This window comes from Pseudomonas sp. D(2018) (assembly GCF_005502555.1).
In the GTDB taxonomy this organism is placed as follows: Bacteria; Pseudomonadota; Gammaproteobacteria; order Pseudomonadales; family Pseudomonadaceae; genus Metapseudomonas; species Metapseudomonas resinovorans.
The window spans coordinates 1-55,662 of record NZ_SCOK01000022.1; the positions used below are offsets into that span (position 1 = coordinate 1).

Sequence of the window (55,662 nt, forward strand, 5' to 3'; positions counted from 1 at the left end):
CGACGCTGCCCTCGGTGTAGCCGGATTCGTAGCGCAGGAGGAAGCCCTGGGCCCATTCCTCGGCCTTGGCCTGAGGGGCGTTTTCCTGGCGGAAGTCGCGGTTGAAGTAGAAGTTACGCAGTTCCAGGCTGGCCTTGCTGTCCTTGATGAACTCGGCCTGGGCAATGCCGGGCAGGGTGAAACTGGCGCCAATCGTGGCCAGGGCCACGGCTCGCGCAAGCGAGGTCTTGCTCATTGTTATTGTCTCCTCGTTGGATTGCAGGTCGGTCGGGTCGTCCTGTTACAACGAGGTGACTAAAGCATTTCGTTACATTTCCTGTCTGTTAGACGATGGTCGGCCGCTCACTGCACCCACTGCGGGTAGTAGCCGAGCGCGTCCTGCACCTTGGCATCGTGGGCCGGAACCACCGTGAGCCCGGGTTCGCGCTGGAGTAGATCGTGAACCTTCTGCAGCTGGGCGCGGGTGGCTTCGCGGTCGTTGTCGACCATTCTGCTGCTGACCCAGAACTTCTCCTTCGGCCCGGTGAAGCCTTCCAGGCGCCAGCTGGCATCGCCGGTGAAAAAGAATCGCCGTCCATCGTCCAGGGTCAGGAACAGGCCAACCGAACCGGGCGAATGGCCGCTTAGCGGCACCAGCACCAGGCTGCGGTCGCCGAACAGGTCGAGGCTCTCCTCGAAACCCATGAACGGAATGGGCAGGAAAGTGAAGGGATGCCATTTGACGCCGTGGGCGAACTGGCTGGGCAGTATCGCCGGCGGCGTCGCGATTTCGGTGAACTCGATCTCTTCATAAGGCGCCCAGACCGGAACTTCGGGGAAGTCCGCCAGGGCCGAGGCGTGATCCCAGTGAGCGTGGCTCAGGACGATGCGGTCGATGCGGATGCCGTCACGGTCGAGCTGGTCGCGGGCCGGAGTTACGCTGCCGTATTGCATCAGTGGCTTGTCCCACCAGGGCATCTCGCGGCTGAACTGGTTGTCCACCTGGCGCCCGAGGCCGGTATCGAACAGCAGGGTGGCGGCATGGTGCTGGATCAGCAGCGCCACATGGTTGGCCTTCACTTTTTCGGTCCACTTTCCATCGGCCACGGTAAAGGCATCCAGGGTTTCGGTTTCAGCGGTCTTCACCAGGGCGAAGCGCAGGCCCTCGGCCTGGGCGAAGAAGCTGAACGTGCTGAGCAGGAGCAGCAGGACGTACGAACGCGGGTGCATGGATTCAGTATCCTTGGGGCAGGAATGGAGAGGGACGTGGCGAGTCGAAGCTCAGCGGCAGGCGGCTTCGACGCAGGCGCCAGCGGCCTGGGGTCAGGGCCACCAGGCGCTCCGCGCCGGGCAGGTCTGGCAACTCGCCTGAGCCGGTCTGGTCCGGCCAGAGGATTTCCGCATGGGCCTCCAGGTGCAGCAGGTCACCGCTGTTGAAGTCGACCCAGAGCAGGCCGCATCGGGGCTCCAGCAGCAGGTTGCCGAGGGTGTTGAACATCTGGTTGCCGCTGTAGTCCGGCAGCCAGAGGCGGCCGTCTTCACCCAATCGCGCGAAGCCCGGCGTGCCGCCACGGTGGGAAATGTCGACGCCGCCGGTCTGCGGGTCCAGATGCTGGCTGGCAATGAACAGGGTATCGCTGCGCTCCACCAACCCCAGCCAGCGCTGATCCAGACCGTTGCCTTGTTCCAGGGGGCCTGCCGGGCGCGCTTCCCAGTGCCAATCGCGAGCCTGGATGTACTTTGGGCAATTGCCGAATGACTGTTGCACGGCGACGGTGAAGCCCTCTCGGTCGCTGTCTACCAGCGGGCCGTTCAGGCGATTGCGCCGCCGTGTCGGCAGTTCCAGGCCGAGCAGGCCCAGGCGTGCGGCGCCGTGCAGATTGGCGGTCAAGGGGTCGTCGGCTTCCGGGCGGGCGTTGATCCGCAGCAGGCTGGGTTCTGGCGAATGAGCAAAGCCCGGCTTGCCCCAGAGCACGGAGGCCTGGGGTTGGCCGTCGCTGTCCAGACTGCCGACCAGCATCCAGGGCAACTGGGCGAAGAACTGCCGATGCTGCTCCGGCATATGGTCGCGGATCATCCGGCTGCCCATCGCTTCCACCTGCTCACGCACGCCAATACGGCTCTGAATCGCTTGTTCGCCGGGGTGGAAAGGACTGTTCATGGTGACCTCCAGATCGCTTAGAAGTGGGGCAGCTCGACGTAGCCGGGCAGGGCACGAATGCGCGCGAACCAGGTGTGCAGGTGCGGGTAGGGCGCCAGATCCAGACCGCCCTCGTCGGCCATGGCCAGGTACGGGTAGACCGCTACGTCCGCGATGGTGGGGTGCTCGCCGACCAGCCATTCACGTTCGGCCAGATGCGCGTTTACCAGTTCCAGTGTCTGGCGGCCACGGGCCTGGGCGTCCTCCAGATCCACCGGGCGACCGAACTTCAGCCCGATTCGCGCTCTTGCTGCGCCGTTATGGATCTCGTTGGCTGTCAGGCTCAGCCAACTGGCAATCTGGGACTGGACAACGGCGTCCAGCGGGTACCAGTGCGTATCCGCGTAGCGTCTGGCCAGATAGACCAGGATGGCCTGGGAGTCGACCAGCGGCTGGCCATCGTCTACCAGTACAGGAACCTGGCCGCGTGGGTTGAGCGCGAGGAACTCGGCACACTTCTGCGCGCCCTTGGGCAGGTTCACCGTCAGCAATTCGGCCGGCTGACCAATCAGGCCGAGGAACAGGCGGACCTTGTAGCAGTTGCCGGAGAGGTAGAAGTCGTGGAGTTGCATGACGAGTCCTTCGCGATGAATTGTGGATTGGAGAATAGACAGACAGGTCTGTATATTTCAAGGGCAAAATTTGCGTTGCCCTGCGATTCCGTACCCTGTGTGGTTTGAGCCGGCCAGGGCGGATGCGCATAATGCGTCGGTTCAGGAGGCTGCAATGGCATCGAGCAAACGCGATCAACTGGTCAACACCGCCCTCGCGCTCTTCTATCGCGAAGGCTTCCATGCCACCGGAATCGACCGCATCCTGGCTGAGTCCGGTGTGGCGAAGATGACCCTCTACAACCACTTCAAGTCCAAGGACGAGCTGATCATCGCCGCCTTGGAGTCCCGCTTCGCGCCTGCGGCCGAGCGTTTGGCTTGGGCGTTCGAGCACCTGCCACCGCGGGAAGCCATCCTGCGGGTGTTCGACGGGCTGGCCGAGTGGCTCCGGCAGGACGAATTCTGCGGCTGTGCGTTCATCAACGCCGCTGCCGAATTCCATGATCGCGAGCACCCGGTTCATCGCCTCGCCGCGTCCTACAAGATCGCCACGCAAAATTACTTCCGCGATGCCCTGATACGCCTGAAGGCCGCCCAGCCTGATCGCCTGGCGCGTCAGTTGCAGTACTTGATGGAGGGGGCGATCAGCATGGCCCACATCCAGGGGCCGGGCGATCAGGCGCTGGAGGCCAAGGACGCTGCCAATGTGCTGCTCGAGGCGGCTGGTCTTTGATCAGTCGCTGCCTGTAAGCAGCAGGGCTTCACCGGCTTCTATGGCCTGCAGGCCACCGCAGATCAGCACCGCGTCACCGTCCTGCAACAGTGTCTCGTCGGCCGACTGCAAGGGCGCGCCCAGGCGACGTATGCCCTGCACTTCGAGACCCAGTCGCTCAAGACGCAAGTCGCCCAGGGTGCGGCCGCACGCATAAGCGCCTTCGTTCAGGTTCACAGCGTGCAGCAGCCGTCGCGGCTGTCCATGGGCATCCACCAGATTGGCCTGGCCGCCCGGGTAATAACCATGGAGCAAGCGATAGCGGTTGCGTCGCACCGCTTCCATATGAGCTTCCACCCGGCTGCGGGGCAGGCCCAGCAGCACCAGCGCATGAGAGGCCAGCATCAGGCTGGACTCCATCACCTCCGGCACGACCTCGGTGGCTCCGGCCGCCTGGAGCCTGGCCAAGTGGCTGTCGTCACGGGTGCGTACCAGTATCGGCAAGGCAGGGTGCAGCTGGCGTGCGCTTTGAACCACCTTCAAGGCGATGTCGGCATCGTTCACCGCGACCACCAGCAGTCGCGCTCGCAGGGTGCCCACAGCTTCCAGTAGATCCGCCCGGCGGGAGTCGCCGAAGTGCACGTTGCGCTCGCCGGCAGCGGCTTCTTCAATCCGGACCGGATCGTCGTCCAGTGCGACAAAGGGAATTGCCTGTTGCTCCAGGATGCGCGCGATGGATTGGCCAACGCGGCCATAGCCGCAGATCACCGCATGGTTATTCAGCGTTGTGCTGTGCGCCGCGATCGCTTCCAACGGGTCGGCGCCCCTCGCTCGTCGTTGCAGGTACGCCGCCAGCCTTGGGGCGGAGCGCAAGAGCGGCGGGGTGAGGACCATGGAACAGAAGATTGCGCTGAGCAACAGGCTGGCCTGCTGCCCGTCCAGGAGGCGGCCGTGCTGCGCCTGGGTTACCAGGGCGAAGCAGAACTCGCCACCCTGTGCCAGTGCCACGCCGGTGCGCCAGGAGGTTTCGAGATCATTGCCCCGCAGCCTTGCCAGCAGGGCGATAACGCTGCCTTTTACCAGCAGCAGGGTAAGCGCAATGCCAGCAATCAGCGCGCCGTGCTCGGCGAACTGGTTCAGGTCGATGAGCATCCCCACGCTGACGAAGAACAATCCGAGGAGGATGTCGCGAAAGGGGCGGATATCGGCTTCCACCTGATGGCGATAATGGCTTTCGCCCAGGAGCATCCCCGCCAGGAAGGCGCCGAGCGCCATGGACAGGCCCAGCAGGTGGGTGATCCAGGCCGTCAGCAGCACGATGACCAGCGCCAGCATGACGAACAGTTCTGCCGAGTGGACCTGGGCCACCTCGCGAAACAGCCGGGGCAGAAGCCAGCGACTGACCGCCAGCAGGCCAACGAACAGCAGCAACGTCTTGCCAAGGGTGATGGCTACCGCCCAATACCAGGCGTCCTGCCGGTCACCGGTGAGGGCGGGCACCAGCGTAAGCAGGAGTACCGCAACGAGGTCCTGGAAAATCAGCACACCGATGGCGTTCTGCCCATGAGGGGAAAACACTTCGCCCAGGCTGCCCAGCTCTTTACCCACGATCGCCGTCGACGAGAGCGCGAGGCCGGCACCTATCAGGCAGGCCACGCCGATATCCATCCCGATCCATAGCAGCAGGCCTGTCAGTGGCAGGCCGCAGGCCAGAACCTGCAGGCTGCCGAAACCGAAAACCACCTGGCGCAGGGCGATCATCTTCGGCAGCGAGAACTCCAGTCCCAGCGTGAACAGCAGGAACACCACCCCCATCTCCGCCAACTGAGGCAGGTTGTCGTCATAGTCGACCCAGCCGAAAGCTGAGGGGCCCAGCAGCAGGCCCACGCAGAGGTAGCCCAGAACCGGCGGGAGCCGCAGGCGGTGGAACAGCGCAATGACCAGTAGCGAGGTCGCCAGGATGATCAGCAGGTTGCCGGGCAAGGGTGTGGCCTCCGGAGGCTATGGGGACGCTTTCAGTTATAGCGCCTGGTGATGGGGGCGGGGACGATCACCCGATGTGAACCGGCCATCGCCTTCGATTCAAGTTTTGCAGCGCCCGGCCGCCACAGAGGGACACCGCTGACTCCGGATGCCCCGTCATGAATGCCCTGGCTTCTCTCGCTTCTTCCGCCCAACGTTCCGCGTTCCCCGGTCTGGCTTCCGCTTTCGCGCGCAAGCAGGTGGATGCGCAAGAGGCCCTGGCCAACCGTCTCGGTGAGCGCCTGGGGCTGGAGCCGGGCGCCCTCAACGACAAGGCGTCCAACTACAGCCCGGAGAAGGTCGCGGACCGTGTGCTCGGTTTCATCGACCAGCGCCTGAGCAAAGAGAAGGCTGAAGGGGCAGACCCGGCCAAGCTGCAGGGCCTGCTCGATCAGGCACGCGCCGGGATACAGAAGGGATTCGATGACGCGCGGAAAATACTTGATGGGCTGGGTGTGCTCGGCGGCAAGGTGGTTGAGGACATCGACGACACCTTTGGCCGTATCCAGGACGGCCTGGACAAGCTGCAGAAGACCTACACCCAGCCCGCACAGGCCACTCAGGGTGAGGGGGCCGTGGCGGTTGCCGGCTACAGCGAGCGTTTTGCTGCCAAGGCTGAAACCTTCGACCTGGAGGTGAAGACCCGCGACGGCGACAGGCTGCGTATCTCCATTGCCCAGGCGTCGGCCAGTTGGTCGCGCAGCAGTGTGGTGGCGGCGAGCGACGGCAAGAACGCCCTGGTGGCCGCCAGCAGCCAATCGTCCAGTCTGCAGATCGGTGCCTGGCAGATCGAAGTCGACGGGGAGCTGGATGACGAGGAGAAAGCTGCCCTGAGTGACCTGCTCGGCCAGGTCCAAGACATCTCCAGCAAGTTCTACTCCGGCGACGTGGCCGGCGCCTTCGACCGCGCCATGGCCCTGGACATGGACGGCGAGCAACTGGCCTCCATGTCGATGCGCCTCACCCAGACCAAGGTCATGCAGGCGACCGACGCCTATGGCGCCGTCGCCCAGCAGGGCGGCCAGGCGGCCAGCGCGGTCAATGGCAACCTCAAGGACTACGCCAATAGCCTCCTGGATGCCCTGCGCAGCGCCGGTGAGCTTGCGGACAATGGCCGCGACACCCTGGAACAATTGCTCAAGGGCGGTTTCGCCCTCGACGAACGGTTCGACCCAAGTCAGCTGGCCAAGGCCGAAGCCTTCAACAGTCGCCTGCTGGACGGCCTACAGCCCTTGCTGGACAAGGCTCAGGGCCAATCCACCGACGCCTGACGCGTGCTAGAATTCGCGCCTTGCTGATCTTCGAGGCGCGTCGCAATGCTTCCTGAATGCCAACTTTTCGGCACCCTCGGCTGCCACCTGTGCGAGGTGGCGGAAGGTGTGCTCATGCCCTTCGTCGAACGCGGACTGATGGTGGAGCTGGTGGACATTGCCGACCGCGAAGAGTGGGTCGAGTCCTACGGGCTGCGCATCCCAGTCCTGCGCCGCTGTGATACCGGACATGAACTGGGCTGGCCTTTCGATGCGACGTCCGTGGCGTCCTTCCTGTCCAGCTGAGCGCTTCTTCACCCTTCGGGGTGTATGCAGGGATGGGCCGGTGAGGTCCGGCATTCTGGCTGGACGTTCACGGCCCTGCACACCTGAGGCGGGCCTTGGCGATCGGAAAGCAATAGCCCCGGCAGCACATGATGCTCCGGGGCTTTCTTGCATCCGCTGAGAGGGAGAAATCGCAGGCAATAAAAAACCCGCCTTTAAGGCGGGTTTTTCGGGATTTGGTCGGAGCGACTGGATTCGAACCAGCGACCTTCTCGTCCCGAACGAGACGCGCTACCAAGCTGCGCTACGCTCCGTTGTGTGGCGCGCATTCTACAGAAAAACTTTTGGCCTACAAGGGGTTAGCAGAAAATTTTTTAAGTTTTTGCGCTGGGAAGTGGTGGGCGAGTGGAAGGCTAAGAACGGCGCGGGGTCGCCGGGGGAGGGGGGAAGGCCCGCTTCGCGATGAAGGCGGAAGCGGGCCGGGCGAATCAGAGTTCCTTGATGGTGCGGACCTGATCCTTGTTCACCTTGGCGTGTTTGCCATCCAGTTGTTCGAACTCGTAGAAGCCCGAATCCTCGTCGTAGTCGGGTTTGTCCACGGCCTGGATCTCGCGCCCGTCATTAAGGGTGATCACGGTCGGCGAGGAGCAGCCGGCCAGAGTGAAAAGGCCCATTGCGAGCAGGAAAGCGGGGGCTATCCGCTGGTTCATCGTCATCTCCTTGATGGTTACGCTGGTTGTACGCAGCTTCTGACGAAGAACTTCCCGGCAAAGTTCCAGGAATCTGACTCAGTCCTTCAGATCCAAACCATCGACCAGGTCGGGGGTGTTCAGGTTCGCCAATCGTGGATCGCCCTCCGGGCAAATCACCTCGACGGGGGCCAACTGGCGAAGGATGCGTTGCGGGCTGCGTTCTCCGGCCTGCCAGCCGGCTTCCAGCACCGGCAACACGGCGCGGGGCAGAACGCAGAATAGCGGCTCCCAGAATGCACCTTGGCGGACCATCACGGGGCGCTCGCAGGCAGCTTCGAGAAGGCTGGCGATCAGCGCGTCATCAACCCGTGGGGCATCGCAGGGGAGGATCAGCACGTGCTCGTGGCGGGCTGCCGCAAGGCCCGCGCGGATGCCGGCCAGTGGTCCTTGGTAGTCGGGGCTGTCGTCCTGCACCAGTTGGTCGGCCCAGGTGGCATAGCGCTCGGCGTTGCGGTTGCAGGAGATGATGAGGTCGTCCGTGAGGGGGCGCACCCGCTCGTGCAACCAGGCGATCAGGGGGCGGCCCTGCCATTCCACCAACCCCTTGTCGCGACCACCCAGGCGCTGCCCGCGGCCGCCGGAAAGCAGCAGTACGGAGAAGGGTGGTAAAGGCTTGTCGGACATGGCGCGGTCTCTCTGGCGGCGCTGTGATATAACACCGGGCATTCACTCCTACAACTGGAAGCCTGCCATGAGTCACAAGGCCGAGGCGGTGTTCGTGCCGCTCAATATTGCCGTTCTTACTGTCAGTGATACCCGCAGCCTGGAGACCGATACCTCCGGCCAGCTCTTCGTCGATCGCCTCACTGTCGCGGGTCATAACCTGGCCGCGCGGGTGCTGCTGAAAGATGATCTGTACAAGATCCGCGCCCAGGTTGCCACCTGGATCGCCGACGACGCTGTGCAGGTGGTGTTGATCACTGGTGGTACCGGCTTTACCGGCCGCGACAGCACCCCCGAGGCGGTGGCCTGCCTGCTAGACAAGCAGGTGGACGGGTTCGGCGAGTACTTCCGACAGATTTCCGTGGCGGACATCGGCACCTCCACCATGCAGTCCCGCGCGCTGGCCGGCCTGGCCAACGGTACCCTTGTGTGCTGCCTGCCAGGTTCCACCAATGCCTGCCGCACTGCCTGGGACGGCATCCTTGCCGAGCAGTTGGACAACCGCCATCGCCCCTGCAATTTCGTACCGCACCTGACCCAGGCCAACGCCTGCGAGAGCCGCGGATGAGCGGTTGTGATCATCCCGGCCTGATGCCTGTCGAGGACGCCCTGGCGCGCCTGCTCGACTTGGCTGCGGCTGCGCCGATCGACGCGCGTGAAACCGTTGCACTGGCCGAGGCCGACGGCCGGGTGCTGGCTTTTCCACTCGTGGCGGGTCTCGACCTGCCGCCGTGGGACAACAGCGCCATGGACGGTTATGCCCTGCGCCTGGCCGACTGGCAGGGTGAGCCGCTGGTGGTGAGTCAGCGAATTCTCGCGGGCAGTGCGCCCGGGCCGCTGCAGCCGGGCACTTGCGCGCGAATTTTCACCGGTGCGCCGTTGCCTGCGGGTGCGGACCTGGTGGAGATGCAAGAGAACGCCGAAGTCCTGGCCGATGGCCGGGTGCGTTTCCTTGAGCCGCTGAGAGCGGGACAGAACGTCCGCCCCCGTGGCCAGGAAACCCGCACCGGCGAAGCCGTGCTGCCTGCCGGTACCCGTCTGGGGCCGATCGAGATGGGCCTGTGTGCTTCCCTGGGCGCCGCAGAACTGGTGGTGCGCCGTCGTCCTGTCGTTGCCGTGATCTCCACGGGTGACGAACTGGTACCGCCCGGCCAGCCCCTGGGGCCAGGGCAGATCTACAACAGCAACCGCAGCCTGCTGATTGCCTGGCTGAAGCGCCTGGGCTGCGCGGTGGTGGATGCCGGCATCCTGGCCGACGACCTTCAGCTCACCCGAAAGGCGCTGGCGGACCTGGGGCACGTGGACCTGATCCTCTCCACCGGCGGCGTTTCCGTGGGCGAGGCGGATTTCCTCGGCGCGGCGCTGCGGGAAGAGGGCGAGCTTTCGCTGTGGAAGCTGGCGATCAAACCGGGCAAGCCGCTGACCTTCGGGCATTTCCGCGGTGTGCCGGTGATTGGCCTGCCAGGCAATCCGGCTTCCACCCTGGTGACCTTCGGCCTGTTGGCGCGGCCTTATCTGTTGCGTCGCCTTGGCGTGGAAGATGTTGAGCCGCTGGGCTTCGTTGTGCCGGCCGGTTTTACCTGGAAGAAGCCCGGCAACCGTCGCGAGTACCTGCGTGCTCGGCTGGAGAACGGCCGCGCGGTGATCTACCCGAACCAGAGTTCCGGCGTGCTGCGCAGCGCGGCCTGGGCTGAGGGGCTGGTGGAGGTGTTGGAAGGCACCACCCTGGCCGAGGGGGATACGTTGCGGTTCATTCCGCTGAGCGAGTTGCAGGCCTGACAGCCGGGCCTTGGTACGGGTTACGTGTTGCAGGCAGCTGCATGGCCCGTAGGCGCCGGCTTGCCAGCGGATGGTCCCGTTTCGCTGGCAAGCCAGCTCCTACAAGGCTGTTGGCCCGTTGGTGAATCTCTCGCAACAGCTAACGCAGACATAGCGAATTCATTCGCCAAGCAGGCTGATGGTCTGCCCTTCAGCCCTGACGTTTCGCCTCGCGGTACTCCCCCGGCGTCTGCCCCGTCCAGGCTTTGAAGCTGCGGTGGAAGGATCGCGATTCGGTGAAGCCCAGGTAGCAGGCGATGTCCTGGATCGGCAGGTCGCTGCGCAGCAGATAGTGCTCGGCCAGATCGCGGCGCAGTTCATCGAGTATCTGTTGGTAGCTGGTGCCGGCTTGTTGCAGGTGGCGCTGCAGGGTGCGCACCGTCATGTGGAACTTCTCCGCCACGCGTTCCTTGCGTGGCAGACCGTCCTTGAGCAGCAGGCGCAAGGCGTTCTTCACCCGTTGTGGCAGCGGTTCGTCGTTATCCAACCCGGCCATCAGTGCCAGGGCGTGCTCTTCCAGGGTGCGCAGCAGGTTGGCATCCGCCTGGCGCAATGGCACTGCCAGGTACTCGAAGGGGACCAGCAGGGCGTTGCAGGGTTGCTCGAAGCGTACCGGGCAGCCGAAGACCTCTTCGTAGTCTTCGATTCGAGTTGCTTCCGGCTGGACGTGCTCGAACCAGACCTCCCTCGGTGAGCGCTGCATATCGGCGATCCAGCGGGCGTAAAGCAGCCAGGAGGCGAGTACGTTTTCCACCATGTGGCGACGGATCGCCGGGTCCTGGTGGCGGCAGGTCCAGATCATCCGCACCAGTTCGCCTTCGGCCTCCATGCGGCTCACGCCCATGTCCCCCACCAGCTTCTCGTAGGGCGCAATGCGGCTCATGGCTTCGCCCAGGGTGGCGCAGTTCATGGTGATGTAGCCCAGCACGCTCCAGGAGCCGGGCTGCACGTATCGCGCCGAATGCAGGCCGAAAAGGGCGTCGCCGGATTCGCGAATCAGGTAACCCAGCAGTCGCTCGTGGATTTCACTGGGCAGGCGCCGGCCGTTGTCCGCCAGATCCTCCGGACGAATGCCCGCCGCGGCGAGCGTGGAAGCCTGATCCAGGCCAAGCTGTTCCGCGTGGCGCAGGTACTTGAGAAGGGCGGGAACCGAGGTATAGCCGAGGGCGTGCATGCGTTTTCTTGTTATGTCCTGATTGGCGATGGCCACTGTCCCGATTCGACAGTGACGCCTTTGCGCGGCTGGCTAGTATAGGCAGCCATCGAAATCCTCCGAAACAACCCGAACAAGGAGAATGGCATGCGACGCTGGAACGGCTGGGGCGATGAGGCGACGGTGGTGGAACTGCCTGCCAATGGAGCGGCTTTCCTGGCCGAGCGCATCGGTGAAGGCCAGCCCCTGCCTGATGCCAGTCTGGAACAGGTGCTGGCCTGCGTGCCGGCCTCGCGCCTGGACGCCCACCCGCTGATCAGCCTGGATGCCGAAACGCGCGTCCGTCACGCCCGTGGCCAGAGCCTGCCGGACTGGCTGGCCATGCGCGAAGGCGACTTCGGTCAGTTTCCCGATGGCGTGGCCTTTCCGGAGACTTCGGAGCAGATCCGCCAGTTGCTGGCCCTGGCCGTCGAGCGCGACTTGGTGGTCATTCCTTATGGCGGTGGCACTTCGGTAGCCGGCCATATCAATCCCCAGGCCAGTGCTCGGCCGGTGCTGACGCTTTCCCTGGAGCGCATGAGCCGCCTGCTGGAGCTGGACGAGGAAAGCCAGATCGCCACCTTCGGCCCCGGTGCCAGTGGCCCGCAGGTGGAAAGCCAGCTTCGTGCTCGTGGCTATACCCTCGGCCATTTCCCGCAGTCGTGGGAGCTGTCCACCCTTGGCGGCTGGGTCGCCAGTCGCTCCAGTGGCCAGCAGTCCCTGCGCTATGGGCGTATCGAGCAGCTCTTTGCCGGCGGCACCCTGGAAACCTTTGCCGGCTCGATGGAGTTGCCGACCTTCCCGGCGTCGGCCGCGGGGCCGGACCTGCGCGAGCTGGTGCTTGGCTCGGAAGGACGCTTCGGGGTGATATCCGAAGTTCGCGTACGGGTTACCCGATTGGCCGAGCGGGAATCCTTCTACGCGGTCTTCCTGCCCAGTTGGAGCCAGGCGCTCAAGGGGATTCGCAGCCTGGCCCAGGCGCGGGTGCCGCTGTCCATGCTGCGCCTGTCCAACGCCATCGAGACCGAGACGCAACTGGCCCTGGCCGGGCATCCGGGGCAGATTGCCCTGCTGGAGAAGTACCTGGCCCTGCGCGGCGCCGGGGCGGGCAAGTGCATGCTGACCTTCGGCGTGACCGGCAACCGCGCGCAGAACGCCGCGTCGCTGAAGCAGGCCAAGCGTCTGCTGAAAGGCTTCGGTGGCGTGTTTACCGGCACCTTGCTGGGCAAGAAATGGGAGCACAACCGCTTCCGTTTCCCGTACTTGCGCCACGCACTCTGGAGCGCCGGCTATGTGGTGGACACGCTGGAAACCGCGACCGATTGGGTCAATGTCGACAGCCTGCTCGGCAAGATCGAGAGCAGCTTGCGCAACGGTTTGAAGAACGAGGGTGAGCGGGTGCACGTGTTCACTCACCTGTCCCACGTGTACGGCGAGGGTTCGAGCATCTACACCACCTACGTCTACCGTCCCGGGGGCAGCTACGCCGAAGCGCTGGCACGCTGGAGCAAGCTGAAGCACGCCGCCAGTGATGTGATCGCGCAGAATCGCGGCACTATCAGCCACCAGCATGGCGTCGGTCGCGACCACGCGCCCTGGCTGCCGGTAGAGAAGGGCCCGCTGGGCATGGCTGCCCTGCGTACCCTGGCTGTGCATTTCGACCCCGAGGGCCGTCTCGCCCCGGGTGTGCTGCTCGAGGATTGAGCATGGGCGTCTGGAACGCCGAGTGGCGCACGGCTGCGTTGCCGGACCTGGCCAGCCGCGATTGGGACTTGATCGTGGTCGGTGGCGGTATCTGCGGCGCGGGCATCCTGCGGGAGGCGGCGCGCCGGGGCTGGAAATGCCTGTTGTTGGAGCAGCGCGATTTTGCCTGGGGCACGTCCAGTCGCTCGTCGAAAATGGTCCATGGCGGCCTGCGCTACATCGCCAAGGGGCAGTTCGGCCTGACTCGCGCCTCAGTGCGTGAACGTCAGCGCCTGCTGGCCGAGGCGCCGGGGCTGGTGGAGCCGCTGAGCTTCGTCATGCCGCATCGGGGCGGTTTCCCGGGGCCGAAGGTGTTCGGCGGTCTGCTGGCGGTCTATGACGCCCTGGCAGGACGGCGCAACCACCTCTACTACCCGCTGCAGTCGTTGCGCTACCTGGTGCCAGGCCTGAGCGAAGGCGGCCTGCAGGGCGGCACCCGATTCTTCGATGCCGTGACGGACGATGCCCGTCTGGTGATGCGGGTGCTGGGCGAAGCCCGCACGGATGGCGGCGAGGCGTTGAATGGTGTGCGAGTGGTGGCATTGCAGCGGGAGCAGGGCAGGGTGACTGGCCTTGAGGCCGAGGACCTGGAGAGCGGTCAGCGCTTCACGTTCCGCACTCGCGCCGTCGCCCAGGCGACCGGTGCCTGGGCGGATCGCCTGCGTGCCGCCCAGGGTACGGAGCATATCCGCCCCCTGCGGGGCAGCCATCTGCTGCTACCGGGTTGGCGTTTGCCGCTGGCCCACGCCATCAGCTTCATGCATCCGGCGGATGGGCGCCCGGTGTTCGTCTTCCCCTGGGAGGGGGCGACCGTGATCGGTACAACTGACCTCGACCATGGGGATGGGCTGGACCAGGACGCGCGCATCAGCGAAACGGAAGTGGACTATCTGCTGCAGGCTTGTGCGCTGCAGTTCCCCGCATCCGGGATCGGCCGGCGCGATGTGCTGTCCACCTGGGCGGGCGTGCGGCCGGTGGTGAGCGATGGTGAGGCGCGGCTGAAACCGTCGGATGAGAAGCGTGAGCATGTCCTCTGGGTCGAGCCCGGCTGTGTGACCCTGGCCGGCGGCAAGCTGACCACCTTCCGCCTGCTGGCGCTGGAGGTGCTACGCGCCTGCGCAGGCTTTGTCGGCCGCGCCTTGGAGGCGGGCGACGATCCGGTATTCAAGCCCTGTGTAGCACCTGCAGTCCCGGCCCTGTCGCCCGCCCAGCGTCTGCGCCTGTTGGGTCGCCATGGGGGCGGCATAGCGGAGCTGGTGCGTTGGGTCGAGCTGCTGGGTAATGAACGCGTCGGCGCCACCGATACCCTGTGGGCCGAGCTGGCCTGGGCGGCTGAGGGTGAACTGGTGCTGCACCTGGATGATCTGCTGCTGCGCCGGACCCGTCTGGGCCTGCTGCTGCCGGAGGGCGCTTGCGGCGAGCTGCCACGAATCCGTGCGCTGTGCCAGCCGCTCTTGGGCTGGGACGATGCTCGCTGGGCGCGGGAAGAGGCCGATTACCTGGCCCTCTGGCGGCGCTGCTACAGCCTGCCCGAATAACAAGAACAAGGACGCATCGTGAGCGAGAAGAGTTATCTGCTGGCCATCGACAACGGCACCCAGAGCGTACGGGCTCTGTTGTTCGACCTGGAAGGCAACCTGGTGGGCAAGGGCAAGGTGCCCCTCGAGGCCTATTACTCCAGCCAGCCCGGCTGGGCCGAACAGGACCCGGAGTACTACTGGAGCAGCCTGGGCGAAGCCTGCCGGCTGCTGTGGGAATCGGTGGACATCGACCGCAGCCTGATCCGTGGCGTCTCGCTGACCACCCAGCGCGGCACCGTCATCAACGTCGACGAACAGGGTCGGCCGCTGCGCCCGGCCATTCTCTGGCTGGACCAACGCCAGGCAGAGGTGCAGGGGCGCATCAAGGGGGCCTGGGGCTGGCTGTTCAAGGCCATCGGCCTGGAGGGCACGGTGGACTATTTTCGCGCCCAGGCCGAAGCCAACTGGGTAGCGCAGAACCAGCCTGAGGTCTGGGCAAGGACCCACAAGGTCCTGCTGCTTTCAGGTTTCCTCAGTCGCCGGCTGTGCGGGCGCTTCGTCGACTCGGTGGCCTGCCAGGTGGCCTATCTGCCATTCGACTACAAGCGCCTGCAGTGGGCCGCGCCACGGGATTGGAAATGGCAGTCGATGCCGGTGCGTCGCGAACAGTTGCCCGAGCTGTTCAAGCCGGGACAGCGTCTGGGGAGCATCACTGCCGAAGCCAGTCGCCATACCGGGATTCCGGAAGGTCTGCCGCTGATCGCTGCCGGTGCCGACAAGGCCTGCGAGGTGATCGGTGCCGGCGGGGTGGAGCCGAGCGTGGCCTGCCTGTCCTATGGCACCACCGCCACTATCAACACGACGCGGCGCAAGTACCTGGAAACCATTCCGCTGATACCGCCGTATCCAGCGGCCATTCCCGATCACTTCAACACCGAGGTGATGATTTATCGCGGCTTCTGGATGGTCAGCTGGTTCAAGCAGGAGTTCGGCCTGCGTGAGATGCAGCGGGCCAAGGAGCTGGGCGTGGAGCCCGAAGTGCTGTTCGACGAGTTGGTTAACAGCGTGCCCCCTGGCTCCATGGGGCTGATGCTGCAGCCCTACTGGTCCCCTGGCATCCGTGAGCCGGGCCTGGAAGCCAAGGGTTCGATCATCGGTTTCGGCGATGTGCACACCCGCGCACATATCTATCGCGCCATCCTCGAAGGGCTGGCCTATGCCCTGCGCCAGGGCAAGGAACAGATCGAGAAGCGTTCTGGTACGGGGATCACGCGCCTGCGGGTGTCCGGGGGTGGTTCGCAGAGCGATGCGGCCATGCAACTGACCGCTGACATCTTCGGTCTGCCGGCGGAGCGGCCCCATGTCTACGAAACCTCCGGCTTGGGCGCGGCTATCGATTGCGCGGTGGGCCTGGGCCTGCATCCGGACTTCCCTACGGCGATCCGCGCCATGACGCGGGTGGGGCAGGTTTTCCAGCCCGATCCGCAGGCGCAGCGCACCTACGAGCGGTTGTATCGGGAGGTTTACCAGGGGATGTACAAGCAGTTGAGGCCGCTGTATCGGAAGATCCGGGATATCACCGGTTATCCGGCGTAGGAGCGAGCAAGCTCGCTCCTGCATGAGCCCGCGTCAGGCCACATCCACGAGGACGATTTCGCTGTCCTCGCTGGCGGTGAAGCTGAGCACCTCCACATCGCGTACCGCCACGCCATCGCGGGCTTCGGCGGCGACGCCGTTCACCTCGTAACGACCCTTGGCGGCCACCAGATAGGCCTGGCGGCCTTTCTCCAAACGGTACTCGGCGCTCTGTCCAGCCTTGAGTGTGGCGGCTGCAAGCCGGGCATTGGCGCGGATATGCAGTGCGTCGCCACCTTCATCGATACCGCTGGCCAGGGTCACGAAGCTGCCGGCACGCTCGCCCTTCGGGAACGGACGGGCACCCCAGGAGGGGGCGGCGCCGTATTCGGTTGGCATGATCCAGATCTGGAAGATCTTGGTGGTTTCGTCTTCCAGGTTGTACTCGCTGTGGGCGATACCGGTGCCCGCGCTCATCACCTGTACGTCGCCGGCCTCGGTACGGCCTTTGTTGCCCAGGTTGTCCTGGTGGGTAATGGCACCTTCGCGGACGTAGGTGATGATCTCCATGTCCTGGTGCGGGTGCGGCGGGAAACCGGAGTGGGGGGCGATTTCATCGTCGTTCCACACGCGCAACTGGCCCCAGTTCATTCGCTGGCTGTCGTAGTAGCTGGCGAAGGAAAAGTGATGTCGAGCATTGAGCCAGCCGTGGTGAGCACCACCCAGTTCGGCGAAGGGGCGTACTTCGATCATGTTCGAGTCTCCTGTCTGCTCGCGGAGGGGGTTCTCCGGGAGGAATGGGTGGCATGATCAATCATCATATAAGGCTGTAAAAGCGCAAATTATTCGGTTTTCCTATCTACAAAGTTGATTGTTTGTCCGGTCAGTAGATTGCCGATGGCGCCTTCGGTGGGGGCTTGCGGTCCTATACTCCGGCCATTCCCGAACGACGGAGGTGAGCATGGATGAGCGCAAGGCCTTGCTGATCCTGCATGGCAAGCAGGCGGCCAACGATGAGGTGCGGGCAGCCGTCCAGGCACGCCGTAAAGCGGGGTGGGAGCTGGCTGTGCGGGTTACCTGGGAAGGCGGCGATGCTCGGCGCCTGGTGGACGAGGCCCTGGCGAGGGGGTATCGCACGCTCATTGCCGGGGGCGGCGATGGCACCCTGCGGGAGGTGGCCGAAGCCATGACCCTGGCAAAGGCCGACGCCAGCCTGGTGCTGTTGCCGTTGGGGACGGCCAACGACTTCGCTCGTGCGGCCGGCGTGCCCCTGGACCCGCAGGAAGCATTGGCGTTGCTCGACGTGGCACCGCGCGCGATCGATCTGGGCGACGCCGATGGCCACCTGTTCCTCAATATGGCGACCGGCGGTTTCGGCTCGAAGATCACGGCTAACACCTCCGAAGACCTGAAGAAGGTGCTGGGTGGGGCCGCTTACTTTCTCACTGGGCTGACGCACTTTTCAGAGGTGCACTCGGCTTTCGGGCGCTTCCGTGGGCCGGACTTCGCCTGGGAGGGGGAGTTCCTTGCGCTCGGCATCGGCAATGGGCGTCAAGCGGGCGGAGGTCATCCATTGTGTCCGCAGGCGGTGGTGAATGATGGCCTGCTGGACCTCTGCATCATTCCAGCGCCCCAGGATGTGGTGGGAACCCTGGCCACGTTGCTTTCTGGCGGCATCCTCGGGTTGGAGTCGGTGTCAGTCAGCGCGCGCTTGCCCTGGGTGGACGTTGAGGCGGTGGAGGGGTTGGACCTGAATCTCGATGGCGAGCCGCTGGAAACGGTGCGCCTGCGCATCGCTGCGCGTGCCGGCGTGCTGCGAGTGCATCTGCCAGAGCATTCCCCGCTGCTGCTGCTGCCGACTTGAAAGTCGGTGTGCTGGCGTCATGGGTTTGGCTGCGGCATGATGGCTCGGTGCCATGGCTTCAGGTTTCTGGCCTCCTGCCGAAATACTGCCAAGGCACTCCTGCCCACCACCGCATTGCAGCAGAGGAAGTTCCATGGCCGGCATTCTCGACACCGTCGATCAACGCACCCAGCTAGTGGGTGAAAACCGGCTTGAAATCCTGATGTTCCGTCTCAGTGGTCGCCAGCTTTTCGCCATCAACGTGTTCAAGGTGCAGGAAGTGCTGCAGTTGCCGAAGATGACCCTGATCCCGCAGCGGCATCCGGTGGTGTGCGGCGTGGTCAACTTGCGTGGCCAGACGCTGCCGGTGATCGATCTGTCCCAGGCCATCGGTATGCGCCCGCTGGTGCCGGATGAGCGCAGCACCATCATCGTGACCGAGTACAACCGTTCGGTGCAGGCCTTCCTGGTAGGGGGCGTGGACCGCATCCTCAACCTCAACTGGGAATCCATCATGCCGCCGCCAGGCGGCGCCGGTCGTCAGCACTATTTGACGGCCATCACCAAGGTGGACGAGCAGATCGTCGAAGTCATTGACGTCGAGAAGGTGCTGTCCGAGATCGTGCCCATGAGCACCCGTGTTTCCGCGGAGCGCCTGGAGAACCCGCTGCTGCAGATGGCGGTAGGGCGCGAGGTGCTGCTGGTGGATGACTCCACCGTCGCCTTGACCCAGTTGCGGGAAACCCTGTCGCAGCTCGGGATGCGCATGCACATGGCCAGTGATGGCCTGAAGGCCCTGAAGATGCTCAAAGCCTGGGCCGATAGCGGCGAGGACATGACCGAGAAGCTGCTGATGATCTTCACGGATGCGGAAATGCCGGAGATGGACGGTTACCGCCTGACCACGGAAATACGCAACGATCCACGCCTGCGCGACCTCTATGTGGTGATGCACACCTCGCTGTCAGGCAGCTTCAACGACGCCATGGTGAAAAAGGTCGGCTGCGACAACTTCCTCTCCAAGTTCCAGCCCGACAAGCTGGTCGATGTGGTGATGGATCGTCTCAATCGGAATCAATGAGCTTGAGCTGAGCCGGGGCGGCTGAGTATAAGGGGGGCTCGCTCGAACGCCGATCAGGAAGCTGGCCATGCTGCGTCTCTCCGCCCTTTATCGTTTTCCCATGAAATCCGCCATTGGCGAACCCCTTCAGCAGGCTCGGGTTGATGCCCTGGGCCTGGCGGGCGATCGCCGCTGGATGCTGGTAGATGCCGAAAATGGCCGATTCCTGACCCAGCGCGCCTTTTCCAGGATGTCCCAGCTTTCGGCGCGCTGGAACGCTGTCGGTGGTCTGACCCTGAGTGCCGAAGGGTTGCCAGCCCTGGATGTCGCGCTGCCCGAACCCGATGCGAACCTGCGTGGGACTTTCGTCTGGGGCGCCCCTATGCATGTGCCGGATGCAGGCGACGAGGCGGCGCAATGGCTGAGTGACTTCCTCGGCAAGGCTTGCCGCCTGGTGCATGTGCCGGACCACCGCGCACGGGATATTCCCGGCAGTCTGCTGCCCGAGGAGAAAGTAGGCTTCGCCGATGGTTTTCCGCTGCTGCTGATTGGTCAGGCCTCGCTGGATGACCTCAGTGAGCGGGTGGGGCGACCGCTGGAAATGCTGCGCTTCCGTCCGAACCTGGTGGTAGAGGGCAGTGCGGCCTACGCCGAGGACAGCTGGAAGCGCATTCGCATTGGCGGTATCGAATTCAGTGTGGCCAAAGGGTGCAGTCGCTGCATCCTGACCACCATTGACCCGGCCACCGGTGAGCGGAGTGCCGACCGTGAGCCGCTCACGACCCTCAAGACCTACCGCGAGCGCGATGGTGAAGTGTATTTCGGGCAGAACCTGATCAATCGCAGCGCCGGCGTGCTGGATGTGGGGATGGAAGTCGAGGTTCTGGAGTAGTTCGAACCTCGTCAATGAAGAAGGGCGCTGATTTGCGCCCTTTCTCATGCATTACTGGTCGTCGAAGTACCGCTCGTGCCAATCCACCAGGGGCTGCGGGGCGTTCAGTTTGTGCCCGTAGATCACGGAGTAGGACAGCACGTTCTGCACATACTGGCGGGTTTCGTCGAAGGGAATTGTCTCGACCCAGACATCGTAGGCCAGGTGATCGGCCCCTTTCAGCCACTGGCGCACGCGGCCGGGCCCGGCGTTGTAGGCCGCTGAGGCCAGTACGCGGTTGCCGTTGAACTGGCCGTGCACCTGGCTCAGGTAGGCAGCGCCGAGCTGGATGTTGACGTCGGGGTTGAATGCCTGCTTCGGCGAAGCCAGCGGAATACCGTACCTGCGCGCGGTTTCCTTGGCGGTGGCCGGCATCAGTTGCATCAGGCCCATGGCGCCAGCACCGGAGCGGGCGTCGGCCATGAAGGCGCTTTCCTGGCGAGTGATGGCGAATACCCAGCTGGAGTGCAGGCCGCGAACTTTTGCCTGCTGGGTCAGCGCCGAGCGGTGGGCCATGGGGAAGCGGATATCCAGGTCGTCCCAGTACTGGGCCTGGCTGATGGTGCGAATGGCCGGGAAGTACCATTGCATGTCGTAGGCGATCTTGGCCTGGGCCACCATCTCGTCGCGGTTGAACAGGCGGCTGACGTGGTACCACTCGCGGCGACCGTTGACGATCTCGCCGCGATCATGGAACTCCAGCGCACGGCGGATGCCAGCGGTGTTGCGCACTTTCTGCATCACCTTGGGATCGAGGGCCAGCGGCTTGTTGTTCAGCTGATATGGCGCCTTGATGTGGTCGGCGGCCATGAAACCGTAGAAGTCGCGCTCGCGAGCGACCGGCTGATAGAGCGGGATCGGCTGCTGGCTCTGTGGCTGGGCCAGCTGCAGGCTGCGCGCCTGCCAGTAGCGCCAGCGATTGGTCTTGGCCAGGTCTTCGGGCATCTGCCGGGTCAATTGGTAGGCGTCGTCCCAGCGGCCCAGGCGCAGCAACAGGCGTGCGCGCCATTCGCTGACCGTGTTGTCGCGCAGCTCCGGGTCGTACTGGGTCATGATCTTGAGGGCGCGGGAGTCGAAACGCTTGGCCAGGGTCAGGCCGATTTCGCGAGCGATGGCCACCTTCTCTTCCTTGGAGAAGGGCAGGCGTGCGGCATAGACCTCCAGCAGGCTCAGGGCCTTTTCCGGGTTTTGGCGAGCCAGGCGGCGCAGGCCAAGGCCGGCGGCATCCGCCGTGTGTCGGTCAGCCGGCGTGAAACGGGCGGTCTGACTCAGCAACTGCGGCTTCTGCGCCACTTCCACCATGAGTTTGCCTTGAGTACCAAGGCGCGGCATGGTCTTTACCAAGTGGTTGGCCAGGCCATAGTTGCGCGCTTCAGCAGCCAGCTTGGTGCGCTTCCAGCGCAGTTCCTCGCTCAACTGCCCTTCGGCTTTCCACATACCAAAGAGCACGTCGCAGGCCTCGGGTTGGGACTTGCCCACCAGCCAGAGCTTTTCGGCGGTGGCATAGCCTTCCTTCTTCATGCCGTGTTTGAGCTGGTACTGGCCGAACAGGCAGTCCAGTTCGGTGAAGTTGAGCTTGGGATCGTAGTAGTTGACGAAGGTCTGCCATTCCCCGCGTTCGGCCAGCCAGCGCAGCCAGCGCAATTTCATCCAGCCGGCCTGCGGCAGGTCGCCGTGCTCGGCGAGGAACTTCTCGATCTCCTCGTTGCTTGCCCATTTCAGACGGGCGGTCAGCTCGTCGTAGGCCAGGTAGGGCTCCAGCGGATAGTCGCTCAGGGCATTGGCGTAGCGCTCATAGGGGCCGGAATCACCCTTGGCCAGGGCTCGCTTGGCCTCGTCGTACATCAGGCGCTGCTGGGCGAGCGGGGCCGCGGAGGCCTGGCTGGCGTGCAGGCCTACCGTGGAAAGGAGCAAGCAGGAAAACAGGTTGAGCAGACGACCGCGCATGACACTTCCGGGGCAGATATATCGTTATGAATGCCCGTTTCGGGGCATCGAATAGCGCCTAGCTTAGCCGTTAGGCAGGGGCGGTTAAAGCATTGCGCCAGCAGGAGAAACCGGCGGTAAAAATTGCCCGAGAGGCGGTACCGCAAGTCGGGTAGAATGCGCGCCCTGATCCAGGAGGCCCCCCCATGACACTGCTCAAGTTCACCGATGTATCCCTCGCCTACGGCGCCATGCCGCTGTTGGATAAGGTGTCCTGGCAGATCGCCCGTGGCGAGCGGGTGTGCATCATTGGTCGCAACGGCACCGGCAAATCCAGCCTGCTGCGCTTGGTCAAGGGTGATCAATTCGCTGATGATGGCGAAATCTGGCGCGCACCGGCGCTGAAAATCGGTGAGCTACCGCAAGAGCTGCCGCTCGCCGATGATCGCACCGTATTCGATGTGGTGGCCGAAGGCCTGGCAGAGGTCGGCAAGCTGCTCGCCGAGTACCACCACCTGAGCCTGCATATCAACGACGAGAATGACCTGGCGCGTCTGTCCCGGGTTCAGCAGGACCTGGAAGCGCGCGACGGCTGGCGACTGCAGCAGTTGGTGGATAGCACCCTGAGTCGCCTGCAACTGCCGGCGGACAAGACCCTGGCGGAGCTCTCCGGTGGCTGGCGCCGTCGCGTGCTGCTGGCCCAGGCATTGGTGGCCGAGCCAGACCTGCTGCTGCTCGATGAGCCCACCAACCATTTGGATATCGGCGCCATCGCCTGGCTGGAAGAGGCCCTGCTGGGTTTCAACGGCGCCGTGTTGTTCATTACCCACGACCGTTCCTTCCTGCAGAACCTGGCCACTCGTATCCTCGAGCTGGACCGTGGTCATCTGATCGACTGGAACGGTGACTACGCCAGCTTCCTGGTGCACAAGGAGCAGCAGCTGGCGGCGGAAGAAGTGGCCAACGCCCTGTTCGACAAGCGCCTGGCCCAGGAAGAAGTCTGGATTCGCCAGGGCATCAAGGCCCGTCGTACCCGTAACGAAGGCCGGGTGCGTGCGCTCAAGGCGATGCGCAACGAGCGTTCAGAGCGTCGCGAGCGTCAGGGCAAGGCTACGTTCCAGCTGGAGGCAGCGGAAAAATCCGGCAAGCAGGTGATGGTGGCGGAAAACGTCAGCTTCGCCCATGCAGGCGAGGAGCCGCTGATCCGCGATTTCAACCTGGTGCTGCAGCGCTCCGACCGTATCGGCCTGCTGGGTGCCAACGGTACCGGCAAGACCACGCTGCTCAAGCTGCTGCTGGGCGACCTCCAGCCCACCGGTGGCAGCATTGAGGTCGGCACTCGCCTGGAAGTGGCGTATTTCGACCAGCTGCGTCACCAGCTGGATCTGGAAAAGACCGTAATCGATAACCTCTCCGAAGGCCGCGACTTCATCAGTATCGACGGCCAGAACCGCCATGTACTGAGCTACCTGGGGGACTTCCTGTTCAGCCCGCAGCGCGCCCGTACGCCGGTAAAGGCGTTGTCTGGTGGCGAGCGGGCACGACTGTTGCTGGCCAAGTTGTTCAGCAAGCCGGCGAACCTGCTGGTGCTGGACGAACCGACCAACGACCTGGATGTGGAAACCCTGGAGCTGCTCGAAGAGGTGCTGCTGAATTTCCCTGGCACGGTGCTGATGGTCAGCCACGACCGCGCGTTCCTCGACAACGTGGTCACCAGCACGCTGGTGTTCGAAGGGCAAGGCCGCGTTCGCGAGTACGTTGGTGGCTACCAGGATTGGCTGCGCCAGGGCGGCTCGCCGCGTCTGCTGGGCGTGGGTGACACGCGGGAGGCCAAGGCCGAAGCGCCCAGGGTTGCCGAGCCTGCTCCTGTTGCGGTTGAGGTACCCAAGAAGAAGCTGAGCTACAAGTTGCAGCGTGAGCTGGAGGCCATTCCCGGGCAGATCGAGGCTCTGGAAGCGGAGCAGGTGAGGGTGCAGGCGGAAGTCTCCGATCCGGCCTTCTATCAGCGCCCAGCGGAACAGACCCGCATGGTGCTGGAGCGCCTGGATGACTTGCAGAAGGAGCTGGACCGTCTGATCGAGCGTTGGGCGGAGCTGGAAGACAGTTGAGGAAGTGAGCCGGAGAGCCCATGGCCATCGAATACCGCATCAGCCTGGATGACCTGCATGAGTTCAGCTACCGCATCGAGCTGGACCGTGCGTATGACCCGGCGCGAGCAGAAGTCGCGCCGAAGTGGACGCGACTGGAACATCAGCAGTGCAGCAACTGCCCGCTAAGCCGGAATGCCTTTAGTCATTGCCCGGCGGCGGTGGATTTGCACCGGGTGATCGAGGATTTCCAAGGCCTGCCAGCCTTCAAGAAGGTACAGGTCTGGGTACGTACGCCGGAGCGCGAGTACACCAAGCTGGTGGGGCTGGAGGAGGGGTTGCGTGCTCTGTTGGGGGTGATCATGGCCACCAGCGCCTGTCCGGTGCTGGGTAAGCTCAGGCCGATGGCGCAGCAACACTTGCCGTTCGCCAGCAACCAGGAGTTCATTCTGCGGGCCGTCTCGCTCTATCTCGCGCGGCAGTACTTCAATCTCCGTGAAGGACGCCATGCGGACTGGGAATTGAAGGGGCTCGTACGGCTGTTCCAGCAGCTGCAACTGGTGAATCAGGCTTTCTGGCAGCGTATCCACGATACCTGCGAGGGGGACTCGAACCTCAAGGCGTTCCTGACCTTCTTTTCCATGGCTTCCAGCATGACTTACTCGCTGGAGACTCAGTTGCAGAAAATCCGGCCCCTGGTGATGAGCGCGGGCGAAGGCTTCGACTGAAGCCCGCGCCCGTCAGATTATTTCAATCTATTCAGGGTTTTTCAGGCGCACCGCCAGCACGTCGCAGGGGGCGCCATGGAGGACGTCATTGGCGGTGGAGCCGAGTAGCAGGGCGAGACCGTGGCGACCATGGCTGCCAACGACGATCAGGTCGCAGCCCTGTTCCTCCGCGAGGCGGTGGATTTCCTGCCGAGGCTGGCCGTACGCCAGGTGGCGCTGGTCAGCGGTCAGCTCGGAGTAGATGCCGGCGAAGGTCTGCAGGCGTTCGCGGGCCTGCTCGAACTGCTGCTGCTGGAGCATGGAAAGGTCCATCGGTACGTCACCGCCGAAGGCCATGGCCATGGGCTCGACTATGTGCACCAGCGACAGCTTGGCATGGCTGGCCTGGGCCAGCGCCTGGGCACGACGCACCACCGGATGGCATTCATCGGTCAGGTCGACAGCGACCAGAATGTGCTGGTAGGGCATGGGTGACTCCTCCTCAAGGTTGCGCATGATCACAAGTATGGCTGGCCGGAACGTTTAACACAGGCTTTTGCGCGGGGATAACCGATATGACCTTCTGGATCGTCCTATTGCTCCTCCTGGCGGTGGTCAGCCCCTTGGTCTGGCTGGTTCCGTCGAAGGGGCAGCGGGGGCGCATGGAGCTGCGCCTGCAGGCGCGGCGCATGGGGCTGGCCATGCAGCTGTCGCGCCAGGACTGGCCCCACTGGCTGGTCCAGGAGCCGCCGCATTCCTGCGCCCAGTACCACCGGCCGCGTCTGCGTGGGCGCGAGGCCTGGTGCTATTGGCAGAGCGAGCCCGGTACGTGGCTGAACCAGTGGCGTGAGCCCTGCGAGGACGCGACATTGCTGGCACATCTGGGCGGTCTGCCGAAGGATGTCTACAAAGTTGAAGCAAGTTCGCAGATGGTTGCCCTCTACTGGGGCGAGCGCGGCACGGTGGAAGACCTGCAGCGCATCGCCGACACGCTGAAGGCGCTGGCCTGAGGAGCGGGCGCAACGGCGTTGCCGTTGCGCCGATTGCCGGCGCTTCAGCTCTGGGCGGCCGAATAGCGGGCGGAGACGTCTTCGAGGCCGTCGATGATGCGGTCCGAGTACTTGTTGATGAGGAACGGAACGCTGTTCTCGTTGTAGTGCTTCAGCGATTTCTCGATGTAGCGCCACTTGGTGCTGATGCCATCCAGCGCCTGGCGGATTTCCGGCGTGTTCTGCGGTGCCTGTTCCAGGCTGGCGAGCTGGCTGGCGAACTCTCCGGCCATTTCGTCGATGGCCTTGCCACCGTTGCCACCGATGAAACTGCCACCGATGGAGGCGCTGCGTGAGGCGTAGTCCACCGCTATGGACTGCATCAGCAGACTCTGGTCGCGGCTGCGCTGGGTCAGGGGGGGTACCTGGGTGGCGCTTTCCTGCTGGATTCTGGCGTAAAGCTCGTTGGAGAGCTCCATCAGGCGCTTGTTGCGTTCGGTCAAGTCGGCCACCGGCTGCAGGTCGGTATAGCCCTGCTGCTTGAGGGAGGTGACCAGGCCGGTCAATTCGCTGTTGTAGTTCTGCCATTCCTGCGCCAACTGCGCGCGCAGGGCCTTCGAGGCTTCTCCGGGCATTTCCCCCAGTTCGTTCAGGCGGGCATTGGCTTTCTGCACCGACTCGTCGATCAGGCGCGCGTAGCGCTGGTCACCTTCCATGCCGTTGTACATATAGAAGTCGCCGAGGCTGCGCTGGGCGGCCAGGCGCATCTGATGGAGCTTGAGGAGGCTGTCCGCGGGGGTGGCTTGGGCGGAAGCGAAGGCGGGAAGGGTAAGCAGGGTACCCAGCAGAATGGCAAGCAAGCGGCTCGTCATTGGTGCTTCTCCGTGGGCCATTGGCCTTGATTGTTGTTGTTATGGCGCTCGAAACCTGACGGGTGCGAGTGGCACGAATGTACCCGTGGCGCAGGCAATTTGCCAGCGGCGTTCCGGGGACTTTCCCGTCTATCAGCGGTGATCGTGATAGGTCGCGATCATTCGTATGAATCTTCACCTGCTTTCGTGTTCACGCGGTGGCGAGGCTGGGGGCAGAGCCATTCCATCGTGGCTGGTCGGTCACGTTGCGAGATTGACAAGAGCGGACTTTTCCCTGAATCTCCGCTCACCCAAATCAAACGGGCGTATGAATCGAGCGTTTGTCTTGTCAGACGCTTCCGATGCTGCCCGAATATCGCGTCGGTGGGTGTGCCGGACCGATCAGGACTATGCTCCGGCAGCGCCGGAGGCGAGTCCGCCGGTTGGCTCTGACGCGTACAGTCCAGTTTCCCAAACCGTGGAGATCAGTTGATGATTTACGAAGGTAAAGCCATCACGGTTAAGGCTCTTGAGGGCGGTATCGTCGAACTGAAGTTCGACCTCAAGGGTGAGTCCGTCAACAAGTTCAACCGTCTCACCCTGAACGAACTGCGTGATGCAGTCGCAGCCATCAAGGCCGATGCTTCGGTCAAGGGCGTGATCGTCAGCAGCGGCAAGGACGTATTCATCGTCGGCGCCGATATCACTGAATTCGTCGACAACTTCCAGTTGCCTGACGAAGAACTGGTGGCCGGCAACCTCGAAGCCAACAAGATCTTCAGCGCGTTCGAAGACCTCGAAGTTCCCACCGTTGTCGCTATCAACGGCATCGCCCTGGGTGGCGGCCTGGAAATGTGCCTGGCAGCCGACTACCGCGTGATGAGCACCGTCGCCAAGATCGGCCTGCCGGAAGTCAAGCTGGGCATCTACCCAGGCTTCGGCGGCACCGTGCGTCTGCCGCGCATCATCGGCACCGACAACGCCATCGAGTGGATCGCCTCCGGTAAGGAGAACCGCGCCGAAGACGCACTGAAAGTCGGCGCCGTCGACGCCGTGGTCGCTCCCGAGCTGCTGCAGGCCGGTGCCCTGGACCTGGTCAAGCGCGCCATTGCCGGCGAGCTGGACTTCAAGGCCAAGCGTCAGCCGAAGCTGGAAAAGCTCAAGCTCAACGCCATCGAACAGATGATGGCCTTCGAGACCGCCAAGGGTTTCGTTGCCGGCCAGGCCGGTCCGAACTACCCGGCCCCGGTAGAAGCCATCAAGACCATCCAGAAGGCCGCCAACTTCGGTCGCGAGAAGGCGCTGGAAGTCGAGGCAGCCGGTTTCGTGAAACTGGCCAAGACTTCGGTCGCCACCAGCCTGATCGGACTGTTCCTGAATGACCAGGAACTGAAGAAGAAGGGCAAGCAGTACGACGAAGCTGCCAAGGACGTGAAGCTGGCTGCTGTTCTCGGCGCTGGCATCATGGGTGGCGGCATCGCCTACCAGTCCGCCTCGAAGGGCACTCCGATCCTGATGAAGGATATCCGCGAAGAGGGTATCCAGATGGGCCTGCAGGAAGCGTCCAAGCTGCTCGGCAAGCGCGTCGAGAAGGGCCGCATGAAGCCTGAGAAGATGGCTGAAGCGCTGAACGCGATTCGTCCGACCATGTCCTACGGCGACTTCGGCAATGTCGACATCGTGGTCGAGGCTGTGGTCGAGAACCCGAAGGTCAAGCATGCCGTGCTGGCCGAGGTGGAAGGCCATGTGCGTGAAGACGCCATCATCGCCTCGAACACCTCCACCATCTCCATCAGCTACCTGGCTCAAGCCCTGAAGCGCCCGGAGAACTTCGTCGGCATGCACTTCTTCAACCCGGTGCACATGATGCCGCTGGTGGAAGTGATCCGTGGCGAGAAGTCCAGCGAAGTGGCCGTTGCCACCACCGTTGCCTACGCCAAGAAAATGGGCAAGAACCCGATCGTGGTCAACGACTGCCCCGGCTTCCTCGTCAACCGCGTCCTGTTCCCGTATTTCGGTGGCTTCGCCAAGCTGTTGGAGTTCGGCGTCGACTTCGTACGAATCGACAAGATCATGGAGAAGTTCGGCTGGCCCATGGGTCCGGCCTACTTGTCCGACGTTGTCGGCATCGACACCGGTCACCACGGTCGCGATGTGATGGCCGAAGGCTTCCCGGATCGCATGGCGGTTGAAGGCAAGACGGCCGTCGACGTGATGTACGAAGCCAATCGCCTGGGCCAGAAGAACGGCAAGGGCTTCTACGCCTACGAAACCGACAAACGCGGCAAGCCGAAAAAGGTTACCGATCCGGTTGCCTATGAAGTGCTGAAGTCGATCGTCAAGGAGCAGCGCGAGCTGACTGACGAAGACATCATCAACTTCATGATGATCCCGCTGTGCCTGGAAACCGTACGTTGCCTGGAAGATGGCATCGTAGCGACGGCTGCCGAGGCCGACATGGGCCTGATCTACGGCATCGGCTTCCCGCCCTTCCGTGGTGGTGCGCTGCGCTACATCGACAGCGTCGGTGTGGCCGAATTCGTAGCCATGGCCGACAAGTACGCCGACCTGGGCGCGCTGTATCACCCGACCGCCAAGCTTCGCGAAATGGCCAAGAACGGCCAGAAGTTTTTCGGCTAATTGAGCGAGAGTGAAGAATATGAGCCTGAATCCTAGAGATGCAGTCATTGTCGACTTCGGTCGCACCCCGATGGGTCGCTCCAAGGGTGGCATGCACCGCAACACCCGTGCCGAGGACATGTCGGCCCACCTGATCAGCAAGCTGCTGGAGCGCAACGCCAAGGTCGACCCGGCGGAAGTCGAGGACGTCATCTGGGGCTGCGTGAACCAGACCCTGGAGCAGGGCTGGAACATCGCACGCATGGCGTCGCTGATGACCCAGATCCCCCACACCAGCGCCGGCCAGACCGTCAGCCGTCTGTGCGGTTCGTCCATGAGCGCCCTGCACACCGCCGTGCAAGCCATCCAGACCGGCAACGGCGACGTGTTCGTAGTCGGTGGCGTGGAGCACATGGGCCACGTGGGCATGATGCACGGCGTCGATCCGAACCCGCATATGTCCCTGTATGCCGCCAAGGCCTCGGGCATGATGGGGCTGACCGCCGAAATGCTCGGCAAGATGCACGGCATCAGCCGTGAAGCTCAGGATCAGTTCGGTGTGCGTTCGCACCAGCTGGCCCACAAAGCTACCGTCGAAGGCAAGTTCAAGGATGAAATCATCCCGATGCAAGGCTACGACGAGAACGGCTTCCTGAAGGTGTTCGACTTCGACGAAACCATTCGTCCGGAGACGACGCTGGAAAGCCTGGCCAGCCTCAAGCCGGCGTTCAACCCGAAAGGCGGCACCGTGACTGCGGGTACTTCCTCGCAGATCACCGACGGCGCATCGTGCATGATCGTCATGTCCGCTCAGCGTGCTCAAGACCTGGGCATCCAGCCGATGGCCGTGGTTCGTGCCATGGCGGTTGCCGGTGTTGACCCGGCGATCATGGGTTACGGTCCGGTGCCATCCACTCAGAAGGCGCTCAAGCGCGCTGGCCTGACCATGGATGACATCGATTTCGTTGAGCTCAACGAAGCCTTCGCTGCTCAGGCACTGCCGGTGCTGAAAGACCTCAAACTCCTCGACAAGATGGAGCAGAAGGTTAACCTGCATGGCGGCGCCATCGCCCTGGGTCACCCGTTCGGCTGCTCTGGTGCCCGTATTTCCGGCACCTTGCTGAACGTGATGAAGCAGAACGGCGGTAATCTGGGCGTGTCCACCATGTGCGTGGGCCTCGGCCAGGGCATCACCACCATCTTCGAGCGCGTCTGAGCGTAGCGGAGATGAGGAAACCGGGGCCTTGTGCCCCGGTTTTTGCTTTTATGTGGAGAAACTTCGCAGGAAATTTCTCTCAAGGGCTGGCCTCGGGCCGAATGAAGCGGCACCATGCGCAACCTTTGCGGGATAGCCTGCATTCATCACTGTGAGGCAACCATGAGCCTGCAACCGGGTCTCTATCGTCACTACAAAGGTCAGCAATACAGGGTCATAGGTATTGCCCGGCACTCCGAAACCGAGGAGGCGCTGGTGGTTTACCAGGCCCTTTACGGTGAGTACGGCCTTTGGGTGCGTCCGCTCAGCATGTTCACCGAGACGGTTCAGGTGGACGGCGAGCAGATCGCGCGCTTCGCTTTGGTGAGTGCCGAGCCAGATCCCTTTCCGCAGCCCTGAGGGGCGTGGACAGGGCCAGGGGCGCGCTTGACCGCGCTGCGCTGGCCACTATATATAGCGGTGCCGCGACAGGCGGCTCCCGCTTTTTACATATTTCATTCAGGAACACACCGATCCATGGGCAAATCGCTGGTCATCGTGGAATCCCCGGCCAAGGCCAAGACCATCAACAAGTACCTGGGCAACCAGTACGTGGTGAAGTCGAGCATCGGCCATATCCGTGACCTCCCCACCAGCGGTTCGGCGAGTACCGCCAAAGAGCCGGCCAAGCGTGGCAAGGCCGCTGCTGAAGCTCCCGCCCTGTCCGCCAAGGAAAAGGCCAAGCGCCAGCTGGTCGCCCGTATGGGGGTCGATCCGGACCACGGCTGGAAGGCCAAGTACGAGATCCTGCCCGGCAAGGAAAAGGTGATTGAGGAATTGCGCCGCCTGGCCAAGGATGCCGACACCATTTATCTCGCAACCGACTTGGACCGCGAAGGGGAGGCCATCGCCTGGCACCTGCGGGAATCCATCGGTGGCGATGACAGCCGCTACAAGCGCGTGGTGTTCAACGAAATCACCAAGAAGGCCATCCAGGAGGCCTTCTCCCAGCCCGGCGATCTCGATATCAATCGTGTCAACGCCCAGCAGGCTCGCCGCTTCCTCGATCGTGTAGTGGGCTACATGGTCTCGCCGCTGCTTTGGCAGAAGATCGCCCGCGGTCTGTCCGCTGGCCGCGTGCAGTCCGTAGCAGTGAAGCTGGTAGTGGAGCGCGAGCGCGAGATTCGCGCCTTCGTTCCGGAAGAGTACTGGGAAGTGCATGCCGACCTCGGCACCACCAAGGGCGCCAAGGTGCGCTTCGAAGTGGCCCGTGAGAATGGCGAGGCCTTCAAGCCGCTCAATGAAGCCCAGGCCATGGCGGCCCTGGAGAAGCTCAAGGCCTCCAGCTACACCGTGGCCAGGCGCGAGGACAAGCCGACATCCAGTCGCCCGTCCGCGCCCTTCATCACCTCTACCCTGCAGCAGGCCGCGAGCAATCGGCTGGGCTTCGGGGTGAAGAAAACCATGATGATGGCGCAGCGTCTCTACGAGGCCGGCTACATCACCTATATGCGTACTGACTCGACCAATCTCTCGGCCGACGCCATTTCCATGGTGCGTGACTTCATCGAGGGTGAGTTCGGTCAGAAGTACCTGCCGGCCAAGGCGAACGTCTATTCCAGCAAGGAGGGCGCCCAGGAGGCTCACGAGGCGATTCGCCCGTCTGATGTCAACCTGCGCCCGAACCAGCTGTCCGGCATGGAGCGTGACGCCGAGCGCCTGTACGACCTGATCTGGCGCCAGTTCGTGGCCTGCCAGATGCCGCCGGCCGAATACCTGTCCACCAGCGTCAGCGTCACTGCCAGCAAGTTCGAGCTGCGCGCGAAGGGCCGCATCCTCAAGTTCGATGGTTACACCCGCGTTCTGCCGCAGCAGAGCAAGCCGGGCGAGGACGACGTGCTGCCGGAAATGACGGAGGGCGAGCTGCTCAAACTGCTCACTCTCGAGCCCAGTCAGCACTTCACCAAGCCGCCAGCGCGCTATTCCGAGGCCAGTCTGGTCAAGGAACTCGAAAAGCGTGGCATCGGCCGTCCGTCCACCTACGCGGCGATCATCTCCACCATCCAGGAACGTGGTTACGTGGCGGTGCATAACCGCCGTTTCTACGCGGAGAAGATGGGTGACATCGTCACTGAGCGTCTGAGCGAAAGCTTCGCCAACCTGATGGACTATGGCTTCACCGCCGGTATGGAAGAGCATCTGGACGATGTGGCTCAGGGCGAGCGCGACTGGAAGCATCTGCTGGACGAGTTCTACGGCGACTTCAAGAAAAAGCTGGAGCTGGCCGAAGGCGCCGACAATGGCATGCGCGCCAACCAGCCGACTTTAACCGACATCGCCTGCCGCGAATGCGGTCGCCCGATGATGATCCGTACTGCGTCCACTGGCGTGTTTCTTGGCTGCTCCGGCTACAGTCTGCCGCCGAAAGAGCGCTGCAAGGCCACGATCAACCTGGTGCCGGGTGATGAGATCGCCGCGGATGATGAGGGGGAGTCCGAATCTCGCGTGTTGCGTGGCAAGCACCGTTGCCCGATCTGCTCCACTGCGATGGACGCCTATCTGCTGGACGAGACTCGCAAACTGCATATCTGCGGTAACAACCCGGATTGCTCGGGCTACGAGATCGAGCAGGGTCAGTATCGCATCAAGGGCTACGAAGGTCCGAGCCTTGAGTGCGACAAATGCGGCAGCGAGATGCAGCTCAAGACAGGTCGTTTCGGCAAGTTCTTTGGCTGTACCAATGCCAGTTGCAAGAACACCCGCAAGCTGCTGAAGAGTGGCGAGGCGGCGCCGCCGAAGATCGACCCGATCCGCATGCCTGAGCTGAAGTGCGAGAAGGTTGACGATATCTATGTGCTGCGTGATGGCGCTTCGGGGCTTTTCCTGGCAGCCAGCCAGTTCCCAAAGAACCGTGAAACCCGCGCCCCGTTGGTGAAGGAGCTGATCCCCCACAAGGATGAGCTGGACGCCAAGTACCACTACCTGCTGGATGCGCCGACGAAAGACCCTGAAGGGCGTCCGTCGGTGATCCGATTCAGTCGCAAGACCAAGGAGCAGTACGTACAGACTGAGGTCGAAGGTAAGCCCACTGGCTGGCGCGCCTTCTACGATGGCGGCAAGTGGAAGGTCGAAGATAAGCGCTGACCGACTGCAGCGCGCCCGGATCCGGGCGCGCATATACTGCCCGAGTCCCCTGTGGAGGGTGCCGTCATGGCCCATGAGCTTTATACCCGCACCAACCAGAAACTCTTTTTCGCTGGTCTGTCGCTTGAGTCCTGGCGCAAGGCGGAAGAGGGTAGGGCGATGAATGCCCAGGCGCTGGTGCAGTCCGAGCGTGAGGCTTCGCTCTTCCATCTTTATGGTGCGCTGCTAGGCCTTTGTCATGAGATCGCGGGTTACTACCGCCTTCCCGAGGCCAATTCGCCGCGTGTCGAGCTTGTGTTAACCCCAGAGGTGCTGGCCGTCGCGCCCAGCCCGGAGCTGGCTGAGCTGGTGGAGCTGGCTCAGCAAAGCGAAACCTGGTTGGCCGCGCTTTTGGCAGCGTATCGTGGACTGTTCCAGCCGCCGCAGGCTCCAAAGCAGGCAAAAGTCGATCCCACACTGCCGCTGATTACCGCAGTCAGTCTGGAGGAGGAGGTGGCGCCTTTGTCGCGGGAGACGCTGGAGTCCTGGCGACAGAGTCTGAAATCCCTTGCCTTGCGTTTCCGCGAAACCCTGAGCGAGTGCTGATTTGATCGATGGGCTAGGGCGTACTGGCGGCTCGCTGTTACAATGGTCGCCTTTCGTGGAGATTTGAACTTATGCCTACGTCCTTTCTGGAAATAGTCGAGCTGCCTGATGGGCGCATTATTCTGCGCCGGGCCGAGGACGAGGAGGCGTTGGTGACGCTGGACTTCTCTGCCGATGCCAAGGCTTTCCTTCAGGGGCATCACCTGGAAGTCGCCAAGGCCATGCTGAATGTCGGCGTGCAGATGGCTGGCCGACTGGCCGAAGGCGACATGGACCATCAAGACGGTCCGCGCGTTCTGCATTGATTTCTGGAGCCTAATCTACCTTTGATTCGGTTACCGTCTGATGTCAAAGGCCTTAGGTATCACCTGGCGCCCGCTGTCCTTATCACCCCAGAAGAATGTTAAGGCTTTGCGCGCTACCCTCGCGTGCCGCGTGGGCCAGTCTGCGTTTGGCCTTTTGCCCAAGTTGCAGCCAGCTCACTACTGTGTGGCTGCGGCCCAATCGCAACGCCTCGCATGCCAGTTCCAGGGCGCTTTGTTCGCCGCGTGGTTGCAGGAGCAGTATGCGTTCGCGGTTCAGGCCGGACTCGCGCAACCAGTCACGGGTCAGGCCGGAGGGGGCGCCGATCAGTGTCAGCCAGCGTGCGTCCTGTTCTTCGCTGAGTTCCCGAAGCACCGACCCCAGCAGGCTTCGGCAGTGCCCAGTGGCGCCTCGAAGCGAGAGCTCGCTGAAGGCTTCCGGCTCTTCCGGGTGGGGTTCTTCCACTACATCGGTCAGCATCGGGACCACGGGGGTGGCCAGGATGGCGTCGTGGAACAGGGGGAGCTGAGACCGACCAAGCGACTGCGGGAACTGCATAGAGCCTCCTTTAGCGGCGGATCACGCCGACACTCAAACCTTCGATCACCAGGTCCTGCTCATCAAGGTTCACTTCGATGGGGGCGAACTCGGGGTTCTCGGCGATTAACCAGACCTTGTCGCCTTCGCGCTTGAAGCGCTTGACCGTGACTTCTTCGCCGAGTCGAGCTACCACCACCTGGCCGTTGCGGGCCTCATGGGTGCTGTGTACGGCCAGCAGGTCGCCGTCATAGATGCCGATGTCCTTCATGGACATGCCGCGAACGCGCAGCAGGTAGTCGGCACGGGGATGGAAGAAGTCGGGATTGATGCGGCAGGATTCTTCTATGTTCTGCTGGGCAAGGATTGGCGCGCCAGCGGCGACCCGGCCGATCACCGGCAAACCATCGTCTTCGTTGCTACCAGGCTCGAAGCCAGGGATGCGGATGCCGCGGGATGCGCCCGGGGTCATCTCGATGGCACCCTTGCGGGCGAGGGCCTTGAGGTGCTCCTCGGCGGCATTTGGCGACTTGAAACCGAGTTCTTGGGCAATTTCCGCCCGGGTCGGGGGGAAGCCGTTATCTTCAAGGCAGCGCTTGATGAATGCGAGAATCTCGGCTTGGCGGTGCGTCAGTTTCAGCATGGCGGCGCTCTGTTTTTTTATACAGTGACTGGGATTATATACAGTGGCGTGACCTTGGCAACGCTTCTTTTTATGGAGAGAAGAGAGATTGCGGCTCAAGGTTGGGCAAGGCTGCTGTTGCGCTGGCTACGGGGAGGGTGACCATTGCGTCAGATAGTGGTGCGCATGGCTTGACAAGCTGACCGGATGAAACGTATGTTTCAAACAAGTGTTTGTCAGGCGGAGGAGCCATGGCCCAGTCGGAAACCGTTGAACGCATTCTGGATGCTGCGGAACAGCTGTTCGCGGAGAAAGGCTTTGCCGAGACTTCGTTGCGCCTGATCACCAGCAAAGCTGGGGTCAACCTGGCGGCTGTGAACTACCATTTCGGCTCTAAGAAAGCGCTGATCCAGGCAGTTTTCTCGCGTTTCCTCGGCCCGTTCTGCCAGAGCCTGGAGCGCGAACTGGACCGCCGTCAGGCCAAGGCAGAGAGCAAGGCCAGCCTTGAAGAGTTGCTGGAAATGCTCGTTGAGCAGGCGCTGGCGGTAAAGCCCCGCAGTGGCAATGACCTTTCGATCTTCATGCGTCTGCTTGGGCTTGCATTCAGTCAGAGCCAGGGGCACTTGCGCAAGTACCTCGAAGAAGTTTACGGAAAGGTTTTCCGCCGTTACATGCTGCTGGTGAACGACTCCGCTCCCAAGGTTCCGCCACTCGAGCTGTTCTGGCGAGTGCATTTCATGCTCGGAGCTGCTGCTTTCAGCATGTCGGGTATCAAGGCGTTGCGCGCCATGGCAGAAAACGACTTTGGCGTGAATACCTCGATCGAGCAGGTCATGCGTCTGATGGTGCCGTTCCTGGCAGCCGGTATGCGTGCCGAAACCGGGGTCACTGACGAAGCCCTGGCTAGTGCGGTGCTCAAACCGCGCAACAAGGCCCCGGCGGCACCTGCCAAGGCTTAAAACCATATGGGCGCAGGCGAGCTGATCGGCTAAGCTTGCGACCCATGCAAAACCTCGATCTTCTGCATATCTCCATCGCTGACCAACAGCTCTACGGCTTTGCCGGGGGGCAGTTGGTTCTGCGCATGTCTGTGTCTACTGCCCTGAATGGTGCAGGTGAGACGAATGGTTCCAACTGCACCCCCCGTGGGCTGCACCAGGTCCGCGCCCGGATCGGCGAGGGCCTGCCTCTCGGTGCAGTGCTTCGTGGTCGGCGCTGGACGGGTGAAGTCTGGAATGCCGAACTCCACGAGCGCTTTCCGGGGCGGGACTGGATCCTTAGTCGTATCCTTTGGCTGAGCGGTTGCGAGCCTGGTCACAATCGACTTGGCAAGGTGGACAGCTTCCGCCGCTACATCTACTTGCACGGTACGCCGGATACCGAGCCCATGGGGGTAGCCCGCTCGCATGGGTGCATTCGTCTGCGAAATGTCGATGTGCTGGAACTCTTCGATCGCGTACCCGTCCACTGTGCGGTACGCATTGACGAAGCACCTTGCCCGGTCTGGGCGACGGCACAACTCTCTTAAGGATTTTTCATGCAAGGTTCCCTGATGCTGGATATCGGCGGCACCTGGCTGACCGCCGAGGATCGGCAGATCCTCCGTCAGCCGGAAGTCGCCGGTCTTATCATCTTTGCCCGCAATATCGAGAGCCCGCGCCAGGTGCGCGAACTCTGCGCTGCGATTCGCGCTGTTCGGCCAGACCTGATTCTTGCTGTCGATCAGGAAGGCGGCCGTGTACAACGCCTGCGCCAAGGCTTCCTGCGCTTGCCGGCAATGCGCGCCCTGGCTGACAACGACAATGCCGAGCAACTGTCCGAGCAGTGCGGCTGGCTGATGGCGACCGAAGTGCTCGCAGTTGGCCTGGACATCAGCTTCGCCCCGGTGCTGGACCTCGACCACCAGCGCAGCGCCGTCGTTGGTAGTCGCGCCTTCGAGGGCGATCCTGAGCGTGCCGCGCGCCTGGCTGGCGCTTTCATTCGCGGCTTGCGACAGGCGGGTATGGCTGCCACCGGCAAGCATTTCCCAGGCCACGGCTGGGCAGAGGCGGACTCCCACGTGGCGATTCCCACCGACGAGCGCAGCCTGGAGCAGATTCGCCAGGCCGACCTGGTCCCGTTCGCTCGTCTGGCCGCGGAACTGGACGGCATGATGCCTGCCCACGTCATCTACCCGCAGGTGGACGCCCAGCCTGCTGGTTTCTCCCGGCGCTGGTTGCAGGACATCCTGCGAGGCGAACTGAAATTTTCCGGTGTCATATTCAGTGATGACCTGTCCATGGCCGGCGCCCACGTGGTAGGTGATGCCGCCGAGCGCATCGAGGCTGCGCTGACAGCCGGTTGCGACATGGGGTTGGTGTGCAATGACCGCGCTTCTGCAGAGTTGGCCCTGGAGCGCCTGCAGCGCTTGAGAGTCAAACCACCGACCAGCCTGTCGCGAATGCGCCGCCGTGCTTTCCCCGGCACCGAATACCGCCAGGATCCCCGCTGGTCGCAGGCCGTTGCCGCCTTGCGCGAAGCCCAGTTGATCGATTGAGGAACTGACATGACCGTCTACGCCATTATTGGTGGTACAGGCCTGACCCAGCTCGATGGCCTGAGCATGAAAGCCCTGCTCCACCCTGATACCCCCTACGGCGCGCCGTCGGCCGGAATCGTTCATGGCGAGTACGCCGGGCACGACGTGCTGTTCCTTGCACGCCATGGCCATCCGCATCGCATTCCGCCGCACCAGGTGAACTATCGCGCCAATCTCTGGGCGCTCAAGCATGCCGGCGCGCAGGCGGTAATCGCTGTGAATGCCGTGGGCGGCATTCACGCGGCCATGGGTAGCGGCCACCTGGTGGTGCCACATCAGGTGATCGACTACACCCATGGTCGTGTCGGCACCTACTTCGAAGGCGATCTGGACCACGTCACCCACATCGACTTCAGCCATCCCTATGACGAAGCCCTGCGCGCCGAGCTGCTGGCGGCGCTGAACGCGTGCGACTACCCGCACAGTGATTTCGGCGTTTATGGCTGTACCCAGGGTCCGCGCCTGGAAACCGTGGCCGAGATCGCCCGCCTGGAGCGCGACGGCTGTGACATCGTTGGCATGACCGGCATGCCTGAAGCAGCGCTGGCCCGCGAGCTGAACCTGCCGTACGCCTGTCTCTCCCTGGTGGTGAACCCGGCTGCCGGCAAGTCGGAAGGCATCATCACCATGGCCGAGATCGAGGCTGCGCTGGCCGAGGGTATCGGCAAGGTACGCAATGTCCTTGCCCATGTGCTGAAAGGCTGAGGCCATGTCTTCCGCCGGCAGGCACACGCGTTGATGGCTGTCGGCGGCTGAGTCGTTCGCAAATGGGCGTGTCAGCGCTAAGCCGCGTCAGCTGCCAATCACCCGAGGCGGGGCAGTGGGGCGAAGAGGGCGTCGAGATCCGCTTCCTGTAGTCTCCAGCCTTCTTTCTCGCGACCGTCGAGAATGCCTCGCGCCAGCGCGTCCTTCTGGGCCTGAAGTTGCTGGATCTTCTCTTCCACCGTTCCTCGTGAAATCAGTCGATAGACGAATACCGGCTTGTCCTGGCCAATGCGATAGGCTCGGTCGGTTGCCTGGCGCTCCACGGCCGGGTTCCACCAGGGGTCGTAGTGGATCACGGTATCGGCCGCGGTCAGGTTCAGGCCGGTGCCACCGGCCTTGAGGCTGATGAGGAAAAGCGGCACCTCGCCGGCCTGGAAGCGCTGTACCGGCGTGCGTCGGTCCCGCGTGTCGCCGGTGATCTGCACATAGTCGATGGCGCGCTTGTGCAGTTCGTCTTCGATCAGCGACAGCATGCTGGTGAACTGCGAAAACAGCAGTACCTTGCGGCCCTCGGCGATCAGCTCCTCCAGCATTTCCATCAGGCTGTCCAGCTTGCCTGAGCTGCTGCCCCGTGAGCGGACGCCGCTTTCTTCGATCAATCGGGTGTCACAGCACACCTGGCGCAGCTTCAGCAGGGCTTCCAGGATCACGATCTGGCTGCGTGCCAGGCCCTTGCGGTCGATCTCGTCGCGCACCTTGTGGTCCATTGCCAGGCGTACCGTCTCGTAGAGGTCGCGTTGGCGGTCGCTGAGTTCGACCCATTGCGTGATCTCGCTCTTGGCCGGCAATTCGGTGGCCACGGCTTCCTTGCTGCGGCGCAGCAGGAAGGGCTTGAGGCGGGCATTGAGATGGGCAAGGCGGGTGGCGTCGCCATGCTTCTCGATGGGGTTTCGGTAATTCCGCAGGAAGCTCTGGCTGTCACCCAGCCAGCCGGGCATCAGGAAGTGGAACAATGACCAGAGTTCGCCCAGGTGGTTCTCCAGTGGTGTGCCGGTGAGGCAGAGCCGCTGGCGTGCTTCAAGTTGGCGCGCCGCCTGGGCCGCTTTGCTGGTGGGGTTTTTGATGTACTGCGCCTCGTCGAGGATCAGCAGGTGCAGCGGAAGCTCCGCGAACTGCTCCAGGTCTCGGGGCAGCAGGGCGTAGGTGGTCAGTAGCAAGTCGTACTCGGCCATTCGCTCGAAGGCTTTCTTGCGGCCAGGACCGTGCAGGGCGAGGGCGCGCAGATCAGGCGCGAAGCGTTGGGCCTCGTCCAGCCAGTTGGGTATCAAACTGGTGGGCATCACCACCAGGGTCGGGCGATCCAGGCGACCGGCTTCCTTCTCCAGCAGTAGGTGAGCCAGGGTCTGCAGGGTTTTGCCCAGCCCCATGTCATCACCGAGGATGCCGCCGGCGCCAACCTCCCGCAGGGTCTGCAGCCACGCGATGCCCTCGAGCTGGTAATGGCGGAGTTCGGCATTCAGGCCCTTGGGTGGATTGATAGTGACCTTGCCGCTGTCACGCAGCTTTCGCGCCAGGTCGCGTAGCTCATCACCGCCTTGCCAGTGCAGGTCCAGGCCTTCCAGCTGGCTCAGGCGCGCTGCGTCGGGGCGGGCCAGGCGCAGTCTTTGGGTTGGGTCCTGATCGCGCTGATAGAGCTCGCCCAGGGTGGTCAGTACGGGCTTGAGTCGGGAAAACGGCAACATCACCTGCAGCGGGCGGCCATCCGCGGCGCGGGTGGCGTCCAGTTGCAGGCGCAACTGGTCATCGTCCTTGCGCCGTTGGAGGTTCTGCGGGTCGAGTAGCTCAGGGTTGCGTTGGATCAGGCGCAGAAGGACCGGTAACAGGCTGATGCGGCGACCCTCGACGACAATGCCCAGCTCCAGGTCAAACCATTCGCGGCCGGGCGCTTCGTCCACTTCGGCGTACCAGCCTTCGACCTGGCTGAGGTCGAACTGGAATCCCGGGCGAATATCGATGTGCCAGCCCTGCTCGCGAAGTGCGGGTAAGTTCTCTCGCATGAAGTGCAGCCAGTCTTCGTCGCTGGGCAGCTCGAACATCTCCGCGCTGTTGGCGGGCAGGGCCAGGCTCTGCCGCAGGGCTTCCTTGAAGCCCAGTTGGCGCAGCCTGTCACGCCAGGCCTGCTCAGTCCTTGGGTGGCGGGCAATGGCAAGGCGCTCACCATTGCTGCGGTGATGCAGTCGTTCCGGTTTCGCCGGTTTGCCGTGGGTGTGTGCGCCACCATAGTCGAACACCAGGCCGGCGCGGTGCTGCTGGCTGCCGACCATGCGTCCGCTGCGCAGGTCGTACTGGCTCTGGGCATGGCTGCCGAGGATCAGGTGCGGAAGTGGCTGCAGGTCGTCCACCTGACGCTCGCTGGGTGGCGTCGGGATTTGCCAGCCGGTGGTGGGCTGGTTAAGCAGGTAGGTGATGGCAGCGACGCAATGCTTGCAGTTGAAACTCACCGGGCAGCTGCAGCGACCGACCACTCCGAGCCCCTTCGGTGCCAGGCGGATCAGTTGGGTGTAGACGTGGCCTGCGGAGCCTTCGCAGCTCGTCTCGATGGCCTTGTCGCTCAGGCTCAGCAGGCGGATGCGACCTTCTGTGGCGTACTTGAGGCCACGGGAAAGGGCGCCCGGATCGAAATCCAGGCGCCATTCCAGCTGTCTCAATTGGTCGAGCAGGGCACTCATGGCGCCTTAGAGCGGGCTAACGCGAATCAGGATGCCCAGGTTTCCGTGGTCAAGGTAGGTAAGTTCGCCGTTCTTCAGGCGAGTACCCTGGCGCAGACGTTCGCTGCTGCTGATCAGGCCACTGCTGTCGAATTGGTTGATCCAGAAGTCGGCCTGGGCGTCGACACTGCGATCGAGGGTGAGTGCCAGCGTGCCTTCCACGGGGTAATGCCCCAGCTGCTGTTCGCCGGACGTCACCGATACCGTGTTCGGAATCGCCGACAGGTTTTGCGACCAGGCCTTGTGCATTAGCACTTCGTAGCCGGCGTTGGGGTTCAGCTTGGCCGCTTCGCCATCCAGTGCGGTGCCGCGCTCGCTGCCGGCGATGGATTGGCTGCCTGCGGCCCAGTCGTCCGGAGCGGGCTGGCTGGCCGGGATGGGATCGCCGGCCTGGCGGAAGATGATCATCTCCACCGAGTAGAGACCGTCGGCAAAGGCCGCCGGGGCCAGCAGGGCGAGCAGCAGGGCGAAGTTTCGGATGGCACGCATGGGTTGTTCCTTATAGGGGCAATCATTCCGCAGACTACTGCGGGGTCAGGCGTTCGAATAGCGCCTCGAGTGTGTTGAAGCGTTCTTCCGGGCGCTCCATGGGCACCTGGAACTTGAACAGGGTGGCACCTTCGAACTTGTAGCGCTTGGGCTGGCCCTGGATCAGTTTGATCAGTACCAGCGGGTCGACGCAGGTCGAGGCGTCGAACTCGATGCGACCCCCTTGGGGGCCGGCATCGACCTTCTTGATGCCGAGCTTCTCGGCCTGCAACTTGAGCAGGGTCGTGCGCACCAGGTGCTTGGTGGGCTCGGGCAACAGGCCAAAGCGATCGATCATCTCTACTTGCAGTTCCTTCAGGCCGTCTTCGTCAGCTGCCGAGGCAATGCGTTTGTAGAGGATCAGGCGCGCATGCACGTCGGGCAGATAATCCTCGGGAATCAGCGCCGGCACCCTCAGGTTGATTTCCGGCCCGCCGCCCAGCGGCTGCTCAAGGTTCGGTTGCTCGCCCTTGCGTATGGCCTTCACCGCACGTTCGAGCATTTCCATGTAAAGCGTAAAACCGACGGCCTGGATCTGCCCGCTCTGGCCTTCGCCCAGCAGTTCGCCGGCACCGCGGATTTCCAGGTCGTGGGTGGCAAGAACGAAGCCGGCGCCCAGGTCCTGGGCGTTGGCGATGGCCTCCAGGCGCTTTTCGGCATCCGGGGTCATCTGCTTGCGCGGTGGTGTCAGTAGGTAGGCGTATGCCTGGTGATGGCTGCGGCCGACCCGGCCGCGCAACTGGTGCAGCTGGGCCAGGCCGAATTTGTCGGCGCGTTCGATGACGATGGTGTTCGCGCTGGGTACGTCGATGCCGGTTTCGATGATGGTCGACGCCACCAGCACGTTGAAGCGCTTGTGGTAGAAGTCGCTCATCACCTGTTCGAGATCGCGTTCGCGCATCTGGCCGTGGCCGACGGCAATGCGCGCTTCAGGAACCAGTTCGGCCAGTTCGGCGGCGCACTTCTCGATGGTCGCCACCTCGTTGTGCAGGTAGTAGACCTGGCCGCCACGCAGTAGCTCGCGGAGCAGGGCTTCCTTGATCGCCGTGTTCTGCCGTTCCATGACGAAGGTACGTACCGACAGGCGGCGCGCTGGCGGCGTGGCGATGATCGACAGGTCGCGCATGCCCGCCACCGCCATGTTTAGGGTGCGCGGAATCGGTGTGGCGGTCAGGGTGAGGATGTCCACCTCGCTGCGCAGGGATTTCAACTGTTCCTTCTGGCGCACGCCAAAACGGTGCTCTTCGTCGATGATCGCCAGGCCCAGGTTCTTGAAGTTCACGTCACCCTGCAGGAGCTTATGGGTGCCGATGATGATGTCGATCTTGCCTTCGGCCAGTTGCTGAGCCGCGCCTTCCACCTCCTTGGCGGACTTGAAGCGGCTCATTACCTCGACGGTTACGGGCCAATCGGCGAAGCGATCGCGGAAGCTGTTGTAGTGCTGCTGGGCGAGCAGGGTGGTGGGCACCAAGACTGCGACCTGCTTGCCGCTGTGTACCGCGACGAAGGCCGCACGCATGGCGACTTCGGTCTTGCCGAATCCAACGTCGCCGCACACCAGCCGGTCCATGGGTTTGGGCGCCAGCATGTCGGCCAGCACGGCTTCGATGGCGGCCTGCTGGTCGGGCGTTTCCTCGAAAGGGAAGCCGGCGGCGAAGGTGGCGTAATCCACCGTTGGGTCCTTGAACGCATAACCCTCGCGGGCGGCGCGGCGCGCATAGATATCCAGCAATTCGGCTGCGACGTCACGGACCTGCTCGGCGGCCTTGCGCTTGGCTTTCTGCCAGGCTTCGGAGCCCAGGCGGTGCAGCGGTGCCAGGGCGTCGTCGCTGCCGGTGTAGCGAGCGATCAGGTGCAGGCTGGCCACTGGCACGTAGAGCTTGGCCTCCTCGGCGTACTGCAGGGCGAGGAACTCGGCGGCCTGGCCTTCGATTTCCAGAGTGATCAGGCCGAGGTAGCGGCCGACGCCATGGTCGATGTGTACCACGGGGGCGCCCTCGCGCAGCTCGGCGAGGTTCTTGATCACGTTGTCGCCGGCGTCGCTGCGACGTTCGCGGCGGCGTCGCTGCATCACCCGCTGGCCGAACAGCGGGCTTTCGGCGATCAGGGCCAGGCCCGGGTCGTCCAGTAGCAGCCCTTCATCCAGTGGCGCAATGGTAATGGCCAGGCGTTCGGAACTGGCTACGAACTCCGGCCAACCCTCGACTTCCTGTGGACGCAGCTTGAGGCGCGCCAGCATTTCCAGCAGCACCTCGCGGCGGCCAGCGGATTCGGCGCTGAACAGCACGCGGCCAGGGAAGTCCTCGATAAAGCGACGCAGAGCTGCAAGGGGTTCGGTGGCCTTGGCCTGGATCGCCAGGTCGGGCAGGGCGCGGGCGGAGAAACGTTCGCGACCGACGCCGGGTTCGACGTCTTCCTGGCTCAGCACCAGCCGGGGCGAGCCTTTCAGGCGGGCGAAGCAGTCTTCCACCGGCAAGAACAGCTCGGCGGGTGGCACCAAGGGGCGTTCAGGGTCGACGCGACGCTCCTCGTAGCGATTGCGCACGTCGGTCCAGAACTGCTCGGCAGCCTGCTCGATGCCCGGCAGGGAGAACACCTGGGTGTCGGTCGGCAGGTAGTCGAAGAGCGTGGCCGTTTCCTCGAAGAACAACGGCAGGTAGTACTCGATGCCGGCCGGCGTGATGCCGCTGGCCAGGTCCTGGTAGATGGGGCAGCGGCGGAAGTCGACGTCGAAGCGCTCGCGGAAGCGACCGCGAAAGTCGGTCACGGCCTTCTTGTCCAGCGGGAACTCGCGGGCCGGCAGCAGGCGGATCGATTCCACCTTGTCCACCGAACGCTGGGTTTCCGGATCGAAGGTTCGCAGGGTTTCGATCTCGTCGTCGAACAGGTCGATGCGATACGGCAGGTCGCTGCCCATGGGGAACAGGTCGATCAGCGCGCCGCGCACGGCGAACTCGCCGTGTTCGTAGACCGTATCCACACAGCGATAGCCGGCTGCTTCCAGGCGCAGGCGCATCTGCTCCACGTCCAGCTTCTGGCCGACATCCAGCACCAGGCTGGACCCCAGCAGGAAGCGCGTCGGCGCAAGGCGGTGCAGGGCGGTGGTTATGGGCACCACAAGCACGCCGCGCTTGACCCCGGGCAGTCGGTAAAGGGTATCGACGCGCTGGGAAATGATGTCCTGGTGCGGCGAGAAGAGGTCGTAGGGCAGGGTTTCCCAGTCAGGAAAATGCAGAACGTCGAGGTCAGGGGCGAAAAAGGCCAGCTCCTGCTCCAGGCGTTCGGCGGTCTGGCTGTCGGCCGTCAGCAGCAGCGTGAAACGCTTGCCGGCGCTGGCGGCTTCGGCGATCGCCAGGCTCAGGGCGGCACCAGGCAGATTGCCCCAATGCTGCTTGCCGGCGGAGGAGGGGAGGGGCGGGAGGCGCAGTACGGACACGGGCAAGAGGCTCCGGTCGGAAAAAGATCGGCGGATTGTAACTATCCCGACTAGCGGATGTCAGTGTTGAGGCCGCTGCTGATTGCCGGCGCCTGCGTGCGCCGTCATAATGTAGCCCCTTTTTTCATCCCCTACATGTGGAAGGTACTGCCCGTGACTCAGAAGCCCGACCAGTGTCTCGGTGAATGGATCGATCGTGAAGCCCTCGCGGAAGCCATGATTCCGATGATTGGCCAGCTCTATCGCAACAACAACGTTGTGACCTCGATCTATGGCCGTGGCCTGATCAACCGCTCCGTGATCGCCATCCTCAAGGCCCACCGTTTTGCCCGTCATCGCCTCGCGGACGAAGCCGATCTGTCGGTTCACGAAACCTTCCCGATCCTCAAGGCCATGAGCGAGCTCAAGCTCGGCACCGCCTCCGTGGACCTGGGCAAGATGGTTGCCAAGTACAAGGCTGAAGGTAACGGCCGTAGCATCGAGCAGTTCACCAAGGACGAGCTGGCCGACGTAGTTGGCAAGCAGAACGGCGCTGCCCGTGAAGGCACCGACGTTGTCCTGTACGGTTTTGGTCGCATCGGCCGCCTGCTGGCGCGCATCCTGATCGAGAAGACCGGTGGTGGTGACGGCCTGCGTCTGCGCGCCATCGTCGTCCGCAAGGGCGCCGAGAACGACCTGGTCAAGCGCGCCAGCCTGCTGCGCCGCGACTCTGTGCACGGTCCGTTCGACGGCACCATCGTCATCGACGAAGAAAACAACACCCTGACCGCCAACGGCAACCTGATCCAGGTGATCTACTCGAACGATCCGGCCTCGATCGACTACACCGCCTATGGCATCAAGAACGCCCTGCTGGTGGACAACACCGGCAAATGGCGTGACGCCGAGGGCCTGGGTCAGCACCTGAAGTGCCCGGGTATCGACCGCGTCGTCCTGACCGCTCCGGGCAAGGGCGCGCTGAAGAATATCGTTCACGGCATCAACCACGGCGAAATCTCGGCCGACGACAAGATCATCTCCGCCGCTTCCTGCACCACCAACGCCATCGTGCCGGTGCTCAAGGCAGTGGATGATCAGTACGGCATCGTCAACGGCCACGTCGAAACCGTTCACTCGTACACCAACGACCAGAACCTGATCGACAACTTCCACAAAGGCAGCCGTCGCGGCCGCAGCGCTCCGCTGAACATGGTGATCACCGAGACTGGTGCTGCCACCGCAGCTGCCAAGGCTCTGCCGGTTCTGAAGGGCAAGCTGACCGGTAACGCGATCCGCGTTCCGACGCCGAACGTCTCCATGGCGATCCTGAACCTGAACCTGGAGAAGGCCACCAACCGCGAAGAGATCAACGAATACCTGCGCCAGATGGCCATGCATTCGGACCTGCACAAGCAGATCGATTACGTTTCTTCCCAGGAAGTGGTGTCCAGCGACTTCGTCGGCTCCCGCCATGCGGGCGTGGTAGACGCCGAAGCCACCATCTGCAACGACAACCGCGTTGTGTTGTACGTCTGGTACGACAACGAGTTCGGTTACAGCTGCCAGGTGGTTCGGGTGATGGAAGATATGGCTGGTGTCAACCCGCCAGCATTCCCGCGCTAAGCCTGTGTAATCGGAAAACGGGAGCTTTCGGGCTCCCGTTTTTCATTTTTGCGTCTGTAATCGGATAACAAGAATCGCTTGGGGATTTCCCAGATGGAAGGACATCACCTTCACCAGGGGCCGCTCAAAAGGGGCCTGAAGAACCGCCACATCCAGCTAATCGCGCTGGGCGGCGCCATCGGTACCGGCCTGTTCCTGGGCTCGGCCGGGGTGCTCAAGTCGGCGGGTCCGTCGATGATTCTCGGCTACGCCATTGCCGGCTTCTTCGCGTTCCTGATCATGCGCCAGTTGGGCGAGATGATCGTCGAAGAGCCGGTTGCCGGTTCGTTCAGCCACTTCGCCCACAAGTACTGGGGCGGTTATGCGGGTTTCCTTTCCGGCTGGAACTACTGGGTGCTCTACGTGCTGGTGGGCATGGCTGAGCTGACTGCGGTAGGCAAATACATCCAGTTCTGGTGGCCCGAGGTGCCGACCTGGGTGTCGGCAGCTGTGTTCTTCGTGCTGATCAACCTGATCAACCTGGCCAACGTGAAAGCGTTCGGCGAGGCAGAGTTCTGGTTCGCGTTGATCAAGGTGGTGGCCATCATCGGCATGATCATTCTCGGCATCTACCTGCTGGCCAGTGGTGAGGGTGGCCCTCAGGCTGCCGTCGACAACCTCTGGAGCCATGGCGGCTTCTTCCCCAATGGTATCGAAGGCCTGGTGATGGTATTGGCCATCATCATGTTCTCCTTCGGTGGTCTGGAGTTGGTGGGTATCACCGCTGCTGAGGCCAGCGAGCCGAAGAAGGTGATCCCCAAGGCGATCAACCAGGTCATCTACCGCATCCTGATCTTCTACATCGGTGCGCTCAGTGTGCTGCTGATGCTCTATCCGTGGGACAAGCTGCTGGAGACCCTGGGGGCTGCCGGCGACCCGTACAGCGGCAGTCCGTTCGTGCAGATCTTCTCGCTGATTGGCAGCGATACGGCGGCGCATATCCTCAACTTCGTGGTGCTGACGGCTGCGCTGTCGGTCTACAACAGCGGTGTCTACTGCAACAGCCGGATGCTTTATGGCCTGGCGGAGCAGGGGGATGCACCCAAGGCGCTGATGAAGGTAGACGACCGTGGTGTGCCGGTGTTGGCTATCGGTCTCTCGGCGCTGGTTACGCTGCTCTGTGTAGTGGTCAACTACCTGGCCCCGCAAAAGGCCCTGGAGCTGCTGATGGCGCTGGTGGTGGCGGCCCTGGTGATCAACTGGGCGATGATCAGCCTGTCCCACCTGAAGTTCCGCAAGAGCCTCGATGCCCGGGGGCAGCAGCCTTTCTTCAAGGCGCTCTGGTATCCCGTCGGCAATTACCTGTGCCTGGCCTTCGTGGCGTTGATCCTCGGCGTGATGCTGATGATTCCGGGCATTAATGTGTCGGTCTACGCCATTCCCTTCTGGTTGGCCCTGATTGGCGTCTGCTACTACTTCAAGCGTTCAGCGGCGCGGGCTACTGCCCATTGATACCGTTTGCGGATCGAAAGAGCGGGAGCCCTGGGCTCCCGTTTTTTATGCGCAACGCTCAGGTAAGCGGGAAACGATAGGGCGAAGTCCAGGCCAATCGGGGATGACCCACTGTTCAGAAGTGGACGCGATGTTGCTATTTGTTTCCTAAATATCTGAAAAGAAAGGGCTTGGGTGGCGATGGTGAATCGCGCTCTCTATAATCCGTCGCTTAACCGTTCGAAATGCAGCACGCCCGCACCCGCTCCGGCAGGCGCGTCGTTGTCATTTTCGGCTCTTGAGTCGACGCGTTTCGAGCAGAAACCCTGTTCCAGGCGAAACCTATGATCAGAGTAAAGCGAGGGCTGGACCTGCCGGTGGCAGGTGAGCCGATCCAGCGAATCGAAGCGGGGCGACCGATTCGGAGCGTCGCCGTCATCGGCTTCGACTATCACGGCATGAAGCCGACCATGGATGTTCAGGTGGGGGATCGGGTCAAGCTCGGCCAGCCACTGTTCGCCGACAAGAAGACCCCGGGCGTGATCTATACCGCGCCCGGCGCCGGAGTGATTAGTGCCATCCACCGTGGTGAGCAGCGAGTGCTGCAGTCCGTGGTGATCGACCTCGACGGCGATGAGGAAGTTCAGTTCGAGCGGTTTTCCGCCGAGCAACTCGATCAGCTCGATCCGCAACTGATACGCGACGAGCTGGTGCAATCCGGCCTTTGGACCGCGTTGCGCACACGGCCGTTCAGCCGCGTGCCGACGCTCGATTCCACGCCGAGCTCCATCTTCGTTACCGCTATGGATACCCATCCCCTGGCTGCCGATCCGGCCATCGTGATTGGTGAACATGCTGCGGATTTTGAACACGGCCTCAAGGTGCTCGCTCGCCTGGCCCGTGTTTTCCTGTGCAAGGCCTCTGGTGCTGCGCTGCCGGGTGAAAACCTGGCCCAGATTCGTAGCGAATCCTTCACCGGGCCGCACCCGGCAGGCCTGCCGGGTACTCATATTCATTTCCTCGATCCGGTCAACAGCAGCAAGAGCGTCTGGCATATCGGCTATCAGGACGTGATCGCCATCGGCAAGCTGTTCACCACCGGCCGACTCTGGGTCGAGCGCGTGGTGTCCCTCGCCGGCCCGGTGGTGGACAGCCCGCGGCTGGTGCGCACCCGTTTGGGAGCAAGCCTGGACGAACTCACTGCCGGCGAACTTCAGCCGGGCGCCAATCGCGTGGTTTCGGGCTCCCTGTTGGGCGGTCGGACCTCCCGGGGTGCCTGCTCGTACCTCGGCCGCTACCACCTGCAGGTGTCTTGCTTGCGTGAAGGCAATGACCGCGAACTGCTGCATTACCTGCGCGCCGGCGTGAACAAGCACTCGGTGCTGAACATCTTCGTCTCCAAGTTGCTGGCCGGCCGCAAATTTGCCTTCAACACCAGCACCAACGGCAGCCCGCGCGCCATGGTGCCAGTGGGCAACTACGAATCGGTGATGCCCCTGGACATCCTGCCTACACAGCTCCTGCGCTACCTGATCGTTGGTGACACTGAAATGGCGCAGAAGCTCGGTTGTCTGGAGCTGGATGAAGAAGATCTGGCGCTGTGCAGCTATGTCTGCGCCGGCAAGTACGAGTACGGCCCCATCCTGCGGGACAACCTCAACCGTATCGAGAAGGAGGGCTGAATGAGCCTGCGTAAATTCCTCGACCGGATCGAGCACAACTTCGAGCAGGGCGGCCGCTATGAAAAGTGGTACGCCCTCTACGAGGCGGTAGATACCTTCTTCTACCGCCCCGCGAGCGTGACTCACACCACGGCCCACGTCCGAGACGGCATCGATCTCAAACGGATGATGATCACGGTCTGGCTCTGCACCTTCCCGGCCATGTTCTTCGGCATGTGGAACGTTGGCTACCAGGCCAACCTGGTCTTCGCCCAGAGTCCTGACCTGCTGGCGGCACAGGAAGGCTGGCGCTTCGCCTTGATCGGTTCGCTGGCCGGGTTCGACCCGAATAGCCTGTGGGACAACTTCATCCAGGGGGCCGCCTGGTTCCTGCCCATCTACGCCGTGACCTTCATCGTCGGCGGCTTCTGGGAAGTGTTGTTTGCCTCCATCCGCCGCCATGAAGTGAATGAAGGTTTCTTCGTCACCTCCGTACTCTTCGCGCTGACTTTGCCGCCGAGCATTCCGCTCTGGCAGGTGGCGCTGGGCATCAGCTTCGGCGTGGTGCTGGGCAAGGAAGTCTTCGGCGGCACCGGAAAGAACTTCCTCAACCCGGCTCTGGCTGGCCGTGCGTTCCTCTTCTTCGCCTATCCGGCGCAGATTTCCGGGGACGAGGTATGGACCGCCGTGGACGGTTTCGCGGGTGCCACCTCGCTGAGCCTCGGCGCTGCCGGCGGCGTCGAGAACATCATTGGCCACGGCATCACCTGGATGGATGCCTTCCTTGGCACTATTCACGGCTCCATCGGCGAAACCAGCACCCTGGCCATCCTGATCGGTGGTGGTGTGCTGCTGGTCACCCGGATTGCGTCCTGGCGTATCGTCGCCGGCGTGATGCTGGGCATGATCGCTACCACCTGGCTGTTCAATGCGATTGGTTCAGACACCAACCCCATGTTCGCCATGCCCTGGTACTGGCACCTGGTTCTGGGTGGCTTCGCCTTCGGCATGATGTTCATGGCGACCGACCCTGTCTCCGCCTCCATGACCGACACGGGCAAGTGGCTGTTCGGCGCGCTCATCGGTCTGATGGTGGTGCTGATTCGCGTCGTCAACCCTGCGTTCCCGGAGGGCATGATGCTGGCGATTCTGTTCGCCAACCTGTTCGCGCCGCTGATCGACCATTTCGTCGTCCAGGCCAATATCAAGCGGAGGCTGGCACGCAATGGCTAACCAGAAAGAATCCACTGTCCGCACCCTGATGGTGGCCCTGGTGGTCTGCCTGGTGTGTTCCGTGTTCGTTGCCGGCGGCGCCGTAGCGCTCAAGCCCGTGCAGGTGGAGAACCGTGAGCTGGACAAGCAGCGCAGCATCCTGAGCATCGCCGGCCTGGCCCAGCCGGGCATGTCTGCTGACGAGGTGAAGAAGCTCTACGCCGAGCGCATCACTGCGAAGGTGGTGGACCTTGCCAGCGGCGATTTTTCCGATGAGATCCAGGCCGCCGGTTTCGATCCGCTGAAGGCCGCCAAGGACCCGCAGCTTTCCGACGCGCTGCCCGCCGGGCAGGACATTGCCTCCATCAAGCGACGTGAGCGTTACAGCACCGTCTACCTGGTGGAACAGGGCGGTCAGCTGCAGACCCTGATCCTGCCGGTGCGCGGTTACGGCCTCTGGTCGACCCTGTACGGCTTCCTCGCGCTCAAGGGCGACCTGAACACCGTAGTCGGACTCGGCTTCTACCAGCATGGCGAGACCCCTGGCCTTGGCGGTGAGGTGGACAACCCGAAATGGAAGGCGCTCTGGAACGGCAAGAGCCTGTTCGATGAGCAGGGGCAACTGGCCATCGAGATCATCAAGGGCAGTGTCGATGCGCAGTCGCCGAAGGCCAGTCATCAGGTCGACGGTCTGGCCGGCGCCACGCTGACCAGCAAGGGCGTCAACAATCTGCTGCATTTCTGGCTCGGCAAGAACGGCTTCGGCCCCTTCCTGGCCAAGCTGAACAACGGGGAGGCATGAGCATGGCGCAACCCACTATCCGGTCGGTCCTGCTGGACCCGATCCTGCACAACAACCCCATCGGCCTGCAGATCCTCGGTATCTGCTCGGCCCTGGCGGTCACTTCCAACCTGAAGACCGCGCTGGTGATGTCCATCGCCCTGACGCTGGTGACCGGCTTCTCCAACCTGTTCATTTCAATGATCCGCAGCCAGATCCCCAGCTCGATCCGCATGATCGTACAGATGGTGATCATCGCCTCGCTGGTGATCGTGGTGGACCAGGTGCTCAAAGCCTACGCCTTCAGCCTGTCCAAGCAGCTCTCGGTGTTCGTTGGGCTGATCATCACCAACTGCATCGTGATGGGGCGCGCGGAAGCCTTCGCCATGGCCAATCCGCCGGTCCTGTCTTTCTTCGATGGCATCGGCAACGGCCTGGGCTACAGCGCCATGCTGATTGTCCTCGGCATCGTTCGCGAGCTGTTCGGTGCTGGCAAGTTGCTGGGCTACGAGATCCTCCCGGTGATCAACGATGGCGGTTGGTACCAACCCAACGGGCTGTTGCTGCTACCGCCCTCGGCCTTCTTCCTGATCGGCCTGATCATCTGGGCGCTGCGCAGCTGGAAGACCGAGCAGAAGGAGGCGCCGGCCTACAGGATCGCGCCCCAGGTATCCAACAAGGAGGCCTACTGATGGAGCATTACCTCAGCCTCTTCGTGAAGGCGGTATTCGTCGAGAACATGGCCTTGGCCTTCTTCCTCGGCATGTGCACTTTCATTGCCATTTCGAAGAAAGTCGAAACCGCAATCGGTCTGGGTATCGCGGTGATCGTGGTGCAGGCCATCACGGTTCCGGCCAACAACCTGCTCTACACGCTGCTGCTCAAGGATGGCGCCCTGGCCTGGGCCGGATTGCCGGGCGTGGACCTGAGCTTTCTCGGTCTGCTCAGCTACATCGGTGTGATCGCGGCCATCGTGCAGATCCTCGAGATGCTGCTCGACAAGTACGTGCCCTCGCTCTACAACGCCCTCGGTGTGTTCCTGCCGTTGATCACCGTGAACTGCGCGATCATGGCCGGCTCCCTGTTCATGGTTGAACGCGACTACAACCTTGGCGAGAGCGTGGTCTACGGTGTCGGCTCCGGCTTTTCCTGGGCGCTGGCCATCGCCATGCTGGCGGGTATCCGCGAGAAGCTGAAGTACAGCGACGTGCCGGAGGGTCTGCAAGGTCTCGGTATCACCTTCATCACCATCGGCCTGATGTCTCTCGGCTTCATGTCGTTTTCCGGTGTGCAGCTCTAAGGAACGGCCATGCTGAGTTTTGAAATCTTCCTCGCCATCGGCATGTTCACCGCCATCGTCCTCGCGTTGGTTGTGATCATCCTGGCGGCCCGAGCCAAGCTGGTTTCCAGCGGCGACGTGAACATCGTAATCAACGGCGAGCGGACCATCACCGTTCCCGCTGGCGGCAAGCTGCTGCAGACCTTGGCAGGGCAGAGCGTCTTCCTCTCGTCCGCTTGCGGCGGTGGTGGCACGTGCGCCCAGTGCAAATGCATTGTCGAGAGCGGTGGCGGCGAGATGCTGCCTACCGAAGAATCCCACTTCACCCGCCGTCAGGCGAAGGAAGGCTGGCGCCTGTCCTGCCAGACGCCGGTGAAGCAGGACATGCACATCGAAGTGCCGGAAGAAGTCTTCGGCGTGAAGAAGTGGGAATGCACGGTGGAGTCCAACCCCAACGTCGCCACCTTCATCAAGGAGCTGACCTTGCGCCTGCCGGAAGGGGAAAGCGTGGACTTCCGCGCCGGCGGCTATGTGCAGCTGGAATGCCCGCCGCACCAGGTGGCCTACAAGGACTTCGACATCCAGCCCGAGTACCGTGGCGACTGGGACAAGTTCAACCAGTGGAAGTACGTGTCCAAGGTTGAAGAGACGGTGATCCGCGCCTACTCGATGGCTAACTACCCGGACGAGAAGGGCATCGTGAAGTTCAACATCCGTATCGCCTCTCCGCCACCGGGCAAGGATGACCTGCCGCCGGGGCAGATGTCGTCCTGGGTCTTCAGCCTCAAGCCGGGCGACAAGGTCACCGTGTACGGTCCCTTCGGCGAGTTTTTCGCCAAGGACACTGATGCTGAGATGGTCTTCATCGGCGGCGGTGCAGGCATGGCGCCTATGCGCTCGCACATTTTCGACCAGCTAAAGCGCCTGGGTTCCAAGCGCAAGATCAGCTTCTGGTACGGCGCACGCTCACTGCGCGAGGCCTTCTACACCGAAGAGTACGACCAGCTGCAGGCAGAGAACCCCAACTTCCAGTGGCACCTGGCGCTGTCCGATCCGCAGCCGGAAGATAACTGGACCGGCCTCAAGGGCTTCATCCACAACGTGCTGTTCGAGAACTACCTCAAGGACCACCCGGCCCCTGAGGATTGCGAGTTCTACATGTGCGGCCCGCCGATGATGAACGCGGCCGTGATCAAGATGCTGCTGGATCTGGGCGTTGAGCGGGAGAACATCCTGCTTGACGACTTTGGTGGCTAGGGCGCTCGCTTCGCTTCTCGCGGCCAGCCTGCTGTTGGCTGGCTGCGGTGGCGACTCGCTGGAGCAGTTCGGCGGCCCGACCATGGGCAGCAGCTACTCGGTCAAATACGTGCGCAGCGCCTCCGGTCCGTCGGTGGAGGAGGCGCGGGGTGAAGTGGAAGGGATTCTCGCCGAGATCGACCAGCAGATGTCCACCTATCGGGCGGACTCCGAGGTCGAGCGCTTCAATGCACTGCCGGCCGGCAGTTGCCTGACGCTGCCAGCGGCCATGCTGGAGCTGGTGGCCTTTGGCAGCAAGTTGTCCCGGGACAGTGGCGGCGCCTTCGATATGACGGTCGAGCCGCTGCTCAACCTCTGGGGTTTTGGCCCGCAATCACGCGGCGATCAGGTACCCAGCCCCGAAGCCATCGCTGCGGCGAAGGCGGAAGTCGGCCAGCAACACCTGTCCATTCGTGGTCACGAGTTGTGCAAGGACGCGCCGGTCCAGCTGGACTTCAACAGTATCGCCGCCGGTTACGCGGTTGACCGCGTCGTGGCGCGGCTGGGCGAGTTGGGTGTCAGCAGTGCCCTGGTGGAGATCACGGGCGAGCTCAAGGCCTTCGGCCGCAAACCCGACGGCGCGCCCTGGCGTATCGCTGTCGAGGCGCCGAGGGATGATCGCCAGGTGGCACAGAAGATCATCACGCTCGATGGACTAGGGGTTTCCACGTCCGGCGACTATCGC

The 55,662-nt window shown here is 63.0% G+C and carries 50 protein-coding genes and 1 tRNA gene (1 of these 51 only partly in view); 33 read left to right on the plus strand and 18 right to left on the minus strand.

Annotated features, from left to right (window positions below):
• The 4 genes from FFS60_RS15455 to FFS60_RS15470 form a co-directional block, all read right to left on the minus strand.
• The coding region (locus FFS60_RS15455) for an OprD family outer membrane porin (RefSeq protein WP_137822454.1) at nucleotides 1-235 on the minus strand (235 nt) is incomplete at its 3' end.
• A gap of 107 nt (nucleotides 236-342) precedes the next feature.
• Nucleotides 343-1,209, minus strand: a complete 867-nt coding sequence (locus FFS60_RS15460; RefSeq protein WP_137822455.1) for an MBL fold metallo-hydrolase — start codon at nucleotides 1,207-1,209, stop codon at nucleotides 343-345.
• A 4-nt stretch (nucleotides 1,210-1,213) separates the two neighbouring features.
• The gene (locus FFS60_RS15465) at nucleotides 1,214-2,140 is read right to left on the minus strand and encodes a pyridoxamine 5'-phosphate oxidase family protein (protein WP_137822456.1); all 927 of its coding nucleotides are present in this window, start codon (nucleotides 2,138-2,140) and stop codon (nucleotides 1,214-1,216) included.
• Nucleotides 2,141-2,157: 17 nt separating this feature from the next.
• Nucleotides 2,158-2,751: a glutathione S-transferase family protein gene (locus FFS60_RS15470; RefSeq protein ID WP_028629507.1), complete on the minus strand. Its 594-nt coding sequence runs from the start codon at nucleotides 2,749-2,751 to the stop codon at nucleotides 2,158-2,160.
• 154 nt (nucleotides 2,752-2,905) lie between these two features.
• Between FFS60_RS15470 and FFS60_RS15475 the strand changes: the two genes are divergently transcribed.
• Complete coding sequence (locus tag FFS60_RS15475) at nucleotides 2,906-3,463, plus strand: TetR/AcrR family transcriptional regulator (protein WP_028629506.1); 558 nt, start codon at nucleotides 2,906-2,908, stop codon at nucleotides 3,461-3,463.
• Here the strand turns inward: FFS60_RS15475 and FFS60_RS15480 are convergent, their stop codons facing one another.
• Nucleotides 3,464-5,425, minus strand: coding sequence for a monovalent cation:proton antiporter family protein (locus tag FFS60_RS15480; protein ID WP_137822457.1), 1,962 nt, complete (start codon nucleotides 5,423-5,425; stop codon nucleotides 3,464-3,466).
• 158 nt (nucleotides 5,426-5,583) lie between these two features.
• On the opposite strand from FFS60_RS15480, the gene FFS60_RS15485 reads away from it, so the two are divergent.
• Nucleotides 5,584-6,735 carry a DUF5610 domain-containing protein gene (locus tag FFS60_RS15485; RefSeq protein ID WP_137822458.1) on the plus strand — a complete coding sequence of 384 codons (1,152 nt, stop codon included), beginning with the start codon at nucleotides 5,584-5,586 and terminating at the stop codon, nucleotides 6,733-6,735.
• Between the two features lie 45 nt (nucleotides 6,736-6,780).
• Nucleotides 6,781-7,020: a glutaredoxin family protein gene (locus tag FFS60_RS15490; RefSeq protein ID WP_028629503.1), complete on the plus strand. Its 240-nt coding sequence runs from the start codon at nucleotides 6,781-6,783 to the stop codon at nucleotides 7,018-7,020.
• A 216-nt stretch (nucleotides 7,021-7,236) separates the two neighbouring features.
• On the opposite strand, the gene FFS60_RS15495 is transcribed toward FFS60_RS15490, so the two are convergent.
• The 3 genes from FFS60_RS15495 to mobA form a co-directional block, all read right to left on the minus strand.
• A tRNA-Pro gene (locus FFS60_RS15495) sits at nucleotides 7,237-7,313 on the minus strand.
• 174 nt (nucleotides 7,314-7,487) lie between these two features.
• Entirely contained in the window at nucleotides 7,488-7,709 is a 222-nt protein-coding gene (locus FFS60_RS15500) for a YgdI/YgdR family lipoprotein (RefSeq protein ID WP_028629502.1), read from the minus strand.
• A 78-nt stretch (nucleotides 7,710-7,787) separates the two neighbouring features.
• Nucleotides 7,788-8,375, minus strand: coding sequence for a molybdenum cofactor guanylyltransferase MobA (mobA, locus tag FFS60_RS15505; protein ID WP_028629501.1), 588 nt, complete (start codon nucleotides 8,373-8,375; stop codon nucleotides 7,788-7,790).
• 67 nt (nucleotides 8,376-8,442) lie between these two features.
• On the opposite strand from mobA, the gene moaB reads away from it, so the two are divergent.
• Both moaB and glp read left to right on the plus strand, forming a co-directional pair.
• Nucleotides 8,443-8,982 carry a molybdenum cofactor biosynthesis protein B gene (gene moaB / locus FFS60_RS15510; protein WP_028629500.1) on the plus strand — a complete coding sequence of 180 codons (540 nt, stop codon included), beginning with the start codon at nucleotides 8,443-8,445 and terminating at the stop codon, nucleotides 8,980-8,982.
• Nucleotides 8,979-10,193, plus strand: coding sequence for a gephyrin-like molybdotransferase Glp (glp, locus tag FFS60_RS15515; RefSeq protein ID WP_137822459.1), 1,215 nt, complete (start codon nucleotides 8,979-8,981; stop codon nucleotides 10,191-10,193). Before moaB ends, glp begins: the two co-directional genes overlap by 4 nt.
• A gap of 190 nt (nucleotides 10,194-10,383) precedes the next feature.
• Here the strand turns inward: glp and FFS60_RS15520 are convergent, their stop codons facing one another.
• Nucleotides 10,384-11,406, minus strand: coding sequence for an AraC family transcriptional regulator (locus FFS60_RS15520; protein ID WP_137822460.1), 1,023 nt, complete (start codon nucleotides 11,404-11,406; stop codon nucleotides 10,384-10,386).
• A 126-nt stretch (nucleotides 11,407-11,532) separates the two neighbouring features.
• Here FFS60_RS15520 and FFS60_RS15525 point away from each other — a divergent pair, with 126 nt between their 5' ends.
• The 3 genes from FFS60_RS15525 to FFS60_RS15535 are packed head-to-tail and all read left to right on the plus strand — an operon-like array spanning nucleotide 11,533 to nucleotide 16,283.
• Entirely contained in the window at nucleotides 11,533-13,128 is a 1,596-nt protein-coding gene (locus FFS60_RS15525) for an FAD-binding oxidoreductase (RefSeq protein WP_137822461.1), read from the plus strand.
• A 2-nt stretch (nucleotides 13,129-13,130) separates the two neighbouring features.
• Nucleotides 13,131-14,705: a glycerol-3-phosphate dehydrogenase/oxidase gene (locus FFS60_RS15530; protein WP_137822462.1), complete on the plus strand. Its 1,575-nt coding sequence runs from the start codon at nucleotides 13,131-13,133 to the stop codon at nucleotides 14,703-14,705.
• 18 nt (nucleotides 14,706-14,723) lie between these two features.
• Nucleotides 14,724-16,283 carry an FGGY-family carbohydrate kinase gene (locus FFS60_RS15535; RefSeq protein WP_137822463.1) on the plus strand — a complete coding sequence of 520 codons (1,560 nt, stop codon included), beginning with the start codon at nucleotides 14,724-14,726 and terminating at the stop codon, nucleotides 16,281-16,283.
• 33 nt (nucleotides 16,284-16,316) lie between these two features.
• Here FFS60_RS15535 and FFS60_RS15540 read toward each other — a convergent pair whose 3' ends face one another.
• Nucleotides 16,317-17,015 (minus strand): pirin family protein, encoded by a 699-nt coding sequence (locus FFS60_RS15540; RefSeq protein ID WP_028629494.1) that lies wholly within the window; start codon nucleotides 17,013-17,015, stop codon nucleotides 16,317-16,319.
• A gap of 208 nt (nucleotides 17,016-17,223) precedes the next feature.
• Here FFS60_RS15540 and yegS point away from each other — a divergent pair, with 208 nt between their 5' ends.
• From yegS to FFS60_RS15555, 3 genes are all read left to right on the plus strand, one after another.
• Nucleotides 17,224-18,126 (plus strand): lipid kinase YegS, encoded by a 903-nt coding sequence (yegS, locus tag FFS60_RS15545; protein WP_137822464.1) that lies wholly within the window; start codon nucleotides 17,224-17,226, stop codon nucleotides 18,124-18,126.
• 133 nt (nucleotides 18,127-18,259) lie between these two features.
• Nucleotides 18,260-19,186: a chemotaxis protein CheV gene (locus tag FFS60_RS15550; protein WP_137822465.1), complete on the plus strand. Its 927-nt coding sequence runs from the start codon at nucleotides 18,260-18,262 to the stop codon at nucleotides 19,184-19,186.
• Nucleotides 19,187-19,253: 67 nt separating this feature from the next.
• On the plus strand, nucleotides 19,254-20,057 hold the full coding sequence (locus FFS60_RS15555) for an MOSC domain-containing protein (RefSeq protein WP_028629491.1): 804 nt from the start codon (nucleotides 19,254-19,256) through the stop codon (nucleotides 20,055-20,057).
• Between the two features lie 51 nt (nucleotides 20,058-20,108).
• Here FFS60_RS15555 and FFS60_RS15560 read toward each other — a convergent pair whose 3' ends face one another.
• On the minus strand, nucleotides 20,109-22,043 hold the full coding sequence (locus FFS60_RS15560; protein ID WP_137822466.1) for a transglycosylase SLT domain-containing protein: 1,935 nt from the start codon (nucleotides 22,041-22,043) through the stop codon (nucleotides 20,109-20,111).
• Nucleotides 22,044-22,228: 185 nt separating this feature from the next.
• Here FFS60_RS15560 and FFS60_RS15565 point away from each other — a divergent pair, with 185 nt between their 5' ends.
• Together FFS60_RS15565 and FFS60_RS15570 are read left to right on the plus strand one after the other, a co-directional pair.
• On the plus strand, nucleotides 22,229-24,130 hold the full coding sequence (locus tag FFS60_RS15565) for an ATP-binding cassette domain-containing protein (protein ID WP_137822467.1): 1,902 nt from the start codon (nucleotides 22,229-22,231) through the stop codon (nucleotides 24,128-24,130).
• A gap of 20 nt (nucleotides 24,131-24,150) precedes the next feature.
• On the plus strand, nucleotides 24,151-24,837 hold the full coding sequence (locus tag FFS60_RS15570; protein ID WP_028629488.1) for a hypothetical protein: 687 nt from the start codon (nucleotides 24,151-24,153) through the stop codon (nucleotides 24,835-24,837).
• 27 nt (nucleotides 24,838-24,864) lie between these two features.
• Here FFS60_RS15570 and FFS60_RS15575 read toward each other — a convergent pair whose 3' ends face one another.
• Nucleotides 24,865-25,305, minus strand: coding sequence for a universal stress protein (locus tag FFS60_RS15575; RefSeq protein WP_028629487.1), 441 nt, complete (start codon nucleotides 25,303-25,305; stop codon nucleotides 24,865-24,867).
• An 86-nt stretch (nucleotides 25,306-25,391) separates the two neighbouring features.
• On the opposite strand from FFS60_RS15575, the gene FFS60_RS15580 reads away from it, so the two are divergent.
• Entirely contained in the window at nucleotides 25,392-25,826 is a 435-nt protein-coding gene (locus tag FFS60_RS15580) for a hypothetical protein (RefSeq protein WP_028629486.1), read from the plus strand.
• Nucleotides 25,827-25,870: 44 nt separating this feature from the next.
• Here FFS60_RS15580 and FFS60_RS15585 read toward each other — a convergent pair whose 3' ends face one another.
• Nucleotides 25,871-26,677 (minus strand): hypothetical protein, encoded by an 807-nt coding sequence (locus tag FFS60_RS15585; RefSeq protein ID WP_137822468.1) that lies wholly within the window; start codon nucleotides 26,675-26,677, stop codon nucleotides 25,871-25,873.
• A 471-nt stretch (nucleotides 26,678-27,148) separates the two neighbouring features.
• Here FFS60_RS15585 and fadB point away from each other — a divergent pair, with 471 nt between their 5' ends.
• From fadB to FFS60_RS15615, 6 genes are all read left to right on the plus strand, one after another.
• Entirely contained in the window at nucleotides 27,149-29,296 is a 2,148-nt protein-coding gene (gene fadB / locus FFS60_RS15590) for a fatty acid oxidation complex subunit alpha FadB (RefSeq protein WP_028629484.1), read from the plus strand.
• Nucleotides 29,297-29,315: 19 nt separating this feature from the next.
• The gene (fadA, locus tag FFS60_RS15595; protein WP_028629483.1) at nucleotides 29,316-30,491 is read left to right on the plus strand and encodes an acetyl-CoA C-acyltransferase FadA; all 1,176 of its coding nucleotides are present in this window, start codon (nucleotides 29,316-29,318) and stop codon (nucleotides 30,489-30,491) included.
• A 162-nt stretch (nucleotides 30,492-30,653) separates the two neighbouring features.
• Nucleotides 30,654-30,890, plus strand: coding sequence for a DUF1653 domain-containing protein (locus tag FFS60_RS15600; protein ID WP_028629482.1), 237 nt, complete (start codon nucleotides 30,654-30,656; stop codon nucleotides 30,888-30,890).
• 117 nt (nucleotides 30,891-31,007) lie between these two features.
• Complete coding sequence (topA, locus tag FFS60_RS15605; protein ID WP_137822469.1) at nucleotides 31,008-33,614, plus strand: type I DNA topoisomerase; 2,607 nt, start codon at nucleotides 31,008-31,010, stop codon at nucleotides 33,612-33,614.
• A 66-nt stretch (nucleotides 33,615-33,680) separates the two neighbouring features.
• Nucleotides 33,681-34,199 carry a DUF6586 family protein gene (locus tag FFS60_RS15610; protein ID WP_028629480.1) on the plus strand — a complete coding sequence of 173 codons (519 nt, stop codon included), beginning with the start codon at nucleotides 33,681-33,683 and terminating at the stop codon, nucleotides 34,197-34,199.
• A 71-nt stretch (nucleotides 34,200-34,270) separates the two neighbouring features.
• Nucleotides 34,271-34,504 (plus strand): hypothetical protein, encoded by a 234-nt coding sequence (locus FFS60_RS15615; RefSeq protein ID WP_028629479.1) that lies wholly within the window; start codon nucleotides 34,271-34,273, stop codon nucleotides 34,502-34,504.
• A gap of 82 nt (nucleotides 34,505-34,586) precedes the next feature.
• Here the strand turns inward: FFS60_RS15615 and sulA are convergent, their stop codons facing one another.
• Both sulA and lexA read right to left on the minus strand, forming a co-directional pair.
• Nucleotides 34,587-35,060 carry an SOS-induced cell division inhibitor SulA gene (gene sulA, locus FFS60_RS15620; RefSeq protein WP_028629478.1) on the minus strand — a complete coding sequence of 158 codons (474 nt, stop codon included), beginning with the start codon at nucleotides 35,058-35,060 and terminating at the stop codon, nucleotides 34,587-34,589.
• A 10-nt stretch (nucleotides 35,061-35,070) separates the two neighbouring features.
• The gene (lexA, locus tag FFS60_RS15625) at nucleotides 35,071-35,682 is read right to left on the minus strand and encodes a transcriptional repressor LexA (protein ID WP_137822470.1); all 612 of its coding nucleotides are present in this window, start codon (nucleotides 35,680-35,682) and stop codon (nucleotides 35,071-35,073) included.
• A 230-nt stretch (nucleotides 35,683-35,912) separates the two neighbouring features.
• Between lexA and FFS60_RS15630 the strand changes: the two genes are divergently transcribed.
• Genes FFS60_RS15630 through FFS60_RS15645 form a run of 4 tightly spaced genes read left to right on the plus strand, consistent with a single transcriptional unit; the run spans nucleotide 35,913 to nucleotide 38,944 of the window.
• Nucleotides 35,913-36,620 (plus strand): TetR/AcrR family transcriptional regulator, encoded by a 708-nt coding sequence (locus FFS60_RS15630; RefSeq protein ID WP_137822471.1) that lies wholly within the window; start codon nucleotides 35,913-35,915, stop codon nucleotides 36,618-36,620.
• Nucleotides 36,621-36,664: 44 nt separating this feature from the next.
• Nucleotides 36,665-37,189: a L,D-transpeptidase gene (locus tag FFS60_RS15635; protein WP_081668104.1), complete on the plus strand. Its 525-nt coding sequence runs from the start codon at nucleotides 36,665-36,667 to the stop codon at nucleotides 37,187-37,189.
• A 9-nt stretch (nucleotides 37,190-37,198) separates the two neighbouring features.
• A complete protein-coding gene (gene nagZ / locus FFS60_RS15640; RefSeq protein WP_137822472.1) occupies nucleotides 37,199-38,197 on the plus strand; it encodes a beta-N-acetylhexosaminidase in 999 nt (332 codons plus the stop codon).
• Between the two features lie 9 nt (nucleotides 38,198-38,206).
• Complete coding sequence (locus FFS60_RS15645) at nucleotides 38,207-38,944, plus strand: S-methyl-5'-thioinosine phosphorylase (RefSeq protein ID WP_028629473.1); 738 nt, start codon at nucleotides 38,207-38,209, stop codon at nucleotides 38,942-38,944.
• Between the two features lie 98 nt (nucleotides 38,945-39,042).
• Here the strand turns inward: FFS60_RS15645 and FFS60_RS15650 are convergent, their stop codons facing one another.
• The 3 genes from FFS60_RS15650 to mfd are packed head-to-tail and all read right to left on the minus strand — an operon-like array spanning nucleotide 39,043 to nucleotide 45,676.
• Nucleotides 39,043-41,673 (minus strand): DEAD/DEAH box helicase, encoded by a 2,631-nt coding sequence (locus tag FFS60_RS15650; RefSeq protein WP_137822473.1) that lies wholly within the window; start codon nucleotides 41,671-41,673, stop codon nucleotides 39,043-39,045.
• A 6-nt stretch (nucleotides 41,674-41,679) separates the two neighbouring features.
• The gene (locus tag FFS60_RS15655; RefSeq protein ID WP_028629471.1) at nucleotides 41,680-42,201 is read right to left on the minus strand and encodes a CsiV family protein; all 522 of its coding nucleotides are present in this window, start codon (nucleotides 42,199-42,201) and stop codon (nucleotides 41,680-41,682) included.
• A 34-nt stretch (nucleotides 42,202-42,235) separates the two neighbouring features.
• A complete protein-coding gene (gene mfd / locus FFS60_RS15660; RefSeq protein ID WP_137822474.1) occupies nucleotides 42,236-45,676 on the minus strand; it encodes a transcription-repair coupling factor in 3,441 nt (1,146 codons plus the stop codon).
• Nucleotides 45,677-45,811: 135 nt separating this feature from the next.
• On the opposite strand from mfd, the gene FFS60_RS15665 reads away from it, so the two are divergent.
• The 9 genes from FFS60_RS15665 to FFS60_RS15705 form a co-directional block, all read left to right on the plus strand.
• Nucleotides 45,812-47,278 carry a glyceraldehyde-3-phosphate dehydrogenase gene (locus FFS60_RS15665; RefSeq protein ID WP_137822490.1) on the plus strand — a complete coding sequence of 489 codons (1,467 nt, stop codon included), beginning with the start codon at nucleotides 45,812-45,814 and terminating at the stop codon, nucleotides 47,276-47,278.
• A gap of 93 nt (nucleotides 47,279-47,371) precedes the next feature.
• A complete protein-coding gene (locus FFS60_RS15670) occupies nucleotides 47,372-48,769 on the plus strand; it encodes an amino acid permease (protein WP_028629468.1) in 1,398 nt (465 codons plus the stop codon).
• 323 nt (nucleotides 48,770-49,092) lie between these two features.
• Nucleotides 49,093-50,430: a Na(+)-translocating NADH-quinone reductase subunit A gene (locus tag FFS60_RS15675; RefSeq protein ID WP_028629467.1), complete on the plus strand. Its 1,338-nt coding sequence runs from the start codon at nucleotides 49,093-49,095 to the stop codon at nucleotides 50,428-50,430.
• Nucleotides 50,431-51,642 carry an NADH:ubiquinone reductase (Na(+)-transporting) subunit B gene (locus tag FFS60_RS15680; RefSeq protein WP_028629466.1) on the plus strand — a complete coding sequence of 404 codons (1,212 nt, stop codon included), beginning with the start codon at nucleotides 50,431-50,433 and terminating at the stop codon, nucleotides 51,640-51,642.
• A complete protein-coding gene (locus FFS60_RS15685) occupies nucleotides 51,635-52,423 on the plus strand; it encodes a Na(+)-translocating NADH-quinone reductase subunit C (RefSeq protein WP_028629465.1) in 789 nt (262 codons plus the stop codon). The genes FFS60_RS15680 and FFS60_RS15685 overlap by 8 nt, the downstream gene beginning before the upstream one ends.
• Entirely contained in the window at nucleotides 52,420-53,094 is a 675-nt protein-coding gene (locus FFS60_RS15690; RefSeq protein ID WP_171016529.1) for an NADH:ubiquinone reductase (Na(+)-transporting) subunit D, read from the plus strand. The genes FFS60_RS15685 and FFS60_RS15690 overlap by 4 nt, the downstream gene beginning before the upstream one ends.
• The gene (gene nqrE, locus FFS60_RS15695) at nucleotides 53,094-53,702 is read left to right on the plus strand and encodes an NADH:ubiquinone reductase (Na(+)-transporting) subunit E (RefSeq protein WP_028629463.1); all 609 of its coding nucleotides are present in this window, start codon (nucleotides 53,094-53,096) and stop codon (nucleotides 53,700-53,702) included. The genes FFS60_RS15690 and nqrE overlap by 1 nt, the downstream gene beginning before the upstream one ends.
• A 9-nt stretch (nucleotides 53,703-53,711) precedes the next feature.
• The gene (gene nqrF, locus FFS60_RS15700; protein ID WP_028629462.1) at nucleotides 53,712-54,938 is read left to right on the plus strand and encodes an NADH:ubiquinone reductase (Na(+)-transporting) subunit F; all 1,227 of its coding nucleotides are present in this window, start codon (nucleotides 53,712-53,714) and stop codon (nucleotides 54,936-54,938) included.
• On the plus strand, nucleotides 54,931-55,662 hold the 5' portion of the coding sequence (locus tag FFS60_RS15705; protein ID WP_137822476.1) for an FAD:protein FMN transferase. 279 nt of this gene lie beyond the right edge of the window; the window shows 732 of its 1,011 coding nt (coding positions 1-732); the start codon lies at nucleotides 54,931-54,933; the stop codon falls past the right edge of the window. Before nqrF ends, FFS60_RS15705 begins: the two co-directional genes overlap by 8 nt.

Excerpts from the sequence above, each read along its gene's own strand:
- yegS (WP_137822464.1), top strand. The coding sequence starts at position 17,224 with ATGGATGAGCGCAAGGCCTTGCTGATCCTGCATGGCAAGCAGGCGGCC.
- FFS60_RS15675 (WP_028629467.1), top strand. The coding sequence starts at position 49,093 with ATGATCAGAGTAAAGCGAGGGCTGGACCTGCCGGTGGCAGGTGAGCCG.
- moaB (WP_028629500.1), top strand. The coding sequence starts at position 8,443 with ATGAGTCACAAGGCCGAGGCGGTGTTCGTGCCGCTCAATATTGCCGTT.
- FFS60_RS15630 (WP_137822471.1), top strand. The coding sequence starts at position 35,913 with ATGGCCCAGTCGGAAACCGTTGAACGCATTCTGGATGCTGCGGAACAG.
- nqrF (WP_028629462.1), top strand. The coding sequence starts at position 53,712 with ATGCTGAGTTTTGAAATCTTCCTCGCCATCGGCATGTTCACCGCCATC.
- FFS60_RS15575 (WP_028629487.1), bottom strand. The coding sequence starts at position 25,305 with ATGCCCTACCAGCACATTCTGGTCGCTGTCGACCTGACCGATGAATGC.
- fadA (WP_028629483.1), top strand. The coding sequence starts at position 29,316 with ATGAGCCTGAATCCTAGAGATGCAGTCATTGTCGACTTCGGTCGCACC.
- FFS60_RS15615 (WP_028629479.1), top strand. The coding sequence starts at position 34,271 with ATGCCTACGTCCTTTCTGGAAATAGTCGAGCTGCCTGATGGGCGCATT.
- FFS60_RS15665 (WP_137822490.1), top strand. The coding sequence starts at position 45,812 with ATGTGGAAGGTACTGCCCGTGACTCAGAAGCCCGACCAGTGTCTCGGT.
- sulA (WP_028629478.1), bottom strand. The coding sequence starts at position 35,060 with ATGCAGTTCCCGCAGTCGCTTGGTCGGTCTCAGCTCCCCCTGTTCCAC.
- FFS60_RS15565 (WP_137822467.1), top strand. The coding sequence starts at position 22,229 with ATGACACTGCTCAAGTTCACCGATGTATCCCTCGCCTACGGCGCCATG.
- fadB (WP_028629484.1), top strand. The coding sequence starts at position 27,149 with ATGATTTACGAAGGTAAAGCCATCACGGTTAAGGCTCTTGAGGGCGGT.
- FFS60_RS15540 (WP_028629494.1), bottom strand. The coding sequence starts at position 17,015 with ATGATCGAAGTACGCCCCTTCGCCGAACTGGGTGGTGCTCACCACGGC.
- FFS60_RS15500 (WP_028629502.1), bottom strand. The coding sequence starts at position 7,709 with ATGAACCAGCGGATAGCCCCCGCTTTCCTGCTCGCAATGGGCCTTTTC.
- lexA (WP_137822470.1), bottom strand. The coding sequence starts at position 35,682 with ATGCTGAAACTGACGCACCGCCAAGCCGAGATTCTCGCATTCATCAAG.
- FFS60_RS15650 (WP_137822473.1), bottom strand. The coding sequence starts at position 41,673 with ATGAGTGCCCTGCTCGACCAATTGAGACAGCTGGAATGGCGCCTGGAT.
- FFS60_RS15685 (WP_028629465.1), top strand. The coding sequence starts at position 51,635 with ATGGCTAACCAGAAAGAATCCACTGTCCGCACCCTGATGGTGGCCCTG.
- FFS60_RS15465 (WP_137822456.1), bottom strand. The coding sequence starts at position 2,140 with ATGAACAGTCCTTTCCACCCCGGCGAACAAGCGATTCAGAGCCGTATT.
- FFS60_RS15580 (WP_028629486.1), top strand. The coding sequence starts at position 25,392 with ATGACCTTCTGGATCGTCCTATTGCTCCTCCTGGCGGTGGTCAGCCCC.
- topA (WP_137822469.1), top strand. The coding sequence starts at position 31,008 with ATGGGCAAATCGCTGGTCATCGTGGAATCCCCGGCCAAGGCCAAGACC.
- FFS60_RS15635 (WP_081668104.1), top strand. The coding sequence starts at position 36,665 with ATGCAAAACCTCGATCTTCTGCATATCTCCATCGCTGACCAACAGCTC.
- FFS60_RS15530 (WP_137822462.1), top strand. The coding sequence starts at position 13,131 with ATGGGCGTCTGGAACGCCGAGTGGCGCACGGCTGCGTTGCCGGACCTG.
- FFS60_RS15690 (WP_171016529.1), top strand. The coding sequence starts at position 52,420 with ATGAGCATGGCGCAACCCACTATCCGGTCGGTCCTGCTGGACCCGATC.
- FFS60_RS15600 (WP_028629482.1), top strand. The coding sequence starts at position 30,654 with ATGAGCCTGCAACCGGGTCTCTATCGTCACTACAAAGGTCAGCAATAC.
- FFS60_RS15670 (WP_028629468.1), top strand. The coding sequence starts at position 47,372 with ATGGAAGGACATCACCTTCACCAGGGGCCGCTCAAAAGGGGCCTGAAG.
- nagZ (WP_137822472.1), top strand. The coding sequence starts at position 37,199 with ATGCAAGGTTCCCTGATGCTGGATATCGGCGGCACCTGGCTGACCGCC.
- glp (WP_137822459.1), top strand. The coding sequence starts at position 8,979 with ATGAGCGGTTGTGATCATCCCGGCCTGATGCCTGTCGAGGACGCCCTG.
- FFS60_RS15560 (WP_137822466.1), bottom strand. The coding sequence starts at position 22,043 with ATGCGCGGTCGTCTGCTCAACCTGTTTTCCTGCTTGCTCCTTTCCACG.
- FFS60_RS15470 (WP_028629507.1), bottom strand. The coding sequence starts at position 2,751 with ATGCAACTCCACGACTTCTACCTCTCCGGCAACTGCTACAAGGTCCGC.
- FFS60_RS15550 (WP_137822465.1), top strand. The coding sequence starts at position 18,260 with ATGGCCGGCATTCTCGACACCGTCGATCAACGCACCCAGCTAGTGGGT.
- FFS60_RS15555 (WP_028629491.1), top strand. The coding sequence starts at position 19,254 with ATGCTGCGTCTCTCCGCCCTTTATCGTTTTCCCATGAAATCCGCCATT.
- FFS60_RS15490 (WP_028629503.1), top strand. The coding sequence starts at position 6,781 with ATGCTTCCTGAATGCCAACTTTTCGGCACCCTCGGCTGCCACCTGTGC.
- FFS60_RS15525 (WP_137822461.1), top strand. The coding sequence starts at position 11,533 with ATGCGACGCTGGAACGGCTGGGGCGATGAGGCGACGGTGGTGGAACTG.
- FFS60_RS15570 (WP_028629488.1), top strand. The coding sequence starts at position 24,151 with ATGGCCATCGAATACCGCATCAGCCTGGATGACCTGCATGAGTTCAGC.
- FFS60_RS15585 (WP_137822468.1), bottom strand. The coding sequence starts at position 26,677 with ATGACGAGCCGCTTGCTTGCCATTCTGCTGGGTACCCTGCTTACCCTT.
- FFS60_RS15460 (WP_137822455.1), bottom strand. The coding sequence starts at position 1,209 with ATGCACCCGCGTTCGTACGTCCTGCTGCTCCTGCTCAGCACGTTCAGC.
- FFS60_RS15475 (WP_028629506.1), top strand. The coding sequence starts at position 2,906 with ATGGCATCGAGCAAACGCGATCAACTGGTCAACACCGCCCTCGCGCTC.
- FFS60_RS15610 (WP_028629480.1), top strand. The coding sequence starts at position 33,681 with ATGGCCCATGAGCTTTATACCCGCACCAACCAGAAACTCTTTTTCGCT.
- FFS60_RS15520 (WP_137822460.1), bottom strand. The coding sequence starts at position 11,406 with ATGCACGCCCTCGGCTATACCTCGGTTCCCGCCCTTCTCAAGTACCTG.
- nqrE (WP_028629463.1), top strand. The coding sequence starts at position 53,094 with ATGGAGCATTACCTCAGCCTCTTCGTGAAGGCGGTATTCGTCGAGAAC.
- FFS60_RS15655 (WP_028629471.1), bottom strand. The coding sequence starts at position 42,201 with ATGCGTGCCATCCGAAACTTCGCCCTGCTGCTCGCCCTGCTGGCCCCG.
- FFS60_RS15645 (WP_028629473.1), top strand. The coding sequence starts at position 38,207 with ATGACCGTCTACGCCATTATTGGTGGTACAGGCCTGACCCAGCTCGAT.
- FFS60_RS15680 (WP_028629466.1), top strand. The coding sequence starts at position 50,431 with ATGAGCCTGCGTAAATTCCTCGACCGGATCGAGCACAACTTCGAGCAG.
- FFS60_RS15485 (WP_137822458.1), top strand. The coding sequence starts at position 5,584 with ATGAATGCCCTGGCTTCTCTCGCTTCTTCCGCCCAACGTTCCGCGTTC.
- mobA (WP_028629501.1), bottom strand. The coding sequence starts at position 8,375 with ATGTCCGACAAGCCTTTACCACCCTTCTCCGTACTGCTGCTTTCCGGC.